The sequence below is a fragment of the Kitasatospora sp. NPDC023176 genome (assembly GCF_055560495.1).
Window position 1 is genome coordinate 1 of record NZ_JBVHIP010000002.1, and the last position, 55215, is coordinate 55215.

Sequence of the window (55215 nt, forward strand, 5' to 3'; positions counted from 1 at the left end):
CCTGGCGATGGCCCGCGACCGGCACCTGCCCCACCGGCTCGCCGCCGTCCACCCCCGCTTCGCCGTCCCGCACCGCGCCGAACTCACCGTCGGCGAGGCACGGCACCAGTCCGACCCGGTTCCCTCCGGGGAGGGCCGATCGGCCCTCCCCCCACGACCGGTCGGACCTGCTTCCGGGAGGCGTGCGCCCCTGGGCCCGACGGCCCGGCCGGGCGGACAGTGGCAGGGACGGGGCCCCCGACGTGTACGGCGCCGGGGGCCATCCTGCCAGCGCGCCCGGAGGCAGTCATGCGCCGTGTCATCCGCTTCAGGGATCTCGGCCGGGCGGACGTCGCCCTGGTCGGCGGCAAGAACGCCTCACTGGGCGAGCTGATCAACGGCCTCGCTCCCGCCGGGGTCCGGGTACCGGACGGCTTCGCCACCACCGCCGACGCCTACCGTGAGCTGCTCGACACCGGCGGCCTGCACGAGCGGATCGCCGAGCAGATCGACCGGCTGCACCAGGGCGCCCCGCTGCCCGCGGTCGGCGCCACGATCCGATCCGACGTCCTGGCCACTCCGCTGCCCGCCGCGCTCGCCCGGGACGTCCTGGCGGCGTACGAACACCTCGCCCGCGAGGCCGGGCGCCAGGACCCCGACGTCGCGGTGCGCAGCAGCGCCACCGCGGAGGACCTGCCGGAGGCCAGTTTCGCGGGCCAGCAGGAGACCTTCCTGAACGTCCGGGGGGCCGCCGCCCTGCTGGACGCCTGCCGACGCTGCTACGCCTCGCTGTTCACCGACCGGGCGATCGACTACCGCGAGCGGATGGGTTTCGACCACCTCTCGCTGGCCCTGTCCGTCGGGGTGCAGGTGATGGTGCGGTCCGATCTCGCGGGCGCGGGGGTGGTGTTCACGCTGGACCCCGAGACCGGCTTCCCGGGTGTGGTGGTGATCAGCGCCGCCTGGGGACTGGGCGAGACGGTGGTGAGCGGCCAGGTCGACCCCGACGAGTACACCGTGTTCAAGCCGGTGCTCAAGGACCACCACCTGGACCCGGTGGTGCAGGCGCAGCTGGGTGCGAAGCGCCGGAAGGCCGTGTACGGCGAAGGCGGCTCGACCACGACCGTCGACACCGACGAGGACGAGCGGTCCCGCCCGGTACTCGGCCAGGGAGACATCCGCACCCTCGCCGACTGGGCGATCGCGGTCGAGGAGCACTACGGCTGCCCGATGGACCTGGAGTGGGCCAAGGACGGTGTCAGCGGGCTGCTGTTCCTGGTCCAGGCCCGGCCGGAGACCGTGCAGTCCCGGCGTCGGGGCGAGGTGCTGCACCGGTTCCGGCTGACCGGTACGGGCGAACGGCTGGTGGACGGCATCGCGGTGGGCGAGGCGGTCGGCGCCGGGCCGGTGTGCGCGCTGGCCGAGCCGGTCGGGCTGGAGCGCTTCCCGCAGGGCGGCGTGCTGGTCACGGAGATCACCGATCCGGACTGGGAGCCGCTGATGAAGCAGGCCGCCGCGATCGTCACCGACCACGGCGGGCGCACCTCGCACGCCGCGATCGTCAGCCGGGAGCTGGGCGTGCCGGCGGTGGTCGGCACCGGTTCGGCGACCGCGGTACTGGCCGACGGGCGGGAGGTCACGGTCTCCTGCGCCGAGGGCGCGGAGGGTCACGTGTACGCGAGCCGGGTCGCCTACGAGGCGACCGAGACCGACCTCGGCTCGCTGCCGGCCACCCGGACCAAGGTGATGCTCAACCTGGCCGACCCCGGCGCCGCGTTCCGCTGGTGGCGGCTGCCGGCGGACGGCGTGGGCCTGGCCCGGACCGAGTTCGTGGTCGCCCACCAGGTGCGCGTCCACCCGATGGCCCTGGTCCACCCCGAGCTGCTCTCCACCGAGGACCGGCGGCTGGTGGACGAACTGACCCACGGCTACCCGGACCGCACCGACTACTTCGTGGACCGGCTGGCCCACGGCGTGGCCCGGATCGCCGCCTCCCGCTGGCCGGACCCGGTGGTGGTGCGCACCAGCGACTTCAAGACCAACGAGTACGCCCGGCTGGTCGGCGGCGCGCCCTTCGAACCGACCGAGGCGAACCCGATGATCGGCTGGCGCGGCGCGAGCCGGTACTACGACCCCGGCTACCGCGAGGGCTTCGCCCTGGAGTGCCGGGCGCTGCTCCGCGCCCGCGACGAGCTCGGGCTGACCAACGTCGTGGTGATGATCCCGTTCTGCCGCACCCCGGGGGAGGCCGACCGGGTCCTCTCCGTGATGGCCGACGCCGGGCTCGCCCGGGGTTCGAACGGCCTGCGGGTGTACGTGATGGCGGAGATCCCGGCCAACATCCTGCTCGCCGAACAGTTCGCCGAACGCTTCGACGGCTTCTCCATCGGCAGCAACGACCTCACTCAGCTCACCCTGGGCGTCGACCGCGACTCCGGGCTGCTGGCTCACCTCTTCGACGAACGCGACCCTGCCGTCACCCGCAGCATCGAAACCCTGATCGCCACCGCCCACGCGGCCGGTCGCCACGTCGGCCTCTGCGGCCAACGCCCGAGCAACGACCCGGACTTCACCCGCTTCCTGGTCGGGGCCGGGATCGACTCGATCTCCGTCACCCCCGACAGCTTCGCCGCTGTCAAGCACGCCGTGGCCGAGGCCGAGGCCACTGTGTGAGCGGTGCCGCCCCCAACCGCTCCTCGGCGACCGCGCCCGAGTACGCCCGGGCCGTGTGAACGCCCGGGCCGTGTGAACGCCCGGACGGGTTCGCGGGACGGGGCGCCGGTTCCAGGGCGGCTCAGGGCCCGCCTGTCCGGATCTCGCGTGCACCGGTCTCCCCGGTACGCCCGGCCTCGCAGGCGGGCCGTGGCCGTCCCCTTCTGGCCCTCGCCGATGGGGCCGAGCGGCCCTGCCGCGCGGCGCCCGACGGCGGTGTGATTGACACCGGAGGCCCGGCTCCCCGGGCCGGCCCCTGAGCCCCCTGGAGGCACGATCGTGCGGACCGACGACACCCGCAGCATCCTCCAGCAGCTCATGCACCCCGGATGCGAGCGGACCGTAGTGGTGGCCCGCTCCACCCCGGAAGTCGCGCTCGACCGGCCACCCGCCGTCACGGTCTCCGCGCGCGACACCGACGAAGGAAACGCACCGGAAGGACACCCGTCGTGAAGGCCGCCGACCTCATGACCACCCCGCCCGTCACCGTCGACGTCGGCGCGACCGCTTTCGACGCCGCCCAGCGGATGGCGCGGGAGGCCGTCGGCTGCGTCCTCGTCACCCTGGACGGCCGCCTCTGCGGCATCCTCACCGATCGCGACCTGGCCCTGCGCGGTCTCGCCCTCGGCCACGGGCCCGGGCAACCGGTCGCGGACCTCATGACGACGGCCGTCACCACCGTCGACACCGACGACGACCTCGACTCCGCTTACCGCACCTTCCGCGTCTCGGGCGTCCGCCGGATCCCCGTCCTCGACCACGGCCGCCCGGTCGGCATGCTCACCGTCGACGACCTGCTGCGCGACGTCGTCCAGCGGCTCTTCGACCTGCTCGTTCCGGTCTCGGCCGACGCGCTGCCCGAGACCGCGGTCTGAGTCCACCTGAGGAAACAACTCTGCATTGGAGCCCACCATGGCCGGCGACCTGCTCAGAAGATTCCCCTTCGGCTACCGGTGGCTGTCGCTGCCGGACCTTCTCGAGGACTTCCCCGCCGACTTCCGCCCGCCGACGAGCGAGCACATGATCCGCATCGAGGAGTCCGAGACCGACGGCGTCTACCAGCTCAAGGCCGAGCTACCCGGCGTCGACCCGGACAAGGACATCACGATCAGCGTCGACGACGGCGTGCTGACCGTCCAGGCCGAGCGCAGCGAGGAGAAGAAGGACAAGCAGCGCTCCGAGTTCCGCTACGGCTCGTTCAGCCGCAGCGTCCGGCTCCCCGCCGGTGTGCAGGAGGCGGACGTCACCGCCGGGTACGACCACGGCGTCCTGACCGTCCGCGCACCGATCGGCGAGGCGAGGAAACCCGCCCGCAAGATCCAGATCACGCGGGGCAGTTGATCCCGCTCCGGGCCCGGAGACGCTCCGGGCCCGACCGGCCCGAGGAGGCCCGACATGACCACGAACGCCCCGCCGACGATGCGCACCAAACAGTGGAAGCTGCGCCTCGACCTCTTCGAGGAGGGCGACGAGACCAAGGTCCACGCGGTTCTCGACACCGGCGACAACGTCCTGGAAACCCGCACCACCGCCCACCGCAACCCCCACGACCCGCCGGTGCCCGAGATCGGCGACGAGTACGCCGCCGCCCGTGCCCTCATCGACCTCGGCCAACAGCTCCTGCGCGCCGGCCGCTCCGACTCGACCGCCAACGCCCCGGCCGACGCCATCGCCGGCACCGGACGGTCTCGATCGTCGCTCCCGCCGACATGGCCCACAGGAGGGGCGCCGATCTGAACGACGGCCGCATCAGCCGGGCAGGGGCGCGGTTGGGAGCGGAAGGTGCGGGTCCTAGCCTGGGCGCGCACCTGTTGTTTCCCGATCCGCACCGAACAGAGGTCGAGACCACCGTGAACCTGTTCCTGCGCAGCGCGATAGCCGTTCCGTTCCTCGCGCTCGCCGTCGCGGGCTGCTCGGCGAGTGGCTCCGGGGCGGCGGCCGGGGCGTCCACGCCCACCGCGGGCCCCGCCACCGCCCCGGCTGGTATGCCGACGCAGGCCCCGGCGTCCACGCCCACCCCGACCGCGGGTGCGACGGCGGCCGCGAACGGGCCGGCCAGGGTGCTGGAGGCCTGGCTCACCGACGTCTACCGAGGGGACGTCGACCAAGCGTGGACGCTCACCCAGCTCCCCCCGACCACGGATGGCACCTCCCCGCAGCAGGACCCGAAGGCCGCCTTCACCCGGGTGGTGAACTCCCTGCACCAGAACTTCGTCCAGGCCGTCCACACACCGGACTTCCAGGTCACCCGCCAGACACCGAAAGCCGGCGGACAGAGCGTGGTCACCGACGCGGACGTGACCGTGGACGGGCACACCCTGCGGCAGGCGATCCTGAGCACCAAGCAGGGCTCGGGCCAGGTGCAGCTCGCCCTCACCTTCACCCTCGGCCAGGTCAAGGGCGACTGGCGGCTGGTCAACCTCGGCATGGACGTCGACGCGTCCGTCTCGGCCACCGACACGGTCACGGCCGGCAGCTGACCGCCGGCAACGGGCCCCGCCCAGCGATCGAAGCGCAGGGCGGCCGTCCGGAGCGCCGGGCCGCGCCGCCGTCGGGATCCCGGGCGGCGCGAGGTCCTCGTCGCCGAATCCCTCCTCACACCCGGGATTCGTCAGTGCATCGGCCGTGTCACGGACGGTCAGCGACTGCGGGGTCAGGCCGGTCGGTCCGCGGCGTCCAGGCCGGGGCCGACGACAGGGGGATATCCCCACCCTCCGTACGCCGGTTGCCCGGATAGTCCTGTGGATCTTGAAAAGGAAGGCTGAGGGCAGCAGGAAATCCCCCCTCCGAAGGAGAATCCCTGATGTTCAATGGGAAGTTCATGAAGCGTCGTGCGGCCCACGTCGCGACCGTGACCGTGGTCGCCGCCGGGTGCGCCGTCGCGACGGCCGGCAGTGCCGGGGCGATCGTCAACGGAACGGACGCCACCCAGCGCTACCCCTTCATGGCCTCCGTCCCGGTGTCGGCCCCGGGCCTGGACGACGGCGTCTGCGGCGCCTCCCTGATCGACCGCCAGTGGGTGCTGACAGCCGCCCACTGCGTCGACCCGACCCTCGTCAAGCCGGCCGGCACCGTCCGGATCGGCAGCGACGAACGAAAGTCCGGCGGCACCGTCCGCGCGATCGCCGGCACCGTCACCCACCCCGGCTACCAGCTGGGACAGGGAGTCGGGCCCAACCTGAACGACGTCGCGCTGGTCCACCTCGACCGCCCCGTCACGGAACGGCCCATCCCCATCGCCGAACGCCCCGGCGACCCCGGAACCCCGACCCGACTGCTCGGCTTCGGCACCGTCGTCGACACCAACGACCTCGGCGGCCTGAGGTTCCCCGACCACCTCCAGCAGCTCGACACCCGCCGGGCCGCCGAATCCGAGTGCGACCCCGGCTACGCGGGCCCCACCCGGCTGTGCACCGTCAGCCGCATCCCGCAGGCGATGGCCTGCTTCGGCGACTCCGGCGGACCCCAGATCCAGCGCGGCCGGGGCGGACGCTGGGAACTGATCGGCGTCACCTCCGGCCCCGGCGTCGGCGGACACGTCCCCTGCTCCTCCGGCCCCGGCCTCTACAGCAGCGCCCCCGCCTACGCCGACTGGATCCGCGCCACCATCCACGCGAACAGCTGAACCGCGGACGCGCCCGTCCAGCGATCTCATGGCAGGTCAAGGCGAATTGACGCACACGGCGGGGACCGAGGCCGTCAGACGGCCGGGCTGCCACGTCCCGAAGCCTCGGCTTCCCGCCCCGGTGGTCGTCATCGCTGCACGCTCGAACCGGCCGAACTCGCACCGAGCCATCCATCGACTCCGGGCAGCGAGTTCCACATTCCGGCCTGGCTCGCCGTCCTGACCGCGGAACTCGCCGCACCGACGCCGTCCGAGCCGAAAGCGTGACGACCGCTGTCAGGGGGCGCAGTCGCGGCAGACCAGCCTGCCTTGGCCGTCCGCATGAGCGATCTGGCTGCGGTGGTGGACCATGGAGCACGTCGCGCAGACGAACTCGTCCGGCTGCTCCGGCAGGACCTTGACGGTCAGCTCCTCCCCGGAGAGATCGGCTCCGGGGAGCTCCACGCTCTCCACCTCTTCGGCCCCGTCCAGGCCTGCCGCTCCGGGCCGCCGCTCCTCACGGCGGGACTTCAGCTCCTCGAGGCTCTCCTCGTTGTCGTCCTCGGTGCGCCGTGGGGCGTCGTAGTCCGTTGCCATAGTGCTCGCTCCTCGCGTGGGTCGCAGAAGTCACCCGGTGCGTCGGGGTGGTGTGAGCCGGGTTGCATGTCGCGGGTCGACAGCCGCAGAGGGTGGACTGCGCCGGGGCACATCCGGCCCCACAACTGTGCCGGCTCCCGCTGCGAATCTCCGGGTACGGCCGCCAGGGAGTGTGCGGCGCACAGGCGGAGAGAAGGAGACGTCCCGCACACGGATCCATGCGGAACGCCCGCTCATGCGCTGGAGGTCAGGCGGGACGGATGTGCTCCGCCTGCGGACCCTTCTGGCCCTGCACGACGTCGAAGGTCACCCGCTGGCCCTCCTGGAGTTCACGGAAGCCCTGGGCGTCGATGTTCGAGTAGTGGGCGAACACGTCAGGGCCGCCGCCGTCCTGCTCGATGAAGCCGAACCCCTTCTCGGCGTTGAACCACTTCACGGTGCCGGTAGCCATGCGCTTCCCCTTCCTGGGAACTGGTCGGGCCCCAAGAGTGCGGGCCCGACGGGTGATCGCCCAGGTCCGGAGAGGCGTCGAACAGCAAGAACGCCCACGACGTGTCACCGCGGGCGAGAACTTCGGAACCACGATTGCTTGATCAAAACGTTACACCGCGCGGGACGCCACAGCCAGGGCGGCGAGCCGCTGGCGGGCCCGACCGGGTGCCCGGACTCCAGCGCCGAACAGGTGCGGGAGGCCTGGCGCCGGCCGCCCCTGAGAGAGGAGTCGGCCTCGAAGGAGAGCGATGACGGGTACCAGCCCCTCACGGGAACCGAGCGCCATGGTGCCCATGTCGATCTCCGGTGCGGCGTGCCGCCCAGCGGCGGCGGACCGCGTCCTCGTACTCGGCCTGCTCCACCACGGCGAGTTCGGCTGTCAGGCGCGGGATCCGGTACCGGCGCAGGGCTCGGACCCAGCGGCCGGTCCGGGCCGCCTCCTCCTCCACCAGCCGGGCCGCCGTCCGGTGTGCGGCGTACCCGGCCGCCGCGCGGACCGCCTCGCGGTAGGCCCTCTCGACGTGCACCAGTGCGGTGTTGCCCGGGGCCGGTTCGTGGGCGGCCCGGACCGCGTCGGTGCAGAAGGCACCGGGCGGGTGGCGCACTCCGATGGAGGCGGTCCACTCGATGGCCACGTCCATCCGGTCGGCGACCGCCGCCGCCTCCAACGCGCCCTCCCCGCTCACCAGCAGTCCGCGCAGGAGCCACGTCCGTGCCTCCGCGAGACGTTCCCGCCACCGCGCTTCGGCCGCCCTCTCGTCTTCGCGCAGTCGTCGGAGCCGCGCGTCCGCCGCCAGCGTGCGACCGATCTCCTCGAACGACGCGGCTGCCACAGCCCGGGGTCCGAGCAGATGGGCGGCCAGCCGCCCGGCGTTCCCGGGGAGCGAACGGCCACTCCGTCGACACCCACCTTGCGACCGTGCGACTTGCTCAGTGCGGCCAGCTCGATCGCCGGCCCGTCGTGGTCCATCCCTGCCTCCCGCCCCCGACACTGTCGGCGGTCCTCGTGGGTACCACCACTGCACCGCACCCGCCATGGCGACGACAGAGCCCAATGGACCCCTTCCGCCAGGCCGGTCGGCCGCGTTCATCGCCGGTGCCGTCGTCCTGAGCCGGTTGCCGACGCCGCCGGGCGCCACCCTGCCGGGCCGTCATCGCCGGGCGCGCACCGCTCGGCGGACCTCGGCGACGACGCGCGGCACCGCGTCGGCGACGGCCGGGCTCAGGCCCTCGCCGATCGAGAAGTCCGCACCTTCGACCGCGATGATCAACAGTTCGCGCGGCAGCTTGGCGAGTGCGGCGGCCAGGGCGACGGCGTGGCCGAGGCCCAGGCCGTGGGTGCCGGCCGCCGCGTCCTCCCCGGCCAGTGGATCGGCGAGGAGGTGGTCGGCGTCGACGTCGACCCGGTGGATCCGGCCCGGCTCCCCTGGATGGCTGTGCACCGCGTCGACCACGACCGCGAGGTCCGCGTCCTCCCACAGCTCCATCAGCCGGGTGGGCTCGCCGTCGCACAGGGTGATCCGGTCGACGGCCGGGCCGCCGGCGGCGAGTTCCGCCAGGACGGCCACAGCCACGCCGTCGTCGTGACGGTACTCGTTGCCGACGCCGATGACGACGACGCGTTCACCGGCCATGCCCGTCACCTCCGGTCCACGCTGAGGGTGAGGAAGTGCGCCGCGCAGGAGATGCACGGGTCGTAGTTGCGGATCGCCTGTTCGCACCGGCGGGTCAGCTCCGCGTCGTCCAGGTGTAGCCGGGGCTGGACGAAAGCCCGCAGGTCGGCCTCGATCGCGCTCTGGTTCTGCGCGGTCGGCGGGACGATGACGGCCCGCTGGACGATCCCGTCCTCGTCCAGGTCGTAGCGGTGGTACAGCAGCCCGCGCGGGGCCTCGGTGGCGCCGAACCCGCTACCCGCCCGGGGCCGGACCGGGACGGCAGGGGCGGGTGGGGGCTCGTACCGCTCGATGATCCGCTGCGCTTCGGTGACGGCCCACAACACCTCCGCCGCCCGGACCACGATGCTGCGGAAGGGGTTGTCACAGCGCGCGCCGAGTCCGGCCTCGGCGGCCAGGACGCGGACCTCGGCGGGCAGGCGTTCGCTGCCGAGGTTCCAGCGGGCAAGCGGCCCGGTCAGGTGGGGCCGGCCGTCGAGGGTGGCGTGCAGGGCCGTGGAGTGCGGCACCTGGCGTTCCCGGACGCGCTGCTCGAAGTCCCGTACCGGGAACGATCCGGCCAGCGTGCCGGTCGGGGTGCCGGAGTCGATGGCGTAGCCGTCCGACTCGGTGAGGGCGAGGAGTTCGTGCCGGACGGTCAGCGGCGGGAAGTCGAACCCGGCCACCCAGCCGAGGGTGTCCTCGGCATCGGTCCGGGCCTGACTCAACACCGCTGCCAAGTGGTCGAGTTCGGCGCGGGTAGGGAGGCGGTGGAAGCCGCCGAGCCGGACGTTGACCGGGTGGATCGCCCGTCCGCCGAGCGTCTCGACGATCTCGTTCCCGGCCTTCTTGAGCCGCAGCCCGCGTTGCAGCAGGGCGGGGTCGGTGCGGGCCAGCGCGAGGGCGTCCGGCAGGCGCAGGAAGTCGGGGGCGTGCAGCAGGTAGATGTGCAGGGTGTGGCTCTCGATCCACTCCCCGCAGTACAGGAGCCGGCGCAGCCGCGCGAGTTGTCCGTCCACCACGACCCCGCAGGCGTCCTCGACCGCGCGGCAGGCACTCATCTGGTACGCGACCGGGCAGATCCCGCAGATGCGCGAGGTGAGGTCGGGCGGCTCGGTGTACCGGCGGCCGCGCAGCAGCGCCTCGAAGTAGCGCGGCGGCTCGTAGATCTGCAGCCGGACGTCCTCGACCTCGCCGTCGCGGACGGCGAGGTGCAGCGCGCCCTCACCCTCGACGCGGGCCAGCGCGCCGACGCTGAGCAGCCGCTCGGTGCGGTGGGTCATTCGGCCTCCTCGGTCGCCTGGCGGGCCGCTTCGGAGAACTCGGGGGCCTCGGCGTTGAAGGTGCGGTAGAGGCGGGCGGCGTCCGCCTCGGTGACGCCGTCGCGGCGCAGCAGTGGCAGCAGGGCCCGGGTGTCGGGCGTCTGCATCGGCCCGAAGCAGCCGTAGCAGCCGCGCCCGTACGCGGGGCAGATGGCGCCGCAGCCGGCCTGGGTGACCGGTCCCAGGCACGGGGTACCGTGGGCGACGGTGACGCAGGTGGTGCCGCGCAGCTTGCACTCGAAGCAGACGCTGTGGGTGGGGATGTCGGGCTTGCGGTCGGCGAGGTAGGCGGTGATGACCTCCAGCAGCTGCCGCTTGTCGATCGGGCAGCCGCGGAGCTCCAGGTCGACCGGTACGTGGGCGGAGATCGGGGTGGAGCGGTCGAGGCTGTCGATGTACTCGGGCCGGGCGTAGACGACGGCCTGGTACTCGGGCAGGCTCGCTAGGTTGCGCAGTGCCTGGACGCCACCGGCGGTGGCGCAGGCGCCGATGGTCACCAGGTGCCGGGACTGCTCGCGGACCCGCCGGACGCGTTCCAGGTCGGCGGCGGTCGCGATGGAGCCCTCGACCAGGGAGAGGTCGTAGGGCGGCGGCAGTTCGCGGCTGGAGGCTTCCAGGAAGTAGCCGATCTCCACCTGCCCGGCGAGCGCGAGGAGTTCGTCCTCGCAGTCGAGGAGGGTGAGCTGGCAGCCGTCGCAGGAGGAGAACTTCCAGACCGCCAGGCGCGGGGTACGGGTCATTGTGCTCACCGCTCGGGGGTGGCCAGCAGGCCCTCGGCGTGGTCCCAGCCGAAGACCGGTCCGTCCCGGCAGACGAGGACGGGTCCGAGCTGGCAGTGCCCGCACCAGGCGGTCGCGCAGCGCATGTTGCGTTCCAGCGAGACCCGGATCCGCTCGGCGGGTACGCCCCGGCGCAGCAGCTCCCGGGCGGTGGCGCGCATCATCACTTCTGGGCCGCACAGATAGGCGGCGCAGCGTTCGGGGTGGAAGTCGGCGTCGTCCAGCAGGCCGGTGACCAGCCCGGTGGCGCCGGGCCAACCGGGCTCCGGGCGGTCCACTGTGGTCCGGAGGTCCGCCCCGGCGCGCCAGCGCGGCAGGTCGTCGAGGAACAGTTGCTCGCCCGGGTCGCGGTACCCGGTGAGCACCGAGACCGTCCCGTACGCCTCGGTCCGGGCGAGGACCTCCTCGATCAGCGGACGCAGCGGGGCGAGCCCGATGCCGCCGGCGACGATCAGCACGTCGCTGCCGGTGGACGGGGTCTGCCAGGCCGTCCCGTACGGTCCGCGGGTGCCGATCCAGTGGCCGCGCTCGGCCCGGCACAGCGCCTCGCTGACCTTGCCGACCGCCCGGACGGTGTGACGGAGCAGGGCGCCGTCGATGCCGCTGACGGAGACCGGGATCTCCCCGGTGCCGAAGGCGTACAGCATCGCGTACTGCCCGGGCCGGAACCGGCGCAGCCGGGCGGCGACCGGGACGAGGTCGAGGGTGACGGTGTCGGCGCTCTCCCGGCGGCGGGCGAGCACCCGGTACGGGACGGGGGTCATCGGGTGGGGGGTCATCGGGTGCGGGGTCGTCGGGTGCGTCACGGGGCTCCCTCCGATGTCGTCGCGTCCTCCGCGCGCAGGGCGGCGACCTCTTCGGTGATGTCGATGCCGACCGGGCACCAGGCGATGCAGCGGCCGCAGCCGACACACCCCGAGGAGCCGAACTGGTCGTGCCAGGTGCCGAGTTTGTGGGTGAGCCACTGGCGGTAGCGGCTGCGGGCGGAGGTGCGGACGGGGCCGGTGCCGTGCAGGTGGGAGAAGTCGAGGTCGAAGCAGGAGTCCCAGCGGCGCCAGCGCTCGGCGTGGTCGCCGGTGAGGTCGGTGACCTCCTCGGTGGTGGTGCAGAAGCAGGTGGGGCAGACCATGGTGCAGTTGCCGCAGGTCAGGCAGCGGTCGGCGACCTGGTCCCAGCGTTCGGCGGTCATCGTGCCGGCCATCAGCGCGCGCAGGTCGGTGGGGTCCATGGTCCGGCCCATCCGCCCTGCGGCCTCGCTGACGGCGCGGCGGGCGTGCTCGCCGTCAGTGGGGCGGGTGGGGAGTGCGGCGAGTACGTCCTCGCCGTCGGGGCTGCCCGCGCGCACCAGGTAGTGCAGGCCGTCGGGCTCCGCCGTCTCGGTGAGCGCCAGGTCGTACGACGATCCCTGCGGCAGGCCCGGGCCGGTGCCCATCGAGGTGCAGAAGCAGACCGCGCTCGGCTCGGTGCACTCGGCCACGACGATGAACGCCCGGGTCCGGCGCGGCCCGTACACCGGGTCGACGTACGGGCCGCCGGTCAGCACCCGGTCCTGCACGGCGATCGCCCGCAGGTCGCAGGGGCGGACGCCGAGGAAGGCGTAGCGGGGTGGCGGTTCGTCGTCGTCCCGGACGGTGAAGGAGCCGTCCTCGGCGCGGTCGGCCTGCCAGAGCCGGGCCCGGGGCGGGTGCAGAAAGGTCTTCCAGGACTGCGGCCCGGCCGAATGGGCGAAGGCCGCCCGGTCCGAACGCGGGCGCAGCCGGTAGGTCCCGGCCTCGGCCTCGACGCCCCAGCCGTACGGTAGCTCCCCCGCCGAGGCCAGCTCGGCGAGCACGATCGCACCGTCCCGCACGGTGGGTCCGATCACGGTGTATCCGCGCTGCCGCAGGGCCTCGACGAGCGCGGCGAGGCCCTGTTCGTCCAGTTCGGCGAGCGGTGCGGTGGTGGTTTCCATCGGGTTGTCCTCGGGCCGGTCCCCGGTACCTCCCGGGGGTGGGTGGTACGCGTAGTTCCACTGTCCACCGCGCCCCGGGATTCCGCAGGGGCCGCCCGGCCCCGGGCCGGGGGCCGTCCGGGCTGGATCGCTGACCGGGGTGAGCGCCGCTCGGGGCCGGTCAGGGCCCACCGGTCTGCGGTACGGGACCGACCGGCCCTGCCCGCGCGGCCGGCGGCGGCCGACGATGAGGGTGGTCAAGGCTCCGCACAGAGCCGGTGACGGCGCCGGCCGGGGCCGACGAAGGAGTCTGCGATGAACGGCTTCGAGAACCGCCCCGTGATCGTGGGCGTCGACCGCTCCGAGGCGAGCCGCTGGGCCGTGCGCTGGGCGGCGGACGAGGCTGCCGGACGCGGCCTGCCGCTGCAGCTGCTGCACGCCCAGGAGTGGCCGACCGGTCAGCCGGAGGAGGAGGGCCACCACCGGGTGATCGGCCTGCGGGCCGCCGGTGACGCGCTGCTGGACACCGCCCGGCTACTGGCCGCCGAGCGGCACCCCGGGCTGGAGATCACCACGAAGCTGGCCGAGGGCCGCCCGGTACGGGTGCTGCGCGAGGCGGCCGACGAGGCCGCCCAGCTCGTCCTCGGCATCCGCCGGCTGACGGAGGCACGCTCCGCGCTGCCGATCGGTTCCAAGGGTGCGTCCCTGGTCGGTCACCTGAACTGCCCGATCGCCCTCGTTCCCGAGCCGCCCGAGGATCTGTCCGGGCCCGGGTCGGTCGTGGTCGGGGTGGACGGCTCGGAGGCGTCCCGGGCCGCGATCGGCTTCGCCTTCGAGGAGGCGTCGCTCGTCGGGGCCGAAGTTCAGGCCGTGGAGGTCCGACGCCCCACTGAGGTCGGCCGGCCCGGCCTGATCGAGGAGTCCCTGGTGGACCTGTCCGAGGCCATGGCCGGCTGGCAGGAGAAGTACCCGGACATCCGGGTCCGGCGCGAGGTGCTCACCGGCTCCCCCGCTCCGATGCTGGCCGCCGTCGCGACCCGCGCCCGCTGCCTGGTCATCGGCAGCAGGGGCCTCGGCGGCTTCCGCGGCCTGCTGTTCGGCTCTACCGGGCGGGCCCTGGTGCACCGCTGCACCGTCCCGCTGGTGATCGTCCCGAACGGCATCCAGGCCTGACCGAGGAGGTCGACATGCGGACCACGAACGAAGGCCGGGCACACCCCCGCCCGGCCGACCCCGGCGACCTCGGCCGCCGGGTCGCCCGCCGCCGTGCCCGACTGGGGCTCACCCGCGAGCTGGTGGCGGAGCGCGGCGGGCTGGACCCGGGGTTCCTGGAGTACCTGGAGACGCACCCCGTCCCGGTCGGCGTCACCACCCTGGCCCGGATCGCCGACGCGCTCGACACCACGGTCACCGACCTGCTCGGCGGCGGCCGCGATGTCCCGTCCGGCCGGGCCCGCGCCAACACGCGCGTCCGGCTGGAGGAGCTGGACGCGGCGGCCTGCTGGGCCAAGCTCAGCCCCGGCGGCGTCGGCCGGGTGATCCTGGCCGCGCCGCGCGGACTGGTGGCGCTGCCCGTCAACTACCGGGTGCTGGACGCCGGCATCCTCTACCGCACTGAGGCGGACGGCACCCTGTCCCGGGCGGCTGGCAGCGAAGTCGCCTTCGAGGTCGACCAGTTGGACGAGGCGTTCGCCACCGGCTGGAGCGTCCTGGTGAACGGCACCGCCTCGACGGTCGCCGAGGAGGAGGCCGTGCACTGGTTCCAGCAGCACGCCGACCCGCACCCCTGGGCGGGCGGCACCCGGGACACCTGGATGCGTATCAAGCCCACCGGGATCTCGGGCCGGATCATCCGCCCCGACGGTCCCCCGATCATCGAGGAGGAGATCCCGCGATGACCGCGAAACCGCACGTCCTGGTGGCCGGCGGGGGTTTCGCCGGCCTGGAGACGGCCTTCACCCTCCGCCACCGGCTCGGCGACCGCGTCCGCATCACGCTCACCGCCGACCGGGAGGACTTCCTCTTCAAGCCCAACACCGTCTACCTGCCCTTCGGCGCCGACAAGTGCGCCGGGCCGCTGTACGAGATCGCGCTGATGCTGGACACCTGGCTGCGCCGGGCCGGCCTCCGCCCCCTCGTCCACCTCACCTGGACCACCTACGAGTCCGGCTACGTCCAGGCCTTCGGCCCACGCCTGCCCAGGTGGTGGAGCAGTGTTCGCCGCCCGGGGCATCGAGGACCACACCTCGGCCGAGGTCGACAAGGTCGGCGAGGACGCGGTCCGCTACACCGACGGCACCGCCCGGCCCTTCGACCTGCTCATCGCCTTCCCGCCGTACGTCGCCGCGGTGGACCACCCCGACCTGCCGCACGACGACCGCGGCTTCCCGCGCACCCTCTCCGCCACCAGGCAGGTCCAGGGGCACCCGCAGATCTACGCCCCGGGCGACGCCGGGGACTTCCCCGTCAAGCAGGCCTTCCTGACCTTCCTCCAGGCCGACGCCGTCGCCGACCACATCGACACCGTGGTCGCACTCGAACTGCCGTACCGCCCAAGCCCGTTCGAGCCGGTCAGCATGTGTGTGACGGAGATGCCCGACAAGGCCACCTTCGCCCAGGTGCCGCTGGAGGAGACCCGTGACCCGGCACTGCCCGTACGCGCCTCGGCCGACGCCGGCGACCTCTACCGCGTCGGCACGTCCCCGCTCTGGCGGCTCGGGAAGAAGGCGCTCGGCGTCTACCTGCCCGTCCGGTTCCGCGCCGGCCGGCCGTTCCCCGGCGGACGCCCCTGGCAGGCGATGCAGCTGGCCCTCGACGGGATGTGCCGCACCCTCGCCACCGGCCCGTCCTGACGGTCCCCGCCCCGGCCGGGCACCTGTGCCGTCACCCGGGTGCCGGGCCGTGCTGGCGGCGACGGCGGACGGCACCCACCGTGGTGGGAGGGGCGACCGCCTACAGGACGGTGACGGTACAGATGGACGCGAATGACTCCGCTCCCCGCATCGTGGTCGGCGTCGACGGCTCTCCGTCGTCGTACGCCGCACTGCGCTGGGCGATCCGACACGCGACGCTCACCGGCGGGGTCGTGGACGCCGTGGGCGCCTGGGAACCGCCGAGCCACTACGGCTGGTCCGCGCCGGTGGTCGACACGTCCTTCGACGAGAATCTCGCCCAGCAGCGGTTCGCCGAGGAACTCGGAGAGGTGCTCGGGCCGGACCGACCGGTAGAGGTGCGGGAACGCCTGGTCCTGGGCGACCCCTCCGACGTCCTCCTGAAAGCAGCGAGGGGAGCCGAGGTACTGGTGGTGGGCAGTCACGGGCACAGCGGTTTCACCCGTGCGCTGCTCGGTTCGGTGAGCATGCGCTGCGCTCAGCACGCCACCTGCCCGGTGGTCATCGTCCGCCCGCAGTGACGCTCATCCCTGCACCTGGTCGAGGACGTCCTCGACCCGACGGCGCGGACTGGCCGCACCGGGCGGGCCGTAGCCAAGGCGCAGAACCAGTTGGACGTGCGCCGGCCCCTCGGCGGTGTCGCGCAGGCGCCAGCGGGTGTCGGGGATCTCGACGGCCTGGTGCAGGACGGAGGCACGCAGGCCGTGGACGGTGGCGAGCAACCAGACCCGTTCCATCGCCTGTCCGGTCCGCAGCCATTCCGCCTGGCCGTCGGAGTGGGTGGTGAGGGTGGCGAGTTGGGGCAGGGCCTCGAAGCGTTCGGCTGGGGTGGTGTGGCGCGGCGGATGGCCGGTGAACCCCCGCATCGGGACGCGGGCGTCGCGGTCGTGCTCGCCGAGGGCGGCCAGCGGGATGCCGTCGAAGGACGGTTCCAGGCGCAGCCAGCGGCGGGTCTCGGCCTCGCGGGTGACATCGGCCGCGATCCGGGCCTCGGCCTCGGCGGTGAGGTCGAGGACTCGGCGTACGCCGTGCTCCTCCAGCACGGTGAGGGTGACGCCTTCGTCCTGGGCGGCCGTGATCAGGTCGGCGACGATCGCTTCGGGGACGTCCCGGTTGGTGAACGGGTGCCGGCTGGAGTGGCGCCCCGCGATGGCCGGGTAGAGGTCAGCCCCGAAGGGCTGTGCTGAGCGGGCCGGTGCCGAGAGGTCGAGGACGGCGCGCGGCTGCGCCTCCGCGCCGTTCGGGAGCAGCTGGACGACGGCCTCGCGGCCGAGGTGGGCGGCGGCCACCCGCAGGTTGAGCACGGCGGCGCCGAGCGAGATGTGCAGCGCCCGCCCGTCCGGGTCGGCGGCGGGGACGGCCCGGTTCAGGTCCGCGTGGACCTCCAGGCCGAGCAGGTCGGGGGTGGGGCGGAAGCGCCAGGGCTGGCTGTTGTGCAGCGACGGTGCCAGGCCTCCAGCCTCGGCCAGCACACGCAGGTCGGCGGTGGTGAGGGCAGTTCCGGTGGTCATGATGGTTCACTCCCTGCTGCCGCTGCTCCCGGCGGGGAGCGCCGGTGATTCGAGGATCCACCGCGTCGGCGGTGTCCGGCGAGGGCCCAACGGCCCTGCCCGCAGCGGCCGGGGGACCTTGTGTGCGGACGGCTCGGCTTCACCGAACGGCTTGGGCCACGAGCTCGATGCGGCCGTTGCGGAGGTGGTTGCGGTGGCCGTCGGTGAACTCCACCCGGAGGCTGTGGTCAGCCGGGGCGTCCACCACCACGGCGCTCTCGATCGTGCCGTAGGACGATTCGCGGTAGACGCACACGCGGTCGCCGATGTGGAACTCCGTCGTCTCCGAGATGATCATCGAACTCACCTTCCGCCCCTCGTTGGATTGCCTCCACCATCCCGCGTCGGGCGTGACGGCTCCGAGAGGCGCAGGGTCCGTACGGGCGGGCCTCCCCGCCCTTGCCCTCTGGTACGTCCGGCCTCGCCAGGCGCTCCCCGGACTCCCCCTCCGGCCCGGCCGATGGGGCCGGGTGGCGGGCCGAACGGCCCTGCCGCCGCGCGCCCGGCAAGCGGTCTCCTGGATGACAGAGGCCCGGTCGACCCCGTGCCGGGCACTGAGCACCCGGAGGCACGGCCGTGCTGACCGACGACTCCCGCACCACCACCCAGCAGCTGATGCACACCGCCGCCGGGCGGACCGTCGCGGTGTCCCGTTACACCCCGGAAGTCCTGCCGGACAGCGGTCGCATCGTGCTCGACACGCCCCTCGAACCGTACGACGTCCACCAGGTCTGGATCTCGCTCACTGCGGCCGAGGCCCGGCAGCTGGCCGGGATGCTGCTACGCCAGGCCACCCTCCTTGAGCGGCCACAGACTCCGCGGCCCGGCCGGATCGAGGTCGACCCGGTGGCGGGAGACCTGTACGCCGTCGACGTCCGGTCGCATGTCCTGACCGTCGACCAACCCCTCGACGCAGGTGGCGGAGACGCCGCACCGACCCCGGTCGAACTGTGCGCCTCCGCCCTGGCCTCCTGTACCGCCCACTACGCCGGCGGCTACCTCGACCGGCACGGCCTCACCCGGGACGGTCTCCACGTCACCGCGGACTACACCATGGCCCAGGACCGCCCGGCCAGGATCGCCACGGTGTCCATCGAGGTCACCGCCCCCGGCCTGCCGCCCGAGCAGGCCCCCGGGCTGCTCGCGGTCGTCCGCCACTGCACGGTGAAGAACACGCTCGACCACCCGCCCGAGGTCACCGTCTCCCTCAACGGCAACACCGCGGGCCCGGCGTCATGACGGCAGCAGATCTGACGGCCGCGCCGCCGGTCACCGTCGATCCCACCACCACGACTGTCAAGGCCGCCCTGCGGATTGAGCAGGAGGCCGTCGGCTGCGTCCTCGTCACCGACCACGGCCGACTGAGCGGCACCCTCACCGACCGCGACCTGACCGTCCGCGGACTCCCCCACGGCCACCACCCCGAGCAGCTGGTCACCGACCTGATGACCACACCGGTCACCATCGTGGACGCCGACGACGACCTCGACACCGCCTACCGCACCTTCCGCAGCGCCGACGTCCACCGCCTGCCCGTCCTTGACCACAGCCGGGTGGCCGGGATGCTCGCCGTCGACGACCTAAGGCGTGACGTCGTCGAGCGGCTCGTCGACCTGCTCGTGCCGTACGGGACCGCGTCGTCGGGCTGCTCGAAGACGGCCCCGTGACGACGAGCCTAAAGCGCCGCGCCCCGAGGCCTCACACCCCACACGTCCTTGCACCTCGACCGCCTGGCCACTCAGTGATCACTGGCGATCACACCCGCATCGCTTTGAGAGGTTTCCATTCATAAATGATCTCTACACAGATCATTGTCAGTGGCGCCAGCTAGCCTCCAGCAACTTCGAATTGATGCAACATCAGAGAGGCGAATCACTCATGGCACCCCAGGCAACCATCCGTCGCGGCACGCGCCGCATCCAACACACGTACGTCTGGCTGGCAACCCTCAGTGGCAACGAGGGCAGGTGCACCTACTGCGATACGGAGCCCGCGACGACGTTGGATCACGAGACGCCGGTCGCGGACGAAGGTGCGGACGTCTGGTGGAACTTCATCCCTGCATGCAAGCCCTGCAACGACTGGAAAGGAAAGCGTACGGCGAAGCAGTGGTTCACCGACCAGAAGCTGCACCGCGAGCGGCCGGATGTCGGCTTCGACACCCGCATGATGCCGATGCGGATGGCTCTAGGGTTCGAAGGCCGAGTGGAGAAAGTCAGGCGCGAGTTGCGGAACACCGACCGTCGCGACTGGTTCCGGCACCATTTCGGAGCGGCACGGCACCGGAGCAAGGAGGAGATGTGGGAGCGGTTCGCGGAGTGCGAAGCAATGCTGGCCAGGTATCCGTTCAAGCCGTGGAATACGCCGAACGTCGGATCGGAATCTGCCGACCAGTGCCATCGCCGCATGTGCTGCAGCTGGCGGCACCCTGATGCCGCCGCCATCAGGGCGGTGATCCTCCCGCAGGAGCAGCGCGCCGCCTTCACACGCGCTGCCTTCGCTGCCGGCTTGTCCGAGGGAGACCTTGTCGCGACGCTCATCCGTGAGCACCTGCGGCGCGCGGAGATCCCCGAACAGCGCCGACAGTAGGTTCGTGCACACGACGCACCGGGCTGCCCCGGCGCAGCGCCGCGCGGGTGCGGTCACGCCGTCGGGGTGGCCTCCCACGCGCCGTAGCCGCCGATGAGGTCGTAGGCGTGCGGGTGGCCGTGGTGGCGCAGGAGGCTGGCGGCGATGGAGGAGCGGCTGCCGCCGGCGCAGTGCAGGACGATGCGGCGGTCGGTGGGCAGTTCGCCGTGGCGGGTGGGGAGTTCGGCGAGCGGGAGGTGGAGCGATCCGGGGATGGCGCCGGCCTCGCGCTCGGCGGCGCCGCGGACGTCGACGACCAGCGGGGGCTGGGGGCCGGCGAGTTCCTGGCGCAGGGTGTGCACGGTGAGTCGGGCGCCCTGGCGCATCAGTTCGGGGTGGGTGAGGAAGACCTCCTCCGGGTCGGTGAGGTAGCCGGCGACCCGGTCAAAGCCGATCCGGGCGAGCCGGGTGACGAGTTCCGCGCCGCGTCCGTCGGGGGCGATGACCAGGACCTCGTGGTCGGGCGCGAGGATGGTGCCGCACTGTTCGGCGAAGCGGCCGTCGGCGGGGACGTTGAGCGAGCCGGTGAGGTGTCCGGCGGCGAAGGCGGCCGGGTCGCGGCCGTCCACCACCAGGGCTCCGTCGGCGCGACGCGCCAGGAAGTCATCGGCGGCCACGGCGCGGACGGCGGCCGGGTCGAAGAGTCCGCGCTCGCGGCGGTTGAGGTCGGCGTCGTAGCCGAAGTAGCCGGGGGCGGTGGGCTGGCCGTCGGTGACCAGGGCGACGAAGGTCGGCTGGTCCATCGGGGCGCAGGCGTAGTTGGTGGCGCGCTCGCGGCCGATGGTGGACTGGCGGTCGGTGGAGAGGTTCTTGCCGCAGGCGGAGCCGGCGCCGTGGGCGGGGAAGACCAGGGTCTCGTCGGGCAGGGCCATCAGCTTGTGGTGGACGCTGTCGTAGAGCATGGCGCCGAGTTCCTCGGCGGTGACGCCGGACGAGGCGAGCAGGTCGGGGCGGCCGACGTCGCCGATGAACAGGGCGTCGCCGGTGAGCACGCCGTAGGGGACGGTGTCGTCGGGCTGCTCGTAGACCAGGACGCTGATCGACTCGGGGGTGTGGCCGGGGGTCTCCATGATCTGGAGGGTGACGTCACCGAGTTCGATCCGCTCGCCCTCGGTGAGCTTGCGGATCGGGTACTCGGTCTCCGCCCGGTGCCCGTAGCCGATCCAGGCGCCGGTGCGGTCGGCCAGTTCGAGGTGGCCGGCCAGGAAGTCGGCGTGGAAGTGGGTGTTGATGACGCCGACGACGGTCAGGCCATGGGCCTCGGCGTCGGCGACGTACTCGTCGACGTCACGGCGCGGGTCGACGACGACGGCGCGCCCGGTGCGCTCGTCGGCGATCAGGTAGGAGGCCTGGGAGAGGCAGTCGAGGTAGAACTGGGCGAAGTACACGGGGAACCCTCCTGGGTGGCGCCTGGGCACTGCGGCGCGGTCGCGATTGCTGGATACCCCCCTCGGTATATATGCCAGCATACGACCTCCATGGCCGATACAGGTGGGGGTATCGCCGAAGCACTTCGATAATACCCCCGGGGGTACTATGGTGGACATCGGAGGGGGAACCGGCCACACCGCCGGGCCCGGCACCGCCCCGGTCTCTCGTCGGCGCCGACGAGAGACCGGCGCCGACGAGAGAACCGCGTCACCACCCGCGCCGCCGCTCGCAGCACACGGATCGGCGGCCCGCCCGCGGCACCCCCGACCCGCCGGACCACCGCCGCCCGGCCCCACCACTGGAGAAAGCCATGCCCCAGCTGCCGTCCGACCCCGGACCGGCCTCCCCCGGACCATCCGACCCAGCACGGTCCGCCCCCGGTCAGATCACCCCCGCCCAGGCCGACCGGCTCGCCCGCACCGGCGCCGCCGTGCTGCTGGACGTCCGCGAGGCCGCCGAGTTCACGGCCGGCCACGCCCCCGGTGCCCTGCACCTGCCGCTGGTCGGCCTGGCCGCCGGAGTCGGGCTGCCCCCCGAGGCCGTCGGCCGTACGGTGCTCACGGTCTGTCGCTCCGGCCACCGCTCCCAGCGCGCCGCCGAGTTGCTCGCCGCGCGCGGCGTCGAGGCGCTGAACGTCACCGGGGGCATGAACGCCTGGGCCCGGGCCGGCCTGCCGGTCACCACGCCCGACGGCAGCGCCGGACACGTCATATGACCACGCTGCTGCTGGCGCTCGCCGCGGGAGCGGTGGTCGGACTGGCCCTCGGCGGACTCGGTGGCGGCGGCAGCATGCTCGCCGTACCCGCCCTGGTCTACCTGCTCGGCTTCTCCCCCGCGCTCGCCACCACCGCGAGCCTGGTGATCGTCGCCGCGACCTCGCTGACCGGGCTGCTCGCCCACGCCCGGGCCGGACGGGTGCGCTGGCGCACCGGCGCGCTGTTCGCCGCCGCCGGACTGCCCGCCGCGGCCGCCGCCGGGGCGCTCTCGGCCCACCTGCCGGGCGCGCTGCTGACCGGCGCCTTCGCGGTGCTGGCGGCGCTCGCCGCCTGGCGGATGCTGGTCCCGCCCAAGACCGGCGGGCAGGAACGATCCGCCGCCGGACCGGCCCGCTCCACCGCCACGGGCGCCGGGCTCGGCGCCGTCACCGGACTGCTCGGCGTCGGCGGCGGCTTCCTCGCCGTACCCGCCCTGGTCTCCGTGCTCGCCTTCACCATGGCCGAGGCGGTCGGCACCAGCCTGTTGGTCATCACCGCCAACTCCCTCGCCGCCCTGCTGCCCCGCCTCGGCGCCACCGGCTCGATCGACTGGGCCGTGGCCGCGCCCTTCACCGGCGCCGCGATCCTCGGCGCCTGGGACGGCAAACGGCTCGCCGACAAGCTCAGCGGACGCACCCTGCAGCGGGCCTTCGCGATCGCCCTGCTCGGCGTCGCCATCCTGATGCTGGTCACCACCCTGCGCTGACCGGCCCGCCGTCCCCCGGCCGCGCCCGCCCAGCCGCGCCGGCCCCCACCCCCGAGAGGACCCCTCCCCCCATGACCACGCCGACCACAGCGCTGACCGTCGAACAGCTCAAGCCCCGCCTCGGGCAGCTCACCCTCATCGACGTCCGCTCCCCCGGCGAGTACGCCCGCGGCCACATCCCGGGCGCTCGGAACATCCCGCTCGACCAGCTCGACCGCGCCCTGCCCGCGCTGCGCACCGCCGCCGGGAAGAACGAGCTGGCCGTCGTCTGCGCCGCCGGACAGCGCGCCCGGTCCGCCTGCGCACAGCTCGCCGACGCCGGGATCACCGCCCTCGTCGTCACCGGCGGCACCAACGCCTGGACGGGCGCGGGCCACCCCGTCGACCAGGTGGCCGGCGCCCGCCCGGTGTGGGCGATGGACCGTCAGGTCAGGCTCGCGGCCGGCTCGCTGGTCCTGCTCGGCCTGCTCGCCGACCACGCCCGGCCCGGCGCCCGCTGGCTGTCGGCCGGAGTCGGCGGCGCGCTGGTCGTCTCCGCGTTGACCGACAGCTGCACGATGGCGGCGCTGCTGGGCAAGCTTCCGTACAACCGCCCCCGCCCGGGCACGCCGACGCTGGACGACACCCTCGCCGTCCTCGGCCGCTGACCGGGCCGAACGGGCCCCGGCCGCACCGGCCTGGGCAGGGGTCCTCACTCCGCCCCGGAGCCCGCCTGCTCAGGGAGAGAGGGGCGGCCCCACCAGGCCGCCCCTCGCCCACATCGACCGGCCACCGTCGCGGAACCGCTGGTCGCCGGCGGCGTCACCGCGCACTGAACGACCCAGCCGTGCGACGCCCAGGGGCGGTCACGCCCCGGCGTTCACGGCCCCCGCCGCCGCCGGCGGCTCCTCTCCCGGCACCACCGGCTCCGGCAGGGTGCGGAACAGCGCCCAGCTGAGCAGCGGCATCGCCACCAGCGGCACCAGCGCCGTCCGCAGCGAGGTCGCGTCCGCGATACTGCCGATCACCGGGCTGGCCAATCCACCGACACTCACCGTCAGCCCGAGGGTGATCCCGCTCGCCGTGCCGATCCGCGACGGCAGGTAGTCCTGCCCCAGCGTCACCTGCAGCGAGAACGGCACGTACAGGCCCGCCGAGGTCAGCGCCACGCACACGTACAGTCCCGGACCGGGCACCACCAGCACCCCGGCCACCGCCACCGCCGCGACCAGGTAGGACCAGCGAGCCACCGCGACCCGCCCCCACCGCTCGGCCAGCGCCCCGCCCAGCAGCGATCCCACCGCGCCGCCCGCGTACAGCACCACCAGCGCCGCCGTGCCCGCCGCCGTGCCGCCGCCGAGGCGCTGGGCGGCGCACAGCGACAGGAAGGTGCTCAGCCCGGTGAAGACGATCGAGCGGCACACCACCGCCAGCGACAGCTTGACGAAGGAGGTCCGGTCGTCCTGTCCGGTCCGGGGCGCCGTGCCCGCCCCGGCGGCCCGCCGCCGGGCCAGTTCGCGCAGCACCGGCAGGCACAGCGCCGCGCCCGCCAGGGCCGGCAGCGCCAGCAGCGGGGTCAGCCGCAGTCCGCCGAGGTCAACCACGGCGGCGACCAGCAGCGGGGCCGCCGCGAAGCCCAGGTTGCCGCCCAGCGAGAACCAGGCCATCCCCCGGTGCCCGCTGCCGCCCGAGCCGGCCACCGCCCGGGCCACCCGGGCGGACTCCGGGTGGTACGCCGCCACCCCGACACCCGACAGTGCCACCCAGGCGAGCGTCAGCCCGTACGAGCCGCCCACCCCGCTGAGGGCGATGCCCGCGCCGCCCAGCAGCGTGCTCACCGGCAGCAGCCAGGGCAGCGGCCACCGGTCGGTCAGCGCCCCGAACAGCGGCTGCGCCACCGAGGACAGCAGTGAGGCGGCCAGCACCACGCCCGAGACGGCGGCGTAGCCGTAGCCGCGCTCGGCGACCAGGAAGGGCACCAGGGCCGCCACCGCGCCCTGGTAGACGTCCACGCAGGAGTGCCCGACGGACAGCAGGGCGATCGACGCGTTCTGCGACAGTTGTTCCGTCCCCGCGGACGTACGGCTGGTTCGATTCGTTGGAATGCTCACCCGGACATGCTCGAACCGGCACCCGCTGTCGGACTTCCGATAACCTGCCAGACAATGCCGAGAATCCGCCACGACCCCGTCGCCCCGACCCGGGCCGAGCTGCTCGCGCCCGGCACCGGGATCGACGCCCACCGCCACGACGACCACCAGATCGCCTACGCCGCCCGGGGCGTGGTCGCCATCACCACCGACGCCGGCTCCTGGGTCGCGCCCGGCACCCGCGCGCTCTGGATCCCGGCCGGCACCGTGCACGCCCACCAGGCGCACGGCGAACTCGAACTCCACCTGGTCGGCCTGCCCGCCACCGAGAACCCGCTCGGCCTCGACCGGCCCACCGTGCTCGCCGTCGGCCCGCTGCTGCGCGAACTGATCGTCGCCTACACCCGCGCCCCGGACCAGGACAGCCCCGAACGCTCCCGGCTGCGCGCCGTCCTGCTCGACCAGTTGCGCGCCTCGCCCCAGCAGCCGCTGCACCTGCCCACACCCGCCACCCCGCTGCTCCAGGCCCTGTGCGCCCTGCTGTACGCCGAGCCCGCCGACCGCCGCACCCTCACCGAACTCGGCCGGACCGTCGGCGCCAGCGACCGGACGCTCTCCCGGCTCTTCCGCGCCGACCTCGGCATGACCTTCCCCCAGTGGCGCACCCAGCTGCGGCTGCACCACGCCCTGGTGCTGCTCGCCGAGGGGCAGCCGGTCACCGCCGTCGCCCACCGCTGCGGGTGGTCCTCCGCCAGCGCCTTCATCGACGTCTTCCGCCGCACCTTCGGCCACACCCCGGGCCACGCCCCCGGTACCGCCCCAGGCCACGCAGCCGAGAGCCGCCCGGCGCGCTGAGAGCCCGGTTGCCGGCGGAAGGCCCCCGTTGTCCGTGCCGGGTGGCAGGCTGGGGGCATGTGCGGCCGCTTCGTCTCCACCACCACGCCCCAGGACCTCGTCTCACTGCTCGGAGAGCTCCGGTGGGACCCGGCCGAGGCCTTCGCCCCGAGCTGGAACGTCGCCCCGACCGACCCGGTCCCGGCCGTCCTGGAACGCGTGGACCGGGAGACCGGCGAACTGCTGCGCCAGTTCCGCCCGCTGCGCTGGGGCCTCGTCCCCTCCTGGTCCAAGGACCCGTCCGGCGGCGCCCGGATGATCAACGCCCGCTCGGAGACCGTCGACACCAAGCCCGCCTTCCGCAAGGCCTTCACCGACCGACGCTGCGTCATCCCCGCCGACGGCTACTACGAGTGGCGCGAAGTCCCCGCCGAGGGCGACCGCAAGAAGTACAAGCAGCCGTACTTCCTCAGCACCGGCGGCGTGATGCTGATGGCCGGCCTGTACGAGTTCTGGCGCGACCGCACCCGCCCCGACGACGACCCGCTCGCCTGGCTCGCCACCGCCACCGTCATCACCACCGACGCGACCGACTCCGCCGGCCGCGTCCACGACCGGATGCCGCTCACCATCGCCCCCGACGACCTCCCCGACTGGCTCTCCCCCGCCCGGACCGACCCGGCCGAACTCCACCACCTGCTGCGCCGCCCCGCCGACGGCGCCCTGCGGGTCCGCGCCGTCCCACCCACCGTCAACAGCGTCCGCAACAACGGGCCCGAGCTGCTCGCCGCCGCCCCCGACCCGCTCGGGCTCGCCGACTGACGCCCTGCTCTGCGAGGATTCCGCTGACAGTGCGCCCGACCGGCACTACGGTAGGCGAGCAGAGCAGGTCACGGGGGTGGGGGCGGCGCAGTGTTGATGTCCATGACGGCACACGTCCGCCCCGAGAGCGGCATGCCCGACCCGGAGCCCTACGAGCAGCGCCGCCGCCCCGGCTCGCCCTCGGCCGCCGGCGGCGACCCGCACGCCGCCGTCCTCCCGCCCGGGGCCGCGCGCGCCGCGCAGACCGTCGAGGCCACCACCCCGACGCCCAATCTGCCGCCCCGCTCCGCCGGCCCGCTCATCGGCCGGGAGGGCGAGTCGCGCGCCGTCGCCGAGGCCCTGGCCCACGACGACGGGGGCGGACTCGTCACCCAGGCCACCACCCTGCACGGCCTGGGCGGCGTCGGAAAGACCAGCCTCGCCCTGCACCACGCCTACGCCCGCGCCGACCACTACCGGCTGATCTGGTGGCTCACCGCCGAGTCCGCGGAACAGCTCGCCGAGGGCTTCGCCGGGCTCGCCGTCCACCTCCACCCCACCTGGGCCCTCACCGCCCCGCCCGGCCAGCAGGTCGAGTGGGCCATCGCCTGGCTGCGCGCCCACGACCGCTGGCTGCTCGTCTACGACAACGCCGAGGACCCGGCCCACCTCACCCCCTACGTCGGCCGACTCCTCGGCTGCGGCCACCAGTTGGTCACCAGCCGGCGCGCGAGCGGCTGGCACCCGGGCATCAGACCGGTCCGCATCGACGTCCTCGACGCCCCCGAGGCCGCCCGGCTGCTGTGCGGGGCGGCGTACACCGACTCGGCGGTCGATCCGGCCGAGCAGGACCAGGCCCGCGCCCTCGCCGACGAACTGGGCCACCTGCCGATCGCCCTCGCCCAGGCCGGCGCCTACGTCCAGCAGACCGGCACCACCTTCGCCGCGTACCGCGAACTGCTGCGCGCCACCGGCCCGGTGGGGCCCGGCGCCGAGGACACCGTCGCCCGGCTGTGGCGGACCACGCTGCGGACCGTCCAGCACACCGCGCCCTTCGCCGTCGAGCTGCTGCGCACCCTCGCCTGGTACGCCCCCGAGGCCCTGCCGCGCGAGGCGCTCACCCCCTTCGGGGAGCGCCGCCCGGAGGAAGTGGACCGGGCACTGCGGCTGCTCGCCGACTACCACCTGATCACCCTCGGCGACACCGTCACCGTGCACCGGCTGCTCCAGGCGGTGCTGCGCACCTCCGACTTCCGCGCACGCGCCGAGCGACACCTGGCCCGGGCGGCGGCCCGGCTCTGGCCGGACGCCCGGCCGGAGCTCCGGCGGGCACTGCTGCCGCACATCCGGGAACTGGCCGACAGCGGTCCGTCCCAGGACCCGACGGCCGAGACTGTCGCGCTGTACGGGCTGGCCGCGGGCGAACTCACCGACCGGGCCCAGCGGGTGTACGCCGTCCGGTTGGTGGAGGCGATGGCGGACGGGCAGCGGCGGCTGCTCGGCGAGGACCACCCGGACACCCTCACCACCCTCGGCCGGCTCGGCCGGCTGCAGGCCAAGACCGGCGACCCGGCCCGGGCCGTGGAGCTGTGCCGGGACGTGGTCGCCCGGCGGACCCGCGTCCAGGGCGCCGACCACCCCGCCACCCTGGCCGACCGGCACACGCTCGCCCAGGGCCACCGCAGGGCCGGCCGACACGAGCTCGCCGCGGCGGAGTTCCGCGCCGTCATCGCCGACCGGGCCCGGGTGCTGGGGCCGGACCACGCCGACACCCTGAACAGCCGGGCCAGCCTGGCGTACGCCCTCCAGGTGGCGGGGCAGCACCGGGAGTCGGTGGCCGAGTACGAGCGGCTGGTGGCGGACGTGGAGCAGGTGCTCGGCGCCGACCACCCGGACGTGGTGACCCGCCACAGCGGCCTCGCCTTCGCCCAACTCGCGGCAGGGCTGCACGGGTTGGCGATCAGCCGGTACCAGCAGGTGGTCGCCGACCGCACCCGCATCCTGGGCGCCGACCACCCGGACACCCTGAACAGCCGCAGCTGGCTCGCGGCCGCTCACTCCGACGCCGGCGACCACCTCGCGGCGATCGCCGCCTTCGAGGCCCTCGTCGCGGACCGCACCCGGGCCCAGGGCCCGGACCACCCGCAGACCCTCTACGCGCGCAAGCGCCTGGCCTCCCTCCACCGCAAGGCCGGCCGAGCCGCCCTCGCCGTCGCCGAGTTCAGCGCACTCGTCCCCGACTACACCCGGGTCCTCGGCCCCGACCACCCCCACACCCTCAACGCGCGCAGCGGCCTGGCCCGCGCCCACCGGGAGGCGGGCACCCCCGGCCACGCGGTCGAACAGCACCGCGCCCTGGTCCGCGACCGCGCGCGCATCCAGGGCGAGGGCCACCCCGACACCCTGGAGGAGCGCAGCTTCCTCGGGTACGCGCTGCGCATCGCCGGGCTGCCCGCCCTCGAAGTCGAGGAACTGGAGCGCCTGGTGGCCGACCGGGCCCGGATCCAGGGCCCGGACCACCCCGACACCCTGGAGGAGCGCTCCGGCCTCGCCCGCGCCCTGCAGGCCGCCGGCCGACCGCGCGAGGCACTCGCCGTACGGGAGCAGCTCCTCGCCGACCGGCTGCGCGTCCACGGCCCCGAGCACTTCGAGACCTTCGACGCCCGGCTGCGACTGGCCCGGTCCGTCGACGAGGCGGGAGAGCACCGGCGCGCGGCGGAACTGTGCGACCAGTTGGTCACCGAACGGCAACGGGTCCTGGGCCCGGACCACCCGGACGTCCTCACCACCCGGTGGTGGCAGGCGTCGATCCACACCAACGCCTGCGACTACGGCGAGGCCCTGACGCTCTTCGAGGCGCTGCTCGCCGACCGCACCCGGATCCAGGGGCCGGACCACCCGGCAGTGCTCAACACCCGGTGGTGGCTGGCGACATCCCTTCGCAACCTCGGCCGGCACCGCGAGGCGCTGGCGCAGTACGAGGCACTGCTCGCCGACCGCACGCGGATCCAGGGAGCCGACCACCCGGACGTCCTCCACACCCGGTTCTGGCTGGGCCACAGCCACCAGGCGCTGGGCGACCACCGCCGCGCCCTGGCGATCCACGAGGCGCTGGTGGCCGACCACGTCCGGGTATACGGGCCGGACCACCCCGAGACCCTCAACGCACGCCTCTGGCTGACCACCGCCCACGGAAGCGCGGGCGACCACCGGCGCGCGGCCGACCTCCTCGAACCGATCATCGCCGACCGCGCCCGCGTCCAGGGCGCCGACCACCCCGAGACGCTCCTCACCCGCCTTTCGCTCGCGCTCTCCCTTCGGAACGCCGAAGATCACCGGCACGCGGTGTCCCTGTTCGAAGCCCTCACCCACGACTACGCCCGGACACTCGGCCCCGACCATCCCGACACCCTCGACATCCGCGTCTGGCACGCGTCCACCTGCCAGATCGCCGGTGACCACCGCCGGACAGCAGCGCTGTTCGAAGGACTCCTCGCCGATCACACCCGGGTGTTCGGGTCGGACCACCCGAGCACGTTGCGATGCCGTCGCCAGCGCGCCTCGGCTTGGCGGGCCTGCGACGAGCACGCCCGTGCCCTCGCCGAATTCGCGTCCCTGGTGGCCGACCACACCCGCGTCGACGGGCCGGACCACCCGCAAACGCTGGACCTCCGCGAGGAGTTGGCACAAGCACACTCCCAAGCGGGCCACTACCGAAGTGCTGTGGAGTCGTACCTGAACCTGGTCGCCGACCGCGTCAGGATTCAGAGCCCGGACCACCCGGACACCCTCCACGCCCGCTGGTGGCACGCCTTCGCCCATGACGAAGCCGGGGACCACAGCCTCGCGAGCGAGCTCTTCGGCACCCTGGCCGCCGACCGCGCGCGGATACTCGGAGCCGACCACCCGGACACTCTGCTCGCCCGACAGTCACAGGTCTCCTCCTGCCGGGCGGCCGGTGACCTCCGGCCGGCTCTGCAGCTGGGCGAGGCCCTGGTCGCCGACCGCACCCGGATCCAGGGCCCGGACCACCCGGACACCCTCCACGCCCGCCTCCTCCTCTCCTGGATCCACCGGACCTCCGGCAACCACCTGCTGGGCATCCGACTCGACGAAGCCCTGGTGGACGACCGGGCCCGGATCCATGGCCCGGACCACCCGACCGTGCTCACGGACCGGAGCATCCTCGCCACCAGCCGGGGGTTCGCCGGCCTGCACCGTCAGGCCGTCATCGACCGGGAACTGCTGGTGGCGGACTGCACCCGGGTCCGTGGGCCGGAGCACCGCGACAGCCTCCTCACACGTTCCATGCTGGCGCAGAACATCCGCACCACCGGCGAACTCGACCGTGCCGCCGACCTCTTCGCGGAACTGATCGCCGTCCGGACCCGGTGTCAGGGCCCGGACCATCCGGACACCCTCGACGACCGGTCCGAGCTCGCCTACACCCACCGCCTTGCCGGACGCCATCGCCAGGAGGTCACCGAAAGGCAGGCCCAGGTCTCCGACCACGAGCGGGTGCACGGCCCCGACCACCCCGCCACCCTCGTCGCCAGGAACAGCACGGCCCACGCCCTTCGCCACGGGTGGCACCACGACCACGCCGACGCGCTCTACCGAGCAGTCCTGGCCGAACGCGGCCGCGTCCTGGGAGTCGACCATCCGGACACCTTCGACGTCCGGGACAGCATCGCGCTGAACCTCTTCCAGGCCGGCCGCTTCGGCGAGTCGGCAGCCCACTACCGCGAGGCCCTGGCCATCGCCGTCGACGCGCGCGGACCCGAGCACTCCGTCGTACGGGAACTCCGGTGCGACCTCGCCAAGGCCCTGATCCTCGACGGTGAGTCTGCCGCCGCCATCGCCGAGCTCTCCCGGACGGCGGAGGACTGGACGCGCCCCACCGGCCCCGGCCTGCCCGAGCTGGTCCACACCGGATGTGTCCTCACTTTCGCCCACCACCTGAGCGGGCAGCCCGAGACGGCCCTGCGCCTGGCCGCCGACCTGGTCACCGCTGCCACCGAGGCCCTCGGCGGCCCGGACGACGCCACGGTCACCGCCCGGCTGACCCAGGCACTCCTGCTGGCCGAGGGCGCTCGCCCGCTGCGGGCCGTCGTCCGGCTGGAGGAACTCGCCGAGGCCTGCGCCGAGAGCCGGGGCGTACGCAGCACCCTCACCCTGGAGGTCCGGCAGGCCCTCGCCCACGCCCGGCTGCGCGCCGGGGACGCCGACGGCGCCGTCCGGGTCCACGAGCGGATCATCGCCGACCGGATCCCGTCCGGGCACGCCTCGCCGACCGCCGCCCTCCGGACCGGCCACCGGGAGGCCGACGACGTCGCCGTCAGCGTCGGCGCCCAGCGCCCCGGCCCGTTGCCGCTGTTCCCCTCCCTCGCCGTCGGCCTGGCCCAGGCCCTTGCCGCGGACGGCCGCCGCGACACCGCCCACGAGCTGCTGGCGGCGGTCCGGATCGGCCGCGAGGCGCTGATGGACCCCGGCCACCCGCTGGCGACAGAGGCCCGCAGCGCGCTCACCCAGCTCCCCGACACCCTCGAATCCGACCGCACGCAGCTCAGCCCCCGCCGCACCGCCCCCGCCCCGTTCCCCCGCCGCTCCCGCGGCGCGATGCACCGCGCCGTCGAACCGCCGACGCCCCGCCCCGCCTGGCGCCCCCGCCTCACCCTCACCGCGGACCCGGCCGTGGGCGCCACCACCCACCTCGAACTGCGCCTGGAGTCCGTCGAGGAGGCCGCCGACCCGGCCGCCCTGCCCGAGCTGCGCCTGGTCGCCGCCGTCTCCCCCGACGCTCGGCTCGACCCGCCGGTCGCCGACCACAGCCCGGCCGGCCCGCCCGCCCGGTTCGCGCTCACCCCGGCCTCGCCCGGCCCGCACACCGTCCGGATCACCGTCTTCGACCGGGGCCACGGCGCCGTCCTCCAGGACCTCTCCGCCGTCGTGGACGTCCCCGCCACAGCCGCACCCCAGGAGCAGGAGTAATCGACGTGCCCCGGGACCTCCAAGTCCTCGTCCGGCAGAACCCCTCCGCCGACTACACCCGGCTGCCCCGGCAGACCGGTCCCGCCGCCGACCTCCCGCCGAAGGGCCCGGCCCCGCTGGACCTGGTCGTCTCGCTCCGCCGCCACGGCGACGAACTGCACATCAGCGCCTTCCGCCCGGGCGAGCGCGCTCCCAGCACCCGCCCGCACCGGGCCCAACTGGCCGTCCCCGCACCCGTGCTGCTCGCCAAGGCGGCCCGGCTGCGCGCCGTCTGGCGGGACCGGCTGATCGGCTACGACCCCGACCCGCTCAACCCCTACCCCTTCGCGACCGCCGTCGACTTCTCCCCGCACGCCGCCGTCGCCGAGCGCAAGGTCGCCGAACTCGCCGAGGAGGGACGGTACTTCCTGGAGACGATGTTCGACGGATCCGACCGCAGCCTGACCCGCTTCCGCGAGTACCTCACCACCACCCTCACCGAGCACGGCTCGCTGCGGATCAGCTTCGACTCCGACCTCCACCTGCCCTGGCCGATGCTCGCCGTGGACGGCGACCAGCCGGACCCATGGGCGGACTTCCTCGGCCACCGGCACCAGGTCGAGCAGACCGGCGCCGCCTATCCGCCGATCCAGCCGCCCAACTCCGCCCGCGCCAAGCCCGTCACCAGCCTCAACACCGACGACCAGCTGACCGGTATCGGCCGGGCGCCCGAGGTCCGCAAGCTGCTGGAGGACCGCTCCCAGCTGACCGTGCGCACCGAGTCGGACCTGCTGCTGGAGGCGCTGTCCACGGCCGTGCTGGACGAGGACGTCATGTACTTCTGGTGCCACGGCCAGTTCGTCGCCAACGACTCCCCGTACGAGCAGCTCGCCGTCCGGCTCTCCGACGACCGGCACATCGACGCCGAGCTGGTGCGCCGCCACCGCCGCCGCCACCTGGACCGGCCCGGCGCCGTCTTCCGGCCGTTCGTGCTGCTGAACGCCTGCCACACCGGGCAGTCCGCGGCGGCCGAACTCGACCACCTGGGGCGGGCGTTGGTCGACCTCGGCGCGGACGGCGTGCTCGGGCCGCAGCTGCAGATCCCGCAGGAGTTCGCCGCCGAGTACGCCTTCGCCTTCCTCGACCACTACCTGACCGGCGAGTTCACGGCCGGCGAGATCACCCAGCAACTGGTCCGCTGGTTCGCCCGCGAGTACCGCAACCCGCTGGCGCTCGCCTACTCCCTGCACTGCGGCATCGACAGCATCCTGGAGCTCAACCCGTGAACCCCACGCCCTCGACATCCGTACGACCCGTCACGGTGGACCTGGACGAGCACGGCCGGCTGCTCGTCCCCGGGACGAGGACGCCCGTCCCCGACGCCCGGGTCGCCGAGCATCTGGCCCGGCACCTGCGGATCCCCGAGTGGGCGACCGACCTGTTCGTCTACGTCCACGGCTGGCAGACCAGCCCCGACGCCGCCGACCGGACGGCCGCCACGCTGATCGACCGGGCGGCGGCACTGCACCGCGCCGCCCCGGCGGCCTACCCGGGGCTCACCGCCGGGTTCCGCCCCTGGTGCGTGGTGGTGCGCTGGCCCTCCTCCAGCCTGCCGGGTCTGCCCGGCTACCGGCGCATCCGGGAGCGGGCGCACGCGATGAGCGCCCGCGGCCAGGCCGGGCGCATCCTCGGGCACCTGCTCGGCTACCTCGACTCCGGCCGGGGCCGCCCGGACGCCCCGCGCGTCCTGGCCAACCGCCACGGCCAGTACCTCCACCTGCTCGGGCACTCCTTCGGCGGCCGCTTCCTCTGCGAGGCCGTCCAGTACGCCGCCGACCGCCCGGCCGGGCCGCCGGTGCTGAGCTGGTCGTCCCGGCCCGGCGACCCGGCCCGCCCGTTCACCGTCGACAGCGCCCTGGTGTTCCAGATGGCCGCGCCGCGCGACGCCTTCGACCGGCTGTTCCCCCGGCTGTTCCTCGGCCCCGGGCGCGCCGGCGCCCCGCTGCGCGGTCCGCTGGTCCTCACCCACTCCCGCTGGGACCGCGCCACCGGCTTCTGGCACCTGCGTGCCGAGGGCCTCCCGGGCATCGGCCACTCCGGCACCGGTTCCGCCCCGGTCGCCCAGTTCAGCACCCGGCTCCGCCCGGCCGACTCGCCGTACCCGCACGCCGAACTCGACCATCCGATCGTCAACATCGACGCCGGCCACGTCTACCGGGGCGGGCTCGCCACCCGGCTGCACCCCTCCGGCGCCCACTCCGACTTCCAGCACCCGGAGTCCGCCCACCTGTTGCTCAGCCTGGCCGCCCACTCCCGCTGAGCCGGGCGCCACGGCGTCGGGGTCGCTACGGGGTCTACGCCCGCGTGAACCCGTGGCTGCGCTCCACCTTCGCCACGTGCAGCGTGTAGCTCCGGTACCACTCGGCCCGCCCGCGCCGCTGCGCCGCCCGGTGCTCGGCGTCGCGCTGCCATTCACCGAGCGCGTCGGCGTCGCGGAAGTACCCGACGGTGATGGCCAGTCCGCCGGGGGACTGCGCGTAGTCCATGCCCAGGTACCCGGGGATGTCCTTGACCAGGTCCTCCATCCGCTCGTTGGTCTCCCGGTAGCCGGTCTGGTCCGGGGTCCGCACCGCACTGAACACGGCGACGTAGTACGGGGGTTCGAAGGCCTGGACGGGCGTGACGGCCGTGGCGGGCGCTTCCTGGTGATCGCTCATGCCGGCCACCGTAGGGCGCGGTGCGCCCGGCGATCCAGCCGTCCCACCGGATCAGGGACATTTCAGGGACGCCCGAGGGCCCGGGTCGGGGTGCTGCCGTACCCCGACCCGGGCCCTTCTCGGAGCGCCGCCGTCAGCGCTGGCGGACGCCCGTGAAGCCGCACACCGGTGTGCAGAGCGTGACGATGCCGCTGTAGCGGTAGTTGGTCCGCCCCCGCGAGATCGTGTGCACCGTCAACTTCTCCCGCAGGGTGGGCTGGTGGCAGCGCGGGCACACGGCCTCGACCGGCTTGCCCCAGGGCCGCTTGGGGTCGAGCTTGGTGATCGCCACCCCCATCAGCACCACGGACAGGCCGGTGCCGACGAAGCCGACCACCTGCCACACGCCCTTGCCGGACTCCCGGCGGTCGATCATCTCGTCGTAGCCGAAGGTGCCTCCGCCGCCGTGGTTGGACCAGATCCGGCACTCGTCGCTCCGGGTCATGGTCTTGCCGTCGCAGTCCGGAGGGGTGGTCGGGTCGGCCTTGCCGACGACCAGCGCCAGGAAGAGGCCGAGTCCGGCCAGGAGCACCAGGACCACCAGCGTCGTCGCCCGGCTTCGGCCGGTCTGCAGGCGCGTGCGCTCCTTCACCGCCGTCTCTATCACAGCGTGCGCCATGTTGCTGCCGTCGACCGCCACCACGTGTCTCCTGTTGTTCGCGTTCGGTACCTCGATGCCCCCGGCGGACCGGAGTTGACACGAACCCACCATGATCAGGGGGCTGTCGGCCGGGACTTGGTGAGACCTTGACCTCACCGTGACCCGACCGACGCTCAGCTCCGGTGCGTGAGTGACGCGAGGTAGTCGGCGGCCTTCCCGGGGTCGAGGAGCCAGTTCTCGACGTCCGCCGGATCGTCGAAGGAGTTGGCGAACCGGTCGGCCACGGCCCGCAGTCGCCCGGCCGCACCGAACAGCTCCACCGCGTGCGGGGGCGCCGGGAGGAGCATCGCGTTCGTCCAGGTGGTGACGACCCGCGCGGCGCCGGCCCAGAAGCGGTCGAAGGCGGCCTGCTGGAAGTCCCGGTCGAAGGGCTTGTCGCCGTGGGCGAGGATCGCCTCCAGGTAGAAGGCGGCGCACTTGGCGGCGTTGTTGGCGCCCTGGCCGGTGACCGGGTCATTGGTGACGACGACGTCGGCGACACCCAGCACGGCGCCGCCACCCGGCAGTTCACCGACCGGGCGGCGCACCACCGGGGTGAAGCGCCCGGCCAGGATGCCTCCGGCGTCGGTGAGTTCGACGCCGGCCCGGGTGCGGTCGTACTCCCAAGGCGTGAACGTCCTCATCAACTCCAGCATCACCCGCAGGTGTTCGGCCGGGTCGCGGAGCCCGTCGAAGGCGTCCGCCGGGCCGCCCGGGAGGGCCTCCCAGAGCAGGATGTCGCACGGCCCGTCGGCGGTCAGCGCCGGCAGGGTGAAGAACTCGCCGACGCCGGGCACCAGGTTGCAGCGCACCGCCGGGAAGTCGTGCTCGGGGCGCGGCGCGAGCCCGTACACATAGCTCACGGCCAGCGCCCGCTGCGGACGCTGGTACGGGGACCGTTCCTCGTCGCGTTCGAACAGCGCGGCCAGCTTGCCCTTGCCGCTGGCGACCAGCACCAGGTCGTAGGAGCCGGCGAGGTGTTCGAGGTCGGCGGGGCTCACCTGCCGCAGCTCCACCCGGCCGCCGCGCCCGGCGAAGGTCTCCAGCCAGGTGGACATCTTCAGTCGCTGGTCGACGGACTGCGCGTAGGCGTCCAGCCGCCCGACCCAGTCGATCACTCTGGTCCCGTCCGGTGTGCCGACCGACACCCCGAGGCCCTCGATCCGCGGCGCCCGTTCGGCCCACAGGTCCAGACCGAGGGCGCGTTCGGTGCGCAGCGCCGAGTCGAACATGCACTGGCTGGACAGCACTCTCCCGTCCCGCACCTCCTGGGCGTCACGGTCGGTCAGCAGTGTGACGTCGTAGCCGTGGGACTGCAGCCCGAGGGCCAGTTGGAGGCCGGCCTGCCCGGCACCGACGATCAGAATCCTGCGCATCGTCCCTGCTCTCCTGGTGGTCCGTCCGACCGGGGCCGCCCGCTCCGGGCCGGTTGCCAGTGGCTTGGATATCAGTCCGGAGCGTCCGCGTCCACGGCGCGAACGGGCCCGCGCGCGCCGGGGCGGGGACGAGGAGGACCGCGGGCGATCGGATGTCGAGGTGAAGAAGTCGCCGTTTCCGTGATCCGCCCCGGCCGGCGGCGCCTGGCCAACGGCCTGCCCCGGCCGATTGCACCTGGCCAACGGCCTGCCCCGGCCGATAGCGCCTGGCCATCGATCCGCCCGGCCGGCGGCGCGTGGCCAACCCCCGGGGGACGCCGCAAGCTGGTGTGGTCAGCGTGTGCGGGCGCGTCCCGCGCCGGCTCCCCCGTGACGAAGGATCCCCATGGCTGCCACCACCCCCGCCCCCACCCCCACCGACGGCGGCGTGCGCGCCGTCCAGGTCGCCGCTCCGGGAGGGGAGCCGAAGCTGGTCGAGGTCCCGCTGCGCGAGCCCGGCCCCGGTACGGTCCGCATCGCCGTCGAGGCGTGCGGTGTCTGCCACTCCGACCTGCTGATCACCGGCGGCATGCTGCCCGGCACCACCTTCCCGGTCACGCCCGGTCACGAGATCGCGGGCCGGATCGACGCCCTCGGCGACGGCGTCGAGGGCTGGAAGGTCGGCGACCGGGTCGCGGTGGGCTGGTTCGGCGGCAGCTGCGGGCGCTGCGAGGCCTGCCGCCACGGCGACGCCGTCCTCTGCCCCTACCTCCAGGTGCCCGGCGCCGCCTACCCCGGCGGCTACGCCGACTCCGTCATCGTGCCCGCCGACGCGCTCGCGGCCGTGCCCGACGAGCTGACCGCCGCCGAGGCCGCGCCGCTGGCCTGCGCCGGGATCACCGTGTTCAACGGCCTGCGCCGCTCCTCCGCCCGCCCGGGCGACACCGTGGCGATCCTCGGCCTCGGCGGCCTCGGCCATCTGGGCGTCCAGTTCGCCCACGCGATGGGTTTCCGCACCGTCGCGATCGCCCGCGGTGCGGAGAAGGAGCCACTGGCGTACCAGCTGGGCGCGGACCACTACATCGACAGCACCGCCGGGAACGTCGCGGAGGCCCTCCAGGCACTCGGCGGCGCCAAGGTCGTGCTGGCCACCGTCACCAACGCCGATGCCATGTCCGCCACCGTCGACGGCCTGGGCCGCCGCGGCGAACTCGTCATCGTCGGCGCCTCCGTCGATCAACTCGCCATCAACCCGCTCCAGTTGATCTCCCGCGACCGCACCGTCCACGGCCACTCCTCCGGCTCCGCCCTCGACACCGAGGACACCCTGCGCTTCGCCGCCCGGACCGGCGTGCGCGCCTGGATCGAGGAGCTTCCGCTGGAGGAGAGCGCCGCAGCCGTCGCGAAGATGAGCAGCGGGCGGGCCCGTTTCCGGATGGTCGTCACCACTGGTCGCTGATCCCGCTCGCCCCGCCCCCCTCGCGGGTCAAGCGTTGGCAAAGACCCCGCCGTCCGGCGGCCGATCGACGACGCTTAGGCTGGTACGGGCTCGAACGACCCGCCCGATGGGAGCATCGGCCCGGGGCGGGCCCGCAGACGCCGGAGTACCCAGGGGGGACACAGCACCATGCGCGAAGAGCACGGGGACGAGTACGCGGAGGGATACGGGGACGACCACCTCGTCCACGCCGACCACCGGGAGGCCCCGCCCCGGCCGCGGTCCCGCCGGGTGTGGCTGGTGGCGGTCGGCGGGGTGTTCACCGCACTGGTGGTCGTCGCCGGGTACGGCGCCTACACCATGCTGGGCGCGGTGTCCGGCGGCTCCTCCCCCGGCGGGAGCAGCACCGGTCCGACGGCCGCGAAGGAGCCGCAGGCGCCGCCGACCGCCGAGCAGGCCGACGCGGTCGCCAAGGACTTCCTGACAGCCTGGGGCCGCGGGGACCTCACCGTCGCCGCCGGCCTCACCGACCGTCCGGAGGCCGCCCGGGCGGCACTGGCCTCGTTCCACGACGGCGTGTCGGCCCGCTCCCTCACCCTGACCGGGACGGGCCCCGCAGCCGCCGGGACGACCGGCGAGCCGACCGTCGGCTACCGGGTGCGGGCGGAGTTCGACGGCACCACCGAGGCCTGGGAGTACGAGAGTGCGCTGGGCGCCGTACGGGCTTCGGACGGGCGCGTGCTGGTGCGCTGGGCGCCGACCGTGGTCCACCCGAAGCTCGCCGCGGGCCGGACCATCACCGTGAAGGCTCTGCCCGACCCGGTGTCCAAGCCGACCGACCGCAAGGGCCGACCGCTGGACGCCTTCCCCTCGCTGCGGTCCGTGCTGCCGCAGATCGCCCCGCCCGACGGTGCGAAGGTCGTCACCGGACAGGCCGTGGTGCTGACCGGCGGGGGCCAGGACGCGGAGGAACTGTTCGTCCTCACCCCGCCGAGCGCACCGCGGGTCAAGCTCACCATCGACGCCGACCTCCAGCAGGTCGCCGAGGAGGCGGTGAAGCAGCAGTCGGCGAGCGGCAAGCCCGCCTCGCTGGTGGCGGTCCAGCCGAGCACCGGCAACATCCTCGCGATGGCCTACGCCTCGCAGGACGGCTTCAACCGCGCGGTCGGCGGCGGGCAGGCGCCCGGTTCGACGATGAAGGTGATCACCGCGGCGGCGCTGCTGGAGGCCGGGGTGACCCCGGACACCGCCGCGCCCTGCAAGGAGACCACCAACTCCCCCAGGACCTGGCACAACGACGAGCCCGGCAACCACCTCGACTACACGCTCAGCGACGACTTCATCCACTCCTGCAACACCGGCTTCATCGACAAGGGCCTGGAGAAGCTCCAGCTCGCCACCCTGGCCACGGTCGCCCGCGACCAGTTCGGACTGGGCCTGCAGTGGCGGATCGGCATACCCAGCCGGGACGCCACCATCCCCGCCCCGAGCACCAAGGACGAGGCCGCGGCCGCGTACATCGGCCAGGGCCAGATCCAGGTGAACTCGCTGCTGATGGCCTCGGTCGCCGCCACCGTACAGAGCGGAACGTTCCGTCAGCCCGTCCTGCGCGAGGACGTCAAGCGCGTGACGGCCCCCGGGAAGCTGCCCGCCGACGTCGCCCAGGGCCTGCGCTCGATGATGGCCCGCACCGCCACCCAGGGCACCGCCCGCACCCCGATGTCCGGACTCAGCGGCCAGATCGGCGCCAAGACCGGCACCGTCGAGGCCGGTTCGAGCCAGGCCACCAACAGCTGGTTCATCGCCTACCGCAACGACCTCGCCGTCGCGGCCGAGGTCGAGGGCGGCGGCCACGGCAACAGCGCGGCGGGCGTGGCGGCCGCCCAGGTGCTGAAGGCGGGCGGCAAGGGCTGACCGCGCCCGTACCCGGAGCAGTTCGACCTGCTCGGGGGTCTCACGCGGTGGGTGTGCCCGCCGACCTCGACGGTGTACCCCTTCGGCGGCTCCAGGGCGCTCCCCCACCACCGCCCCGGCACGCGACGGCGATGCTCGCCGCCGCGCTGCCGGTGGCGGCCGCGCCGGGCGTCACCGGGGCGCTGCTGACCTGCAACGAGACGAACACCGCCTCCCGACGGGTGATCGAGGCCAACGGCGGCAGGCTCGTCGCGGCGGACGGCGGCAAGCTCCGCTACGTCGTACCGACGACCGCCTGAGCCGCCCGGCCTCATGGCCGCGCCCGGCTGTCAACTCCCCGGAAACCGCTTGGCACCCGGCGGTGGCGTCGGCCAGGATGACGACCGTGACGCCGAACTACCCCTGTGTGTGCTGCGGTCACCTGACCATGGACGAGCCCCCTGGCTCGTACGAGATCTGTCCGGTGTGCTTCTGGGAGGACGACTCCGTCCAGCTGCGCTGGCCGGACTACCCGGGCGGAGCGAACCGCCCGTCGCTGATCGAGGCCCAGAAGAACTACCAGGCCTTCGGAGCCTGCGAGGAACGGTCCGTGGAGCACGTCCGCCCGCCCCTGGGCGACGAACCGCAGAACGGCGGTTGGCGACCCGTCGACCCCGAGCGCGACCACTTCGAGCCCCGGGGCGTCCAGTTGGCCGCCTGGCCGGTCGACCGGACGGTGCTCTACTGGTGGCGCTACCGGCACACGGGCTTCTGGCGGCCCGCCGCTTCCTGATGCCGTTGTCAAGCGGCCATCCGATCACGCTAACGGGCAGGTCCGACACCGAGGTGCCATGCGCCGGCCGCGAGGTCGAGCGTCGCCGTGCGGTCGGGCCGGGCCGACCGCTGCTGCCCGAGTCGCCACTGTTCTGCGAGAGCCCACGGCTCGACGGTCACCTCGCTGGCCGAGGCGGCGCCGACGGTGGCCCCCGGCACCGGCAACGAGCCCACCGAGAGCAGCAGTTGGGCGCAACGATCGAACCAACCGATAAATCCGGCGACAGGGGCGGCCCGCCCGGGACAATGGTCGCCATGGATGAGGTCGAGGTCGAGATCGTCGTCGCCCATTCCGAGCGCGCGACCCTGCGCGTCGGCGACGTGTTCCTCAAGGTGGACGCCGATCGGGCGCGGATGGACGTCGAGGTCGAGGCGATGGCCCTGGCGCCGGTGCCGACCCCGGAGGTCCTGTGGTGCAAGCCGCCCGTGATCGCGCTCGCCGCTCTCCCGGGGAGGGCGCTCGGCCGCCTCGGCGAGCCGTCGACCGCGTCGGCGGCGGCATGGGCCGCGGCGGGTGCCGCCGTCCGGAGCCTGCACGACGCGCCCTTGCCGCCCTGGCCCGGCCGGAGCCTGGACGCGCTGGCGGCGGACCTCGACGGCGAGTGCGCGTGGCTGGCGACCAACGGCGTCCTGCCCGCCGACCTGGTCACCCGCAACCGTGCGGTCGCCGAGACGGCGCTGCGGCCGTGGACTCCGGTGTTCACCCATGGGGACCTGCAGCTCAGTCACGTCTTCGTCGACGGCGACGCGGTGACCGGCATCATCGACTGGTCCGAGGCGGGCCGGGGTGACGCGCTGTTCGACCTGGCCATCCTGACGCTCGGGCACGAGGAGCACCTCCCCGACGTCCTCACCGGTTACGGCACCGACGTCGACCTCGACGTGATCCGCGCCTGGTGGTCTCTGCGCAGTCTGCTGGCGATTCGCTGGCTGGCCGAGCACGGCTTCGACCCGTCCGCACCGGGCTGTGAGATCGACGTGCTGAGGTCCCGGATGTGAGACCACCCGCTGCCGCGCTCGGCAGGCGCGCGCCGGCACCGGTCGGCCACCCCAGGTCCAGGCGCAGCCGCCACCCCTCGACGCCCGAAGGTGCCCAGGATGTCCGCACCCCCGGGATCGGCACGGTCCGACGGTCGAACTCGGCGTCGAGCCGGGCGACCAGGCGGCCGAGATCGGTCCGGGCGCCGTCGGGGAGCCACCGCAGCGCGGCTTCCCAGTCGTCGCGCGCCAGGACCGGGTTGCACGGGCCGCCGCAGAGCTCGGGCTCGGGCAGCGCCCGCCCGGACTGCCCGAGGTACCGCCGGCACCGGGCCGGCGCCGAGAACACCGCGTCCGGCTGGAGCCGTTCGTCCGCCAGTCGCCGGATCGCCGCCCGGGTGAGCCCCGAGACGCTCCGGATCCGGCGTACGGGCACCACTCGTGCGGGCCGCCACCGCTCCGCGCACAGCCCCTTCGGCCGCCTACGCGGCATGACTCCGTGAGATCAGCATGGCGTCATCCTGGCCCGAAGGACCGTCCCCGACCAGCGCATCACCCCCCGGCCCCGCCGACGACGACATGCGCTGCCAGCGGGCCGCCGGGGTCGGTCAGTTGAACTGGTCCGGGTCGGGGCCGGTACGCAGCTCGCGGTCGCCGGAGGCGATGGCGGTCATGTCCTGCTCGGTGAGCTCGAAGTCGAGGACGTCGAGGTTCTCGCGGATCCGGGCCGGGGTGACGGACTTGGGGATGACGATGGTGCCGAGCTGGAGGTGCCAGCGCAGGACGACCTGGGCGGGCGACTTGCCGGTGCGCCGGGCGATGGCGGTGACGGCGGGGTCGTCGAGGACGGCGCCCTGGGCGAGGGGGCTCCAGGCCTCGGTGGCGATGCCGTGGGCGGCGTGGAAGGCGCGCAGTTCGGCCTGCGGGAGGCCGGGGTGGAGTTCGATCTGGTTGACGGCGGGGACGAGCTCGCCGGTGTCGAGCAGCCGCTTCAGGTGCGCGGGCTGGAAGTTGGAGACGCCGGCGGCGCGGATCCGGCCCTCGGCGGCGAGCCGCTCGATGGCGCGCCAGGTGTCGGGGTAGCGGTCGCGGGCGGGGGTGGGCCAGTGGATCAGGTAGAGGTCGACGTGGTCGAGGCCGAGCTTGGCGAGGCTGGTGTCGAAGGCGCGCAGGGTGGCGTCGTAGCCCTGGTCGGCGTTCCACACCTTGGTGGTGACGAAGAGGTCCTGGCGGGCCAGGCCGGAGGCGGCCAGGGCGCGGCCGACGCCGGACTCGTTGCCGTAGATGGCGGCGGTGTCGATGCTGCGGTACCCGGCTTCGAGGGCGGAGGTGACGGCTGCGGAGGTCTGGTCGTCGGGGACCTGGAAGACGCCGAAGCCGAGCTGGGGGATCTCGACGCCGTTGTTCAGCCGGACGGTCGGGACGTTGGGGGTGCTCATGGTGGTGGTTCCGGTCTCTCGGAAGGTGGGTTGGGTGGGGGTGGAGCGGCCCGGCGGTTGGCGGTCGCTCACTGGTGGACGGGGATCCGCGCCGCGGGAGCCACGGCACCGGCCGAGCGGTGGTCCCGGCGCTCCAGGGCGGCGGACCAGACGGCCAGGACGAGCGCGGCCGCCGCGAGCAGGGCACCGACCCAGTTGGGGGCGGTGTAGCCGAGGCCGGCGGAGATGACGAGGCCGCCGAGCCAGGCCGCCAGCGCGTTGCCGAGGTTGAAGGCGCCGATGTTGACGGCCGAGGCCAGGGTGGGGGCGCCGTGGGCCTGGTCGAGGACGCGCTTCTGCAGCGGCGGGACGGTGGCGAAGCCGAGGGCGCCGACCAGCAGGATCGTCACGGCGGCGGCGATCTTGTTGTGCGCGGTGAGGGTGAACAGGGCCAGCACCAGCGCCAGGCCGCCCAGCGTCCCGTACAGCAGGGGCATCAGCCTGCGGTCGGCGTATTTCCCGCCGAGCAGGTTTCCGAGGAACATCCCGACGCCGAACAGGACCAGCAGCCAGGTGACGGCCCCGTCGGAGTAGCCGGCGACGTGGGTCATCATCGGGGCGATGTAGGTGATCGCGGCGAAGACGCCGCCGAAGCCCAGGACGGTCATCGCCATCGCCAGCAGCACCTGGGGGTTGCGGAAGGCGGTCAACTCGCCGCGCAGGTGGCCGCCTTCGGGGCGGGGCAGGGCCGGGACGAGTCTGGCGATGCCGAGCAGGCCGAGCAGTCCCAGGGCCGCGACGCCGACGAAGGTGGTGCGCCAGCCGACGGCCTGGCCGATGTAGGTGCCCAGCGGGACGCCGACGACGTTGGCGACGGTCAGTCCGGTGAACATGGTGGCGATGGCGCCGGCCTTCTTGTCCGGGGCGACGAGTTCGGCGGCCACCACCGAGCCGATGCCGAAGAACGCGCCGTGGGCCAGCGAGGTCACGATCCGCCCGACGAGCATCAGCGGGAGGTTCGGCGCGGCGGCGGACAGCAGGTTGCCGACCACGAACAGGCCCATCAGCAGCATGAGCATCGTCTTGCGGCTGATCCTGGTGCCCAGCACGGTCATCAGCGGGGCGCCGATGACCACGCCGAGCGCGTAGCCGGTGACCAGCAGGCCGGCGGTGGGGACGGACACACCGTAGTCGCCCGCGATCTGGGGCAGCAGACCCATGATCACGAACTCGGTGGTCCCGATCCCGAAGGCCCCGATGGCCAGGGCGAGGAGTGCGAGAGGCATGGCGAGACCCTTCATACGATGACTTCAGCGCCTTACAGGCCTCCACAATAGTTGCAGTCGCTTCATATTGGCAATCGCAATGATTGCAGGCGCCAGAGATCGGCCCCGGTCACCCGACTGTCGCCGTCACCACCGGGTCTGCGTCGTCACCACAGGATCGGCGCCGTCACCATCCGACCGTCGCTGCTGCCATCCAAGATCGTCGGCGTTCATCCGGGCAGCGTAGGCCCGCCACGGACAGCAAAAGGCGAGGGGTCCAGGACCTCCTCGCCACTCTCAAGGTACCGCGCGCGGGGGGCCTTGCGGCAAGGCCCCCCTCAGGGCGCACAATCGTCGCCCGAGGCCGGAACCTGGCGTTTTGCGCGGTTCAGACCGTATGCGGGTCAGTGACCGATACGCGGCCTCGTCCAATCACTCACTGGGGGATGTACCGATGATCGATGTGATCGTGGTCGGCGGCGGGCCGACCGGCCTCATGCTGGCGATCGAACTGCGGCTCCAGGGCGTGGAGGTGGTGGTACTGGAGCGGCTGACGGAGCCGACCCGGGAGTCCCGCGGCCAGGGCCTGCACGTGCGCAGCGTGGAGATGATGGACCAGCGCGGCTTGCTGGAGCGGTTCCTCGCGGTGGGCGGCAAGTTCCGGATCGGCGGCTTCTTCGGCCACATCCACAAGCCGTGGCCGGAGAGCATGGACACCGCCCACGACTACGGACTGAGCGTCGAGCAGCCGGTCACCGAGCGGCTGCTCCAGGAGTACGCGCTGGAGCTCGGCGCCGTGATCCGGCGCGGCCAGGAGGTGGCCGGGCTCGACCAGGACGAGGACGGGGTGACCGTCGAGCTGGCGGACGGCAGCCGGCTGCGCTCGCGCTACCTGGTGGGCTGCGACGGCGGCCGGAGCACGGTGCGCCGGCAGCTCGGCATCGCCTTCCCCGGCGAGCCCTCCCGGGTCGACACCCTGCTCGGCGAGCTGTCGCTGGCCGAGGCGCCGGAGGTGATCGAGGCCGTGGTCACCGAGGTCCGCCGGAGCGAGCTGCGCTTCGGCGCCATCCCCCGGGGCGAGGGGGTCTACCGCGTGATCGTGCCCGCCGCGGACGTCCGCGAGGAGCGCGGCGAGGCGCCCACCCTGGAGGAGTTCCGGCAGCGGCTGCGCGCCACCGCGGGCACCGACTTCGGTGCCCACGCGCCCAGTTGGCTGTCCCGCTTCGGCGACGCCACCCGGCAGGCCGAGCGGTACCGGGTCGGCCGGGCCTTCCTCGCCGGGGACGCGGCGCACATCCACCCGCCCACCGGCGGCCAGGGCCTCAACATCGGCATCCAGGACGCCTACAACCTCGGCTGGAAGCTCGCCGCCGCTGTCCAAGGCCGGGCCCCCGCGGGCCTGTTGGACAGCTACCACGCCGAACGCCACCCGGTGGGCGCCCGGGTGCTGGCCAACACCCGGGCCCAGATGACGCTGCTGGGCTCCGAGCCCGGCGCGGTCGCGCTGCGCGAGCTGCTCTCCACCCTGATGGACTTCGAGGAGGTGAACCGCTACGTCACCGAGATGGTCTTCGGGGTCGGGGTCCGCTACGACCTGGGCGAGGGCCCGGAGTTGCTCGGCCGCCGACTGCGGGACGTCCGGCTGGAGCGGGGGCGCCTGTACGAACTGATGCGCGGCGGCCGGGCGTTGCTGCTCGACTCCACCGGCGGCGCCCTCTCGGTGGCGGGCTGGGCCGACCGTGTCGACCATGTCGCCGACCCTGTCGAGGAGTTGGACGTCCCCGCAGTGCTGCTGCGGCCCGACGGATACGTCGCCTGGATCGGCGCGGACCAGCCGACGCTGGACGAAGCGCTCACTCGGTGGTTCGGCGCCGCCACCGCCTGAGCCGGTCAACTGCCGTGCGGCGGGCCCGGGTCGACCCGGACCAGGGTGCGCTGCACCGTCCCGTCCGGCTGGTACACGGTGCGGTACAGGTACGGCTGGTCCGAGCCGGGAAGCAGCACGACGCCCTCCTCGACCACCGGCCGCTGGTCGACGATGGCCCTGAGCCTGCGGCCGGCGTCGGCGGGGAACTCCGGCTCCTGGGGCCGTCGGTGGCGTCCGGCCACGATCCGATCACCCGTCCTTCCTCACTGGGGGCCGAACGTCCAGCCCGCCCGGGAGTCCGGGCGGGCTGAGCATCCGACACGCTACTGCGGGGTCGCTACATCGCGGTGACCTTGATCATCGCGAACGGGGCGCCCTGCGGGTCGGCGGCCACCGCCATCCGGCCGGCCACCATGTCGAAGGGCGGGGCGAGGACGGTGCCACCGGTCCTGACCAGGGCGTCGACGGTGGAGTCCACGTCGTCGACCGCGAAGTAGGTGAGCCAGTGCGCCGGGGTGCCGGGCGGGTCGTTGCTGAGCAGCGTGGCGCCACCGACCGGGCGACCGCCGATCTTCAGCTCCCAGTACTCGATGTCGCCCTCCACCGGCTCCATCTCGATGCCGAAGGCCTCGCCGTAGAAGGCGGTGGCGCCCTTGATGTCGCTGGTGTGCAGTTCGTTCCAGGTCAGCGCGCCGGGCTCGTTGACCACCTGGGCGCCGGAGAAGTCCACCGCCTGCCAGACCCCGAAGACCGCGCCCTGGGGGTCGGCGGCGATCAGCATCCGGCCGAGGCTGCCGACGTCCATGACCGGGACGAGCAGGGTGCCGCCCGCCGCGACGATGGCGTCCTGGGTGGCCTGGGCGTCGGAGCTGGACAGGTAGCTGGTCCACACGGTGGGCGGAGTCGGCATCCCCTCGGGGGCCATCGCCGGGCCGATGCCGGCCGCGGCCTTGCCGTTGAGCTGGCAGACGGCGTAGCCGCCGAACTCGGCCGGGCCGGGCTGCCCCTGCCAGCCGAAGAGGTCACGGTAGAAGTCCAGCGCGGCCTGCTGGTCCTTCGCCATCAGATCGACCCAGCACGGGGTGCCGGTCACGTACGGGGTGGTGACTTCGGGCATGGTCGCTCTTTCTCGCTCGTGAGGTCCCCCGCCAGTCACCCTCCCGTCCCGCCCCGGGATCCGCCACCCGAGACGTGCCGCAGTGGAGCTTGCGGCGGCGGAGGCGCGAACCGGCCTGCCCGGCCTGGGCACAGCGGTGACCACCAGTACGGTGGCAGGCCCGGTTGGGACGCGGGTGTGCGCTTCCTCCGGGATCTCCGCGCCACCGGCCCACGCCGTGCCGGGCTCCCGGCACACTGCCCTGGCCCGGGGGATCGCCTTCAGCGCCGTGGCGTTCCTCGCCCGGCCGCCCAGCATCCTGCTCAGCCGGGGCGCCACCAGCACCACAGACGGCGGCACCCTCCCCCTCGCCGTCCTGGCCGGCCTGAGCACCGCCGCGGCGGGCCTCGGCGACGGCGCGGGCCGGGACCGCCAGGTGCGTCACCCGCCCGCTGACCTACTACCGGCCGCACGCCGCGCATCCGAACACCTCCGGGATCGTTGGTTCTGACGCGGCGCGGGCCGGGTGTGCTCTCCGGAGCGCCCGGGCGCACGGGATCCGAGCGAGGAGTGCGACATGGGGCGAATCACCCGGCGGGGCTTCGTGACGGGCGCAGCGGGAGCGCTCAGCGGGCTGGTCTCGCCCGGCCCGACGGTCGGGACCAGCCCGGGCGGGCCACGGGAGCAGGCCGCACCGGCTGTGGGCGAACACCGCCTCGGGGAACGGGACTTCCGCGGTGTGTGGCTGACGACGGTGGCCAACCGGGACTGGCCCTCCCGGCCCGGTCTCCCCGCCGACGCCCAGCGCGCCGAACTCCTCGCCCATCTCGACCGGGCGGCGGAGCGGCGGCTGACCGCGGTGGTGTTCCAGGTCCGCCCGACCGCGGACGCCCTGTGGCCCTCCCCGTACGAGCCCTGGTCGGCCTGGCTCACCGGAGTGCAGGGCAAGGACCCCGGTTGGGATCCCCTGGGCACCGCCGTCACCGAGGCGCATCGGCGCGGCCTGGAACTGCACGCCTGGTTCAACCCGTACCGGGTGGCCACCCACACGGACCCGTCCCGGCTGGTACCGACCCACCCCGCCCGCCTCCACCCCGACTGGGTGGTGGCCCACGGCGGGAGGCTCCACTACAACCCGGGCCTGCCCGAGGTCCGCCGCTTCGTCCAGGACGCCGTGCTCGACGCCGTCCGCCGCTACGACCTCGACGGCGTCCACTTCGACGACTACTTCTACCCGTACCCGGTGGCGGCGCAGCGCTTCGACGACGACGCGGCCTACGCCCGGTACGGGACGGGCTTCCCGGACCGCGCCGCGTGGCGGCGCGACAACATCGACCTCCTGGTGCGGGAGACGGCCGCGCGGATCAAGGAGATCGACGGCCGGGTGCGGTTCGGGATCAGCCCGTTCGGGGTGTGGCGCAACGAGGCGACCGACGGGCGCGGCTCGGCGACCACGGCGGGGGTGCAGGCCTATGACGACCTGCACGCCGACACCCGCAGGTGGGTGCGCGAGGGCTGGCTCGACTACATCTGCCCGCAGCTGTACTGGAACATCGGGTTCGCCGCCGCCGACTACGCCGTCCTGGTGCCCTGGTGGGACGAGGTGGCCCGGGGCACCGGCGTCGACCTGTACCTCGGCGAGGCCCTGTACAAGGCGGGTGATCCGGCGCAGCCCGCCGCCTGGCAGGACCCGGCCGAGCTGTCCCGCCACCTGGCGCTGGCCGGGCACCGGCCCTCCGTCCGCGGCCACTGCTTCTTCGCCGCGAGGGAGGTCGCCGAGGACCGCATCGGGGCGATGGCCCGCGTCGTCGCCGACCACTACCGGGCGGAATCCCGCTGAGCGTCCGTCCGTCCCCGGCCGTTCGCTCCCCCACCCGGTCAGGGGTGCGGCAGCCGTTCCAGGGTGCCGCGGTCGTTCAAGGGTGCATCCGAGCCCCCTTGAGGATCTTGTCCACCGCGTTCCGCGGCCCGTGGACGGCCAGTCCCACCAGGTCCAGCTGCTCGGTGCCCACCGCGCGGACGGTGGCCCGGTTGGCCCGGTCGTCGCCGGTGGTGAACAGCTCCGACGTGAAGACCGAGCAGGGCGTGGAGCGGGCGAGCGCGCGCCGGTGGGCGCCGGCCAGCGTCTCCTTCGTCCCCTCGAAGACCAGCACCGGCTGGCGGAACATCGGCAGGTACGTGACGTCGTCGGCGTCCCGGTACGGCTCGCCGATCACCTCGGGGTGGGCCGTACCGATGCCGCTGGTCAGGAAGGCGGTCACGTTCAACCGCTGCCACGGTTCGAGGTCCTCGCGCAGCAGGACGGCGATCTTGGTGTCGAAGCGGACGGGCGCGGCGGCGTCGTCCGACGCTGCCGCGCCGGTGACCTGGGATTCCTTGCGGTCGGTGTTCATGATCCGAGACTGCCGGTCGCCCGCCGCCACCGTCTTGTACGTTCTTTGCATGGTGTCCCGGCAGGAGGTCTCCGCCTGGCGCCCGGCCGTCCCGGGCGTGGTGGAGGTGCTGCACGCCCACTTCACCGACCACGTCTACCCGATGCACGTCCACGACGCCTGGACCGTGCTGATCGTCGACGACGGCGCCGTCCGCTACGACCTGGACCGCCACCAGCGGGGCACCCCGGACGGCGCGGTCAGCCTGCTGCCGCCGCAGGTGCCGCACAACGGCTCGACCGCCACCGCCGGGGGTTTCCGCAAGCGGGTGCTCTACCTCGACATGACCCAGCTGGACGCGCGCTACATCGGCCCGGCCGTGGACGGCCCGGACCTCGCGGACCCCTTGCTGCGCCGGCGCGTCGGGCAACTCCACGGCGCGCTGGCCGAGCCGGGGGACGAGTTCGAGGCCGAGAGCCGGCTGGCGTTCATCAGTGAGCGCCTTCGCGCGAGCCTGCGCCCGCGCCGCTCACGGACGCAGGCCCCGGTCGCCCGGGGCGTCGCAGCCGACCTGCGCGACCTGCTGGACGCCCGGCTGCTCGAAGCCACCACCCTGGACCAGGCCGCCCGGCTGCTGCACGCCCACCCCGCCCACCTGGTCCGCGCGTTCAGCACGGCCTACGGCATCGCGCCGCACCGGTACCTGATGTCCCGCCGGGTCGACCTCGCCCGCAGGCTGCTGCTCGACGGCCGCCCACCGGGTGAGGTGGCGACGGCGGCGGGCTTCTACGACCAGTCCCACCTCACCCGGCACTTCAAGCGGGTGCTCGGCACGACTCCCGGCCGCTACACCCGGGCTGGTTGAGTTCCAGGGTGCACAGCAGGAACGACAAGAGGACGTGGAGGGCGATGGAGCTGACCATCCTGGCGGTTCCCGACTGCCCGAACGCCCCGCTGCTGCGGGAGCGGCTCGCCGAGGCCCTCGGCGGACGGCCGGCCCGGGCGGTGGACTGGGTGACGGTGGTCGACGGCGAGCAGGCGGAGGCGCTCGGCCCGCACGGCTCGCCGACCCTGCTGATCGACGGCACCGACCCCTTCGCCGAACCCGGCCAGCCCGCTGCCCACTCCTGCCGGCTGTACCGGGACACCCACGGCGCGCTCTGCGACACCCCGACCGTCGACCAGCTGCGGCAGGCACTGCGCTCCGCTCGGTAGGCGCCGCTCGGTAGGCGCCGCCGGGCCGCGATGGCGGGCGGCGATGGCCGGGTATCGCCGAGGGTGATCTGAACCGGGTGCTGGGCCTGGCCCGTTGATGAACGGCCCTGCTCAGCGCGGCACCGGCGTTGATCCTGTGTTGATCGGGGTGTGCGAGCGTACTGGCTCCACCGGGGGCCGGTGGACAGCTTGCAGAGAGGCGCATTCGGATGGTCAACCACCGCAGCAGCACCCGCATCGCAGCCCGACTCGCCTCGGTGGCGGTGGCCGTGGGGCTGGCCGTCCTGCCGCAGGTCGGCGCGTCGGCGCAGGCCGCGCGGCAGGGGGGCACCCAACAGGCGGCCGGGAGCGTGACGGGGCCGGGTGGCGAGCAGCGGAGCGACGAGTGGAACGCCACCGGGGCCTGGTGCGTGACCTGTGTGAAGCCCAAGCACTGACCCCGGTGCTCACTCCTCGGCGGGCAGGGTGACCAGCTCGCCGAGGAGGGTCGCGACGTCGGCGGCGTCCGGGAGGCCGAGGCTCTCGAAGATGGCGTGCGCCTCGTGCAGGCGCTCCCGGGAGGCGGCCGGGCGGCCGAGTTCGGCGAGGGAACGGCCGAGGACGACCAGTGCGTACCCCTGGTCGCGGCGGGCGCCGGTCGCCACGGTGATGGCCAGGGCCGTCTCCGCCTCCTCGGCCGCCTGTCCGGCCTGGCCCAGGGCGAGCAAGCACTCGGCGAGGCGCACGCCCGCCAGGGCCTCCCGGTCGCGGCGGCCCGCGGCGGCGGCGACGGCCCGGCACTCCCGGCAGCGGTCGGCGGCCTCCTGGTAGCGGCCGAGGCCGTGCAAAGCGAGGCCGAGGACGTAGAGGGTGTACGCGGTGCCGGCGGTGTCGCCGAGTGCGCGGACCTCGGGCAGGACCCGCTCGCAGGTGTCGGCCGCCTCCTCGGCCCGGCCGTGCCGGACCTTGGCGAGCGCGGCGTTGACGGTGCCGGTCACCGCACCGGAGCGGTGGCCCAGTTCGCGGGCGAGATCGACCGACTCCTCGAAGCGGCGGATCGCCTCCTCGTTGTGGCGCAGCGTCTGGGCGATCACGCCGAGGCCGTTGAGCACCTGGCGCAGGATGACGGTGTCGCCGGCCGCGCGGCTGGCCCGTTCGGCGAGTTCCGCCTCGACGCGGGCCTCGTCCAGCCGGGTGGCGGCGAGGGCGAGCCCGAAGCGCAGGAACCGGGCCCGGCCTTCGGCGAAGCGGTCGCCGCCGGTGGTGGCGGCGCCGACCAGGGCGAGCACCGCTGCTTCCAGCCGGTCGCCGAGTTCGCCGGGTCCGAAGGGGCTGAGGGCGATCAACAGGTCGGTCACCGGGCGGAGTCGGGTACCCGGGCCGGCCTCGCCGGCGATCCGCCCGGCCAGCGCGATGGCGCCGGGGCCCTCCGCCCGGGCCCAGGCCCGCGCCGCGGACAGGTCCCGGAGTACCGGGCCACCGCTCTCGTGCCCGTCGGTGCCGGCGTCACCGAGCGCCCCGGCCACCGGGTCGCCGGGCACCGCGAGCTGGAACGCCGTACGGGCGCCGGCCAGCAGGTGGCCGAGCAGCCGGGCGCGGGCCGCCGTCTCCTCCTCGGTGTCGTCGGCGCCGTCAGCGCGGGAGACGCCGTCAGCGCGGGAGGTGCGGGAGGTGCGGGAGGTCCGACGGGCGAAACCGCGCAGCAGGTCGTGGTAGCGGTAGCGGCCGGCGGTGAGCGAGTCCAGCATCGCGGCGTCGACCAGGGACTCCAGCAGTTCCTCGGCCTCGTCCGCCGGGAGGTCGAGCAGTGCCGCGGCAGCGTCCAGGCCGAGGTCGGGGCCCTCGCACCAGGCGGCCAGCCGGAAGGCACGGGCCTGGTCGGGGGTCAGCTGGCGGTAGCCGAGTTCGAAGGCCGCGCCGACGGCCAGGTCGCCCATCCGCAGCTCGTCGATCCGGCGCTGTTCGTCGGCGAGCCGCTCGCCGAGGCTGGCAACGGTCCAGCGCGGGCGCGCGGCGAGCCGAGCGGCGGTGATGCGGACGGCGAGCGGCAGGTAGCCGCAGGCCGCCGTCAGGTCCAGGGCGGCCTGCGGCTCGGCGTCCAGGCGGGGCCGGCCGATCACCCGGCCGAGCAGGTCGACGGCTTCCTCGGGGGTGAAGACGTCCAGGTCCAGCTGGACGGCGGCGGGCAGGCTGCTGGGGCGGGTGCGGCTGGTGACCAGCGCGGCGCAGTCGGGCGAGCCGGGCAGCAGGGGGCGGATCTGCGCGGTGTCGCGGGCGTTGTCCAGGACGACCAGCAGGCGACGGCCGTCGGTGAGCGAGCGGAACAGCGCGGTGCGGTCGGCGGTGCTGTCGGGGATGGCCTCGGGGCGGGTGCCGAGCGCGGCCAGGAAGGCGGCAAGCACGTCGGCGGGGCTGGCCGGGAGGGCGTCGGCGCCGCGCAGGTCGGCGTACAGCTCGCCGTCGGGGAAGGCGCCGCGGACGCCGTGGGCGGCGTGGACGGCCAGCGCCGTCTTGCCGACGCCGCCCATGCCGACCACGGACACCATCGGCAGGGCGTCCCGGGCCGGGGCGCTGAGGGCGGCCCGGATGGTCTCGACCTGGGCCGATCGGCCGACGAAGTCGCCTGGTGCGGGAGGGAGTTGGGCTGGTCTCGGCGCACCGGAGGGGGCTGCGGGCGGCACCGGAGCCTCATCCGCCGCCTCCACGACCACCTGCGGCTCCGCCGGGGCCCCCTCGCACTCCTCCCCACTCAGGATCCGCCGGTGCAACTCGGAGAGCTCCGGCCCCGGCTCGACGCCCAGCTGCTCCACCAGCACCTCGCGCACCCGCCGGAACGCCGCCAGGGCGTCGGCCTGCCGGCCGCTGCGGCTGAGCGCCCGCATCAGCAGGGTGTGCGGCCGCTCGCGCAGCGGGTGCTCGGTGGTCAGCGCGGTCAGCTCGGGGACGCAACGGGCCGCCCGGCCGAGCGTCAGGTCGAGGTCGAGGCGTTCCTCCAGCAGGGCGAGCCGTAGCTCCCCGAGCCGGTCGCGCTGGCGCTGGGCGTACGGGCCGGGGATCCCGGCCAGTGGTTCGCCCTGCCACAACTCCAGTGCCTCGTTGAGCAGTTCGCGCGCCTGTGCGGGGCGGCCGGCCGTCGCCTCGGCCTCGGCGCGGATCGCCAGCCGTTCGGCCCGCTGGGCGTCCACCGCCTCCGGGGGCAGCACCAGCCGGTAGCCGTCGCCGAGTGAGACCAGGACGGCGGGCGTGCCGTGGCCCGGTTCCAGCAGTTTGCGCAGCCGCCAGGCGTAGGTGCGCACGGTGGTGATCGCGGCCTGGGGCGGTTCCTCGCCCCAGAGCGCCTCGATCAGGTCGGCCGCACCCGCGGCCCCGCCCGGGCGCAGCAGCAGGACGGCGAGCATCGCCTGCTG

The 55215-nt window shown here is 73.9% G+C and carries 55 protein-coding genes (1 of these 55 only partly in view); 33 read left to right on the forward strand and 22 right to left on the reverse strand.

Annotation, left to right across the window (positions count from 1 at the left end; translation table 11 throughout):
- Positions 1 to 288 precede the first annotated feature (288 nt).
- The 7 genes from ppsA to ACZ3YL_RS04180 all read left to right on the forward strand — a co-directional run bounded on the left by ppsA (position 289) and on the right by ACZ3YL_RS04180 (position 6316).
- Positions 289 to 2652 carry a phosphoenolpyruvate synthase gene (ppsA, locus tag ACZ3YL_RS04150; RefSeq protein ID WP_465655268.1) on the forward strand — a complete coding sequence of 788 codons (2364 nt, stop codon included), beginning with the start codon at positions 289 to 291 and terminating at the stop codon, positions 2650 to 2652.
- Positions 2653 to 2970: 318 nt separating this feature from the next.
- Positions 2971 to 3144 carry a hypothetical protein gene (locus ACZ3YL_RS04155; protein WP_188309000.1) on the forward strand — a complete coding sequence of 58 codons (174 nt, stop codon included), beginning with the start codon at positions 2971 to 2973 and terminating at the stop codon, positions 3142 to 3144.
- A complete protein-coding gene (locus ACZ3YL_RS04160; protein ID WP_465655270.1) occupies positions 3141 to 3566 on the forward strand; it encodes a CBS domain-containing protein in 426 nt (141 codons plus the stop codon). The genes ACZ3YL_RS04155 and ACZ3YL_RS04160 overlap by 4 nt, the downstream gene beginning before the upstream one ends.
- A gap of 25 nt (positions 3567 to 3591) precedes the next feature.
- On the forward strand, positions 3592 to 4032 hold the full coding sequence (locus ACZ3YL_RS04165; protein WP_223243362.1) for an Hsp20/alpha crystallin family protein: 441 nt from the start codon (positions 3592 to 3594) through the stop codon (positions 4030 to 4032).
- A gap of 54 nt (positions 4033 to 4086) precedes the next feature.
- Entirely contained in the window at positions 4087 to 4428 is a 342-nt protein-coding gene (locus ACZ3YL_RS04170) for a dsRBD fold-containing protein (RefSeq protein ID WP_188308998.1), read from the forward strand.
- A gap of 113 nt (positions 4429 to 4541) precedes the next feature.
- On the forward strand, positions 4542 to 5171 hold the full coding sequence (locus ACZ3YL_RS04175) for a hypothetical protein (protein ID WP_188308997.1): 630 nt from the start codon (positions 4542 to 4544) through the stop codon (positions 5169 to 5171).
- Positions 5172 to 5494: 323 nt separating this feature from the next.
- A complete protein-coding gene (locus ACZ3YL_RS04180; RefSeq protein WP_465655273.1) occupies positions 5495 to 6316 on the forward strand; it encodes a S1 family peptidase in 822 nt (273 codons plus the stop codon).
- A 276-nt stretch (positions 6317 to 6592) separates the two neighbouring features.
- Here the strand turns inward: ACZ3YL_RS04180 and ACZ3YL_RS04185 are convergent, their stop codons facing one another.
- The 8 genes from ACZ3YL_RS04185 to ACZ3YL_RS04220 all read right to left on the reverse strand — a co-directional run bounded on the left by ACZ3YL_RS04185 (position 6593) and on the right by ACZ3YL_RS04220 (position 13088).
- Positions 6593 to 6892, reverse strand: a complete 300-nt coding sequence (locus ACZ3YL_RS04185) for a DUF4193 domain-containing protein (protein ID WP_465655275.1) — start codon at positions 6890 to 6892, stop codon at positions 6593 to 6595.
- 247 nt (positions 6893 to 7139) lie between these two features.
- Entirely contained in the window at positions 7140 to 7343 is a 204-nt protein-coding gene (locus ACZ3YL_RS04190) for a cold-shock protein (RefSeq protein WP_043910359.1), read from the reverse strand.
- Between the two features lie 307 nt (positions 7344 to 7650).
- Entirely contained in the window at positions 7651 to 8217 is a 567-nt protein-coding gene (locus ACZ3YL_RS04195) for a V-type ATP synthase subunit D (protein WP_465655277.1), read from the reverse strand.
- A 318-nt stretch (positions 8218 to 8535) separates the two neighbouring features.
- The gene (locus ACZ3YL_RS04200) at positions 8536 to 9018 is read right to left on the reverse strand and encodes a hydrogenase maturation protease (RefSeq protein ID WP_465655279.1); all 483 of its coding nucleotides are present in this window, start codon (positions 9016 to 9018) and stop codon (positions 8536 to 8538) included.
- A gap of 5 nt (positions 9019 to 9023) precedes the next feature.
- A complete protein-coding gene (locus ACZ3YL_RS04205) occupies positions 9024 to 10319 on the reverse strand; it encodes a Ni/Fe hydrogenase subunit alpha (RefSeq protein WP_188308992.1) in 1296 nt (431 codons plus the stop codon).
- Entirely contained in the window at positions 10316 to 11098 is a 783-nt protein-coding gene (locus ACZ3YL_RS04210; RefSeq protein WP_188309016.1) for an NADH-quinone oxidoreductase subunit B family protein, read from the reverse strand. Before ACZ3YL_RS04210 ends, ACZ3YL_RS04205 begins: the two co-directional genes overlap by 4 nt.
- 5 nt (positions 11099 to 11103) lie before the next feature.
- Positions 11104 to 11901, reverse strand: a complete 798-nt coding sequence (locus ACZ3YL_RS04215; RefSeq protein ID WP_188308991.1) for an FAD/NAD(P)-binding protein — start codon at positions 11899 to 11901, stop codon at positions 11104 to 11106.
- 38 nt (positions 11902 to 11939) lie between these two features.
- Complete coding sequence (locus ACZ3YL_RS04220; protein WP_465655281.1) at positions 11940 to 13088, reverse strand: 4Fe-4S dicluster domain-containing protein; 1149 nt, start codon at positions 13086 to 13088, stop codon at positions 11940 to 11942.
- 294 nt (positions 13089 to 13382) lie between these two features.
- On the opposite strand from ACZ3YL_RS04220, the gene ACZ3YL_RS04225 reads away from it, so the two are divergent.
- The 4 genes from ACZ3YL_RS04225 (at position 13383) to ACZ3YL_RS04240 (ending at position 16479) form a co-directional block, all read left to right on the forward strand.
- The gene (locus ACZ3YL_RS04225) at positions 13383 to 14240 is read left to right on the forward strand and encodes a universal stress protein (RefSeq protein ID WP_465655282.1); all 858 of its coding nucleotides are present in this window, start codon (positions 13383 to 13385) and stop codon (positions 14238 to 14240) included.
- Positions 14241 to 14254: 14 nt separating this feature from the next.
- Positions 14255 to 14965 carry a helix-turn-helix domain-containing protein gene (locus ACZ3YL_RS04230; protein WP_465655284.1) on the forward strand — a complete coding sequence of 237 codons (711 nt, stop codon included), beginning with the start codon at positions 14255 to 14257 and terminating at the stop codon, positions 14963 to 14965.
- A 315-nt stretch (positions 14966 to 15280) separates the two neighbouring features.
- On the forward strand, positions 15281 to 15919 hold the full coding sequence (locus ACZ3YL_RS04235; RefSeq protein ID WP_465655285.1) for a hypothetical protein: 639 nt from the start codon (positions 15281 to 15283) through the stop codon (positions 15917 to 15919).
- Between the two features lie 122 nt (positions 15920 to 16041).
- Positions 16042 to 16479: a universal stress protein gene (locus ACZ3YL_RS04240; RefSeq protein WP_188308986.1), complete on the forward strand. Its 438-nt coding sequence runs from the start codon at positions 16042 to 16044 to the stop codon at positions 16477 to 16479.
- A gap of 3 nt (positions 16480 to 16482) precedes the next feature.
- Here the strand turns inward: ACZ3YL_RS04240 and ACZ3YL_RS04245 are convergent, their stop codons facing one another.
- Positions 16483 to 17469: an Acg family FMN-binding oxidoreductase gene (locus ACZ3YL_RS04245; protein WP_465655286.1), complete on the reverse strand. Its 987-nt coding sequence runs from the start codon at positions 17467 to 17469 to the stop codon at positions 16483 to 16485.
- A 139-nt stretch (positions 17470 to 17608) separates the two neighbouring features.
- Positions 17609 to 17806 carry a hypothetical protein gene (locus ACZ3YL_RS04250; protein ID WP_188308984.1) on the reverse strand — a complete coding sequence of 66 codons (198 nt, stop codon included), beginning with the start codon at positions 17804 to 17806 and terminating at the stop codon, positions 17609 to 17611.
- A gap of 278 nt (positions 17807 to 18084) precedes the next feature.
- Here ACZ3YL_RS04250 and ACZ3YL_RS04255 point away from each other — a divergent pair, with 278 nt between their 5' ends.
- The 3 genes from ACZ3YL_RS04255 to ACZ3YL_RS04265 all read left to right on the forward strand — a co-directional run bounded on the left by ACZ3YL_RS04255 (position 18085) and on the right by ACZ3YL_RS04265 (position 20097).
- Entirely contained in the window at positions 18085 to 18747 is a 663-nt protein-coding gene (locus ACZ3YL_RS04255; protein WP_465655288.1) for an OsmC family protein, read from the forward strand.
- A complete protein-coding gene (locus ACZ3YL_RS04260; protein WP_465655290.1) occupies positions 18744 to 19175 on the forward strand; it encodes a CBS domain-containing protein in 432 nt (143 codons plus the stop codon). The genes ACZ3YL_RS04255 and ACZ3YL_RS04260 overlap by 4 nt, the downstream gene beginning before the upstream one ends.
- A 211-nt stretch (positions 19176 to 19386) precedes the next feature.
- Positions 19387 to 20097: an HNH endonuclease gene (locus tag ACZ3YL_RS04265; RefSeq protein ID WP_465655291.1), complete on the forward strand. Its 711-nt coding sequence runs from the start codon at positions 19387 to 19389 to the stop codon at positions 20095 to 20097.
- Between the two features lie 53 nt (positions 20098 to 20150).
- Here the strand turns inward: ACZ3YL_RS04265 and ACZ3YL_RS04270 are convergent, their stop codons facing one another.
- Positions 20151 to 21524, reverse strand: a complete 1374-nt coding sequence (locus ACZ3YL_RS04270) for a rhodanese-like domain-containing protein (protein WP_465655292.1) — start codon at positions 21522 to 21524, stop codon at positions 20151 to 20153.
- 353 nt (positions 21525 to 21877) lie between these two features.
- Between ACZ3YL_RS04270 and ACZ3YL_RS04275 the strand changes: the two genes are divergently transcribed.
- The 3 genes from ACZ3YL_RS04275 (at position 21878) to ACZ3YL_RS04285 (ending at position 23675) form a co-directional block, all read left to right on the forward strand.
- Positions 21878 to 22282, forward strand: a complete 405-nt coding sequence (locus tag ACZ3YL_RS04275; protein ID WP_465655294.1) for a rhodanese-like domain-containing protein — start codon at positions 21878 to 21880, stop codon at positions 22280 to 22282.
- Positions 22279 to 23028, forward strand: coding sequence for a sulfite exporter TauE/SafE family protein (locus ACZ3YL_RS04280; RefSeq protein WP_188306945.1), 750 nt, complete (start codon positions 22279 to 22281; stop codon positions 23026 to 23028). The genes ACZ3YL_RS04275 and ACZ3YL_RS04280 overlap by 4 nt, the downstream gene beginning before the upstream one ends.
- 71 nt (positions 23029 to 23099) lie before the next feature.
- Entirely contained in the window at positions 23100 to 23675 is a 576-nt protein-coding gene (locus tag ACZ3YL_RS04285; RefSeq protein ID WP_465655296.1) for a rhodanese-like domain-containing protein, read from the forward strand.
- A gap of 198 nt (positions 23676 to 23873) precedes the next feature.
- Here ACZ3YL_RS04285 and ACZ3YL_RS04290 read toward each other — a convergent pair whose 3' ends face one another.
- Positions 23874 to 25067: an MFS transporter gene (locus tag ACZ3YL_RS04290; protein WP_465655722.1), complete on the reverse strand. Its 1194-nt coding sequence runs from the start codon at positions 25065 to 25067 to the stop codon at positions 23874 to 23876.
- A 105-nt stretch (positions 25068 to 25172) separates the two neighbouring features.
- Between ACZ3YL_RS04290 and ACZ3YL_RS04295 the strand changes: the two genes are divergently transcribed.
- The 5 genes from ACZ3YL_RS04295 (at position 25173) to ACZ3YL_RS04315 (ending at position 35022) form a co-directional block, all read left to right on the forward strand.
- Positions 25173 to 25952 carry an AraC family transcriptional regulator gene (locus ACZ3YL_RS04295; protein WP_188306942.1) on the forward strand — a complete coding sequence of 260 codons (780 nt, stop codon included), beginning with the start codon at positions 25173 to 25175 and terminating at the stop codon, positions 25950 to 25952.
- A 57-nt stretch (positions 25953 to 26009) separates the two neighbouring features.
- Positions 26010 to 26753 (forward strand): SOS response-associated peptidase, encoded by a 744-nt coding sequence (locus ACZ3YL_RS04300; protein WP_465655298.1) that lies wholly within the window; start codon positions 26010 to 26012, stop codon positions 26751 to 26753.
- A gap of 102 nt (positions 26754 to 26855) precedes the next feature.
- Entirely contained in the window at positions 26856 to 32723 is a 5868-nt protein-coding gene (locus ACZ3YL_RS04305; RefSeq protein ID WP_465655300.1) for a tetratricopeptide repeat protein, read from the forward strand.
- A 5-nt stretch (positions 32724 to 32728) separates the two neighbouring features.
- On the forward strand, positions 32729 to 33988 hold the full coding sequence (locus tag ACZ3YL_RS04310) for a CHAT domain-containing protein (protein ID WP_188310206.1): 1260 nt from the start codon (positions 32729 to 32731) through the stop codon (positions 33986 to 33988).
- Positions 33985 to 35022 carry an alpha/beta hydrolase gene (locus tag ACZ3YL_RS04315; RefSeq protein ID WP_188310207.1) on the forward strand — a complete coding sequence of 346 codons (1038 nt, stop codon included), beginning with the start codon at positions 33985 to 33987 and terminating at the stop codon, positions 35020 to 35022. Before ACZ3YL_RS04310 ends, ACZ3YL_RS04315 begins: the two co-directional genes overlap by 4 nt.
- 34 nt (positions 35023 to 35056) lie before the next feature.
- Here the strand turns inward: ACZ3YL_RS04315 and ACZ3YL_RS04320 are convergent, their stop codons facing one another.
- The 3 genes from ACZ3YL_RS04320 to ACZ3YL_RS04330 form a co-directional block, all read right to left on the reverse strand.
- The gene (locus ACZ3YL_RS04320; protein ID WP_188310208.1) at positions 35057 to 35419 is read right to left on the reverse strand and encodes an antibiotic biosynthesis monooxygenase family protein; all 363 of its coding nucleotides are present in this window, start codon (positions 35417 to 35419) and stop codon (positions 35057 to 35059) included.
- Positions 35420 to 35552: 133 nt separating this feature from the next.
- Positions 35553 to 36098, reverse strand: a complete 546-nt coding sequence (locus ACZ3YL_RS04325; RefSeq protein WP_465655303.1) for a hypothetical protein — start codon at positions 36096 to 36098, stop codon at positions 35553 to 35555.
- 134 nt (positions 36099 to 36232) lie between these two features.
- Positions 36233 to 37474 carry a styrene monooxygenase/indole monooxygenase family protein gene (locus tag ACZ3YL_RS04330; RefSeq protein WP_465655304.1) on the reverse strand — a complete coding sequence of 414 codons (1242 nt, stop codon included), beginning with the start codon at positions 37472 to 37474 and terminating at the stop codon, positions 36233 to 36235.
- A gap of 385 nt (positions 37475 to 37859) precedes the next feature.
- Here ACZ3YL_RS04330 and ACZ3YL_RS04335 point away from each other — a divergent pair, with 385 nt between their 5' ends.
- The 4 genes from ACZ3YL_RS04335 (at position 37860) to ACZ3YL_RS04350 (ending at position 41577) form a co-directional block, all read left to right on the forward strand.
- Positions 37860 to 38912, forward strand: a complete 1053-nt coding sequence (locus tag ACZ3YL_RS04335; RefSeq protein ID WP_188310211.1) for an alcohol dehydrogenase catalytic domain-containing protein — start codon at positions 37860 to 37862, stop codon at positions 38910 to 38912.
- A gap of 168 nt (positions 38913 to 39080) precedes the next feature.
- Entirely contained in the window at positions 39081 to 40805 is a 1725-nt protein-coding gene (locus ACZ3YL_RS04340; protein ID WP_465655306.1) for a penicillin-binding transpeptidase domain-containing protein, read from the forward strand.
- Positions 40806 to 40852: 47 nt separating this feature from the next.
- Positions 40853 to 41104 (forward strand): hypothetical protein, encoded by a 252-nt coding sequence (locus tag ACZ3YL_RS04345; RefSeq protein WP_465655308.1) that lies wholly within the window; start codon positions 40853 to 40855, stop codon positions 41102 to 41104.
- 77 nt (positions 41105 to 41181) lie between these two features.
- Positions 41182 to 41577: a CPCC family cysteine-rich protein gene (locus ACZ3YL_RS04350; protein ID WP_465655310.1), complete on the forward strand. Its 396-nt coding sequence runs from the start codon at positions 41182 to 41184 to the stop codon at positions 41575 to 41577.
- A gap of 29 nt (positions 41578 to 41606) precedes the next feature.
- Here the strand turns inward: ACZ3YL_RS04350 and ACZ3YL_RS04355 are convergent, their stop codons facing one another.
- Positions 41607 to 41909 (reverse strand): hypothetical protein, encoded by a 303-nt coding sequence (locus tag ACZ3YL_RS04355; protein WP_465655312.1) that lies wholly within the window; start codon positions 41907 to 41909, stop codon positions 41607 to 41609.
- Here ACZ3YL_RS04355 and ACZ3YL_RS04360 point away from each other — a divergent pair.
- Positions 41874 to 42617, forward strand: coding sequence for a phosphotransferase (locus ACZ3YL_RS04360; RefSeq protein ID WP_465655314.1), 744 nt, complete (start codon positions 41874 to 41876; stop codon positions 42615 to 42617). The genes ACZ3YL_RS04355 and ACZ3YL_RS04360 overlap by 36 nt on opposite strands.
- 587 nt (positions 42618 to 43204) lie before the next feature.
- Here the strand turns inward: ACZ3YL_RS04360 and ACZ3YL_RS04365 are convergent.
- Together ACZ3YL_RS04365 and ACZ3YL_RS04370 are read right to left on the reverse strand one after the other, a co-directional pair.
- Positions 43205 to 44035 carry an aldo/keto reductase gene (locus ACZ3YL_RS04365; RefSeq protein WP_465655315.1) on the reverse strand — a complete coding sequence of 277 codons (831 nt, stop codon included), beginning with the start codon at positions 44033 to 44035 and terminating at the stop codon, positions 43205 to 43207.
- Positions 44036 to 44103: 68 nt separating this feature from the next.
- Entirely contained in the window at positions 44104 to 45300 is a 1197-nt protein-coding gene (locus tag ACZ3YL_RS04370) for an MFS transporter (RefSeq protein ID WP_188310216.1), read from the reverse strand.
- Positions 45301 to 45733: 433 nt separating this feature from the next.
- Between ACZ3YL_RS04370 and rox the strand changes: the two genes are divergently transcribed.
- Complete coding sequence (gene rox / locus ACZ3YL_RS04375) at positions 45734 to 47164, forward strand: rifampin monooxygenase (RefSeq protein ID WP_465655317.1); 1431 nt, start codon at positions 45734 to 45736, stop codon at positions 47162 to 47164.
- A gap of 5 nt (positions 47165 to 47169) precedes the next feature.
- On the opposite strand, the gene ACZ3YL_RS04380 is transcribed toward rox, so the two are convergent.
- Positions 47170 to 47388 (reverse strand): hypothetical protein, encoded by a 219-nt coding sequence (locus ACZ3YL_RS04380; protein ID WP_465655318.1) that lies wholly within the window; start codon positions 47386 to 47388, stop codon positions 47170 to 47172.
- A gap of 95 nt (positions 47389 to 47483) precedes the next feature.
- On the reverse strand, positions 47484 to 48263 hold the full coding sequence (locus ACZ3YL_RS04385) for a VOC family protein (protein ID WP_465655319.1): 780 nt from the start codon (positions 48261 to 48263) through the stop codon (positions 47484 to 47486).
- A 175-nt stretch (positions 48264 to 48438) separates the two neighbouring features.
- Between ACZ3YL_RS04385 and ACZ3YL_RS04390 the strand changes: the two genes are divergently transcribed.
- Together ACZ3YL_RS04390 and ACZ3YL_RS04395 are read left to right on the forward strand one after the other, a co-directional pair.
- Positions 48439 to 48753 (forward strand): hypothetical protein, encoded by a 315-nt coding sequence (locus ACZ3YL_RS04390; RefSeq protein WP_465655321.1) that lies wholly within the window; start codon positions 48439 to 48441, stop codon positions 48751 to 48753.
- A gap of 66 nt (positions 48754 to 48819) precedes the next feature.
- Positions 48820 to 50082 carry a glycoside hydrolase family 10-like protein gene (locus ACZ3YL_RS04395; protein ID WP_188310220.1) on the forward strand — a complete coding sequence of 421 codons (1263 nt, stop codon included), beginning with the start codon at positions 48820 to 48822 and terminating at the stop codon, positions 50080 to 50082.
- Positions 50083 to 50158: 76 nt separating this feature from the next.
- Here ACZ3YL_RS04395 and ACZ3YL_RS04400 read toward each other — a convergent pair whose 3' ends face one another.
- Entirely contained in the window at positions 50159 to 50635 is a 477-nt protein-coding gene (locus ACZ3YL_RS04400) for a DUF2000 family protein (protein WP_465655322.1), read from the reverse strand.
- 49 nt (positions 50636 to 50684) lie between these two features.
- On the opposite strand from ACZ3YL_RS04400, the gene ACZ3YL_RS04405 reads away from it, so the two are divergent.
- From ACZ3YL_RS04405 to ACZ3YL_RS04415, 3 genes are all read left to right on the forward strand, one after another.
- Positions 50685 to 51479: a helix-turn-helix transcriptional regulator gene (locus ACZ3YL_RS04405; RefSeq protein WP_465655324.1), complete on the forward strand. Its 795-nt coding sequence runs from the start codon at positions 50685 to 50687 to the stop codon at positions 51477 to 51479.
- 44 nt (positions 51480 to 51523) lie between these two features.
- On the forward strand, positions 51524 to 51829 hold the full coding sequence (locus ACZ3YL_RS04410; protein WP_465655326.1) for a hypothetical protein: 306 nt from the start codon (positions 51524 to 51526) through the stop codon (positions 51827 to 51829).
- A gap of 209 nt (positions 51830 to 52038) precedes the next feature.
- Positions 52039 to 52266 (forward strand): hypothetical protein, encoded by a 228-nt coding sequence (locus ACZ3YL_RS04415; RefSeq protein ID WP_188310223.1) that lies wholly within the window; start codon positions 52039 to 52041, stop codon positions 52264 to 52266.
- A 9-nt stretch (positions 52267 to 52275) separates the two neighbouring features.
- Here the strand turns inward: ACZ3YL_RS04415 and ACZ3YL_RS04420 are convergent, their stop codons facing one another.
- Positions 52276 to 55215: the 3' portion of an AfsR/SARP family transcriptional regulator gene (locus tag ACZ3YL_RS04420; RefSeq protein ID WP_465655327.1), read on the reverse strand. The gene runs 93 nt beyond the window's last position; only the last 2940 of its 3033 coding nucleotides appear in the window; its start codon lies beyond the right edge, outside the window — the gene reads right to left on this strand; it ends in the stop codon at positions 52276 to 52278.

Coding starts and splice junctions, on each gene's coding strand:
- ppsA (WP_465655268.1), top strand. CDS start 289: ATGCGCCGTGTCATCCGCTTCAGGGATCTCGGCCGGGCGGACGTCGCC.
- ACZ3YL_RS04170 (WP_188308998.1), top strand. CDS start 4,087: ATGACCACGAACGCCCCGCCGACGATGCGCACCAAACAGTGGAAGCTG.
- ACZ3YL_RS04180 (WP_465655273.1), top strand. CDS start 5,495: ATGTTCAATGGGAAGTTCATGAAGCGTCGTGCGGCCCACGTCGCGACC.
- ACZ3YL_RS04185 (WP_465655275.1), bottom strand. CDS start 6,892: ATGGCAACGGACTACGACGCCCCACGGCGCACCGAGGACGACAACGAG.
- ACZ3YL_RS04190 (WP_043910359.1), bottom strand. CDS start 7,343: ATGGCTACCGGCACCGTGAAGTGGTTCAACGCCGAGAAGGGGTTCGGC.
- ACZ3YL_RS04200 (WP_465655279.1), bottom strand. CDS start 9,018: ATGGCCGGTGAACGCGTCGTCGTCATCGGCGTCGGCAACGAGTACCGT.
- ACZ3YL_RS04205 (WP_188308992.1), bottom strand. CDS start 10,319: ATGACCCACCGCACCGAGCGGCTGCTCAGCGTCGGCGCGCTGGCCCGC.
- ACZ3YL_RS04210 (WP_188309016.1), bottom strand. CDS start 11,098: ATGACCCGTACCCCGCGCCTGGCGGTCTGGAAGTTCTCCTCCTGCGAC.
- ACZ3YL_RS04215 (WP_188308991.1), bottom strand. CDS start 11,901: ATGACCCCCGTCCCGTACCGGGTGCTCGCCCGCCGCCGGGAGAGCGCC.
- ACZ3YL_RS04220 (WP_465655281.1), bottom strand. CDS start 13,088: ATGGAAACCACCACCGCACCGCTCGCCGAACTGGACGAACAGGGCCTC.
- ACZ3YL_RS04225 (WP_465655282.1), top strand. CDS start 13,383: ATGAACGGCTTCGAGAACCGCCCCGTGATCGTGGGCGTCGACCGCTCC.
- ACZ3YL_RS04230 (WP_465655284.1), top strand. CDS start 14,255: ATGCGGACCACGAACGAAGGCCGGGCACACCCCCGCCCGGCCGACCCC.
- ACZ3YL_RS04240 (WP_188308986.1), top strand. CDS start 16,042: ATGGACGCGAATGACTCCGCTCCCCGCATCGTGGTCGGCGTCGACGGC.
- ACZ3YL_RS04245 (WP_465655286.1), bottom strand. CDS start 17,469: ATGACCACCGGAACTGCCCTCACCACCGCCGACCTGCGTGTGCTGGCC.
- ACZ3YL_RS04250 (WP_188308984.1), bottom strand. CDS start 17,806: ATGATCATCTCGGAGACGACGGAGTTCCACATCGGCGACCGCGTGTGC.
- ACZ3YL_RS04260 (WP_465655290.1), top strand. CDS start 18,744: ATGACGGCAGCAGATCTGACGGCCGCGCCGCCGGTCACCGTCGATCCC.
- ACZ3YL_RS04265 (WP_465655291.1), top strand. CDS start 19,387: ATGGCACCCCAGGCAACCATCCGTCGCGGCACGCGCCGCATCCAACAC.
- ACZ3YL_RS04275 (WP_465655294.1), top strand. CDS start 21,878: ATGCCCCAGCTGCCGTCCGACCCCGGACCGGCCTCCCCCGGACCATCC.
- ACZ3YL_RS04280 (WP_188306945.1), top strand. CDS start 22,279: ATGACCACGCTGCTGCTGGCGCTCGCCGCGGGAGCGGTGGTCGGACTG.
- ACZ3YL_RS04285 (WP_465655296.1), top strand. CDS start 23,100: ATGACCACGCCGACCACAGCGCTGACCGTCGAACAGCTCAAGCCCCGC.
- ACZ3YL_RS04295 (WP_188306942.1), top strand. CDS start 25,173: ATGCCGAGAATCCGCCACGACCCCGTCGCCCCGACCCGGGCCGAGCTG.
- ACZ3YL_RS04300 (WP_465655298.1), top strand. CDS start 26,010: ATGTGCGGCCGCTTCGTCTCCACCACCACGCCCCAGGACCTCGTCTCA.
- ACZ3YL_RS04305 (WP_465655300.1), top strand. CDS start 26,856: ATGACGGCACACGTCCGCCCCGAGAGCGGCATGCCCGACCCGGAGCCC.
- ACZ3YL_RS04320 (WP_188310208.1), bottom strand. CDS start 35,419: ATGAGCGATCACCAGGAAGCGCCCGCCACGGCCGTCACGCCCGTCCAG.
- ACZ3YL_RS04330 (WP_465655304.1), bottom strand. CDS start 37,474: ATGCGCAGGATTCTGATCGTCGGTGCCGGGCAGGCCGGCCTCCAACTG.
- ACZ3YL_RS04335 (WP_188310211.1), top strand. CDS start 37,860: ATGGCTGCCACCACCCCCGCCCCCACCCCCACCGACGGCGGCGTGCGC.
- ACZ3YL_RS04340 (WP_465655306.1), top strand. CDS start 39,081: ATGCGCGAAGAGCACGGGGACGAGTACGCGGAGGGATACGGGGACGAC.
- ACZ3YL_RS04350 (WP_465655310.1), top strand. CDS start 41,182: ATGACGACCGTGACGCCGAACTACCCCTGTGTGTGCTGCGGTCACCTG.
- ACZ3YL_RS04360 (WP_465655314.1), top strand. CDS start 41,874: ATGGATGAGGTCGAGGTCGAGATCGTCGTCGCCCATTCCGAGCGCGCG.
- ACZ3YL_RS04355 (WP_465655312.1), bottom strand. CDS start 41,909: ATGGGCGACGACGATCTCGACCTCGACCTCATCCATGGCGACCATTGT.
- ACZ3YL_RS04365 (WP_465655315.1), bottom strand. CDS start 44,035: ATGAGCACCCCCAACGTCCCGACCGTCCGGCTGAACAACGGCGTCGAG.
- ACZ3YL_RS04370 (WP_188310216.1), bottom strand. CDS start 45,300: ATGCCTCTCGCACTCCTCGCCCTGGCCATCGGGGCCTTCGGGATCGGG.
- rox (WP_465655317.1), top strand. CDS start 45,734: ATGATCGATGTGATCGTGGTCGGCGGCGGGCCGACCGGCCTCATGCTG.
- ACZ3YL_RS04385 (WP_465655319.1), bottom strand. CDS start 48,263: ATGCCCGAAGTCACCACCCCGTACGTGACCGGCACCCCGTGCTGGGTC.
- ACZ3YL_RS04395 (WP_188310220.1), top strand. CDS start 48,820: ATGGGGCGAATCACCCGGCGGGGCTTCGTGACGGGCGCAGCGGGAGCG.
- ACZ3YL_RS04400 (WP_465655322.1), bottom strand. CDS start 50,635: ATGAACACCGACCGCAAGGAATCCCAGGTCACCGGCGCGGCAGCGTCG.
- ACZ3YL_RS04405 (WP_465655324.1), top strand. CDS start 50,685: ATGGTGTCCCGGCAGGAGGTCTCCGCCTGGCGCCCGGCCGTCCCGGGC.
- ACZ3YL_RS04410 (WP_465655326.1), top strand. CDS start 51,524: ATGGAGCTGACCATCCTGGCGGTTCCCGACTGCCCGAACGCCCCGCTG.
- ACZ3YL_RS04415 (WP_188310223.1), top strand. CDS start 52,039: ATGGTCAACCACCGCAGCAGCACCCGCATCGCAGCCCGACTCGCCTCG.